Source organism: Nitrincola alkalisediminis, from assembly GCF_009821115.1.
Taxonomy (GTDB): Bacteria; Pseudomonadota; Gammaproteobacteria; order Pseudomonadales; family Balneatricaceae; genus Nitrincola; species Nitrincola alkalisediminis.
Map to the genome: position 1 here is coordinate 1 of NZ_VYTY01000006.1, position 56,828 is coordinate 56,828.

General features: G+C 47.0%; 57 protein-coding genes, 1 tRNA gene and 1 rRNA gene (1 of these 59 running past the window's edge). 39 read left to right on the forward strand and 20 right to left on the reverse strand.

Annotation, left to right across the window (positions count from 1 at the left end):
• Together rrf and F5971_RS10275 are read left to right on the forward strand one after the other, a co-directional pair.
• Window positions 1-73, forward strand: a 5S ribosomal RNA gene (rrf, locus tag F5971_RS18820); the annotation flags it as partial.
• A gap of 105 nt (window positions 74-178) precedes the next feature.
• Window positions 179-838, forward strand: coding sequence for a tRNA-uridine aminocarboxypropyltransferase (locus F5971_RS10275; protein ID WP_051514459.1), 660 nt, complete (start codon window positions 179-181; stop codon window positions 836-838).
• Window positions 839-858: 20 nt separating this feature from the next.
• Here F5971_RS10275 and secB read toward each other — a convergent pair whose 3' ends face one another.
• Genes secB through F5971_RS10290 form a run of 3 tightly spaced genes read right to left on the reverse strand, consistent with a single transcriptional unit; the run spans window position 859 to window position 2,026 of the window.
• Window positions 859-1,323: a protein-export chaperone SecB gene (secB, locus tag F5971_RS10280; RefSeq protein ID WP_036511756.1), complete on the reverse strand. Its 465-nt coding sequence runs from the start codon at window positions 1,321-1,323 to the stop codon at window positions 859-861.
• A 31-nt stretch (window positions 1,324-1,354) separates the two neighbouring features.
• Window positions 1,355-1,606 carry a glutaredoxin 3 gene (grxC, locus tag F5971_RS10285; RefSeq protein ID WP_036511758.1) on the reverse strand — a complete coding sequence of 84 codons (252 nt, stop codon included), beginning with the start codon at window positions 1,604-1,606 and terminating at the stop codon, window positions 1,355-1,357.
• Window positions 1,607-1,609: 3 nt separating this feature from the next.
• Window positions 1,610-2,026 carry a rhodanese-like domain-containing protein gene (locus F5971_RS10290; protein WP_051514460.1) on the reverse strand — a complete coding sequence of 139 codons (417 nt, stop codon included), beginning with the start codon at window positions 2,024-2,026 and terminating at the stop codon, window positions 1,610-1,612.
• Window positions 2,027-2,184: 158 nt separating this feature from the next.
• Between F5971_RS10290 and gpmI the strand changes: the two genes are divergently transcribed.
• From gpmI to F5971_RS10310, 4 genes are read left to right on the forward strand one after another with little or no spacing between them, the layout of a single operon-like run.
• Window positions 2,185-3,735, forward strand: coding sequence for a 2,3-bisphosphoglycerate-independent phosphoglycerate mutase (gene gpmI / locus F5971_RS10295; protein WP_036511762.1), 1,551 nt, complete (start codon window positions 2,185-2,187; stop codon window positions 3,733-3,735).
• A gap of 14 nt (window positions 3,736-3,749) precedes the next feature.
• Window positions 3,750-4,889 (forward strand): murein hydrolase activator EnvC family protein, encoded by a 1,140-nt coding sequence (locus F5971_RS10300; RefSeq protein ID WP_036511764.1) that lies wholly within the window; start codon window positions 3,750-3,752, stop codon window positions 4,887-4,889.
• 37 nt (window positions 4,890-4,926) lie between these two features.
• Window positions 4,927-6,201: a S41 family peptidase gene (locus tag F5971_RS10305; RefSeq protein ID WP_246187790.1), complete on the forward strand. Its 1,275-nt coding sequence runs from the start codon at window positions 4,927-4,929 to the stop codon at window positions 6,199-6,201.
• Window positions 6,202-6,204: 3 nt separating this feature from the next.
• Window positions 6,205-7,047, forward strand: coding sequence for a divergent polysaccharide deacetylase family protein (locus F5971_RS10310; protein WP_193494929.1), 843 nt, complete (start codon window positions 6,205-6,207; stop codon window positions 7,045-7,047).
• On the opposite strand, the gene slmA is transcribed toward F5971_RS10310, so the two are convergent.
• The 5 genes from slmA to coaBC are packed head-to-tail and all read right to left on the reverse strand — an operon-like array spanning window position 7,044 to window position 11,706.
• Window positions 7,044-7,667, reverse strand: a complete 624-nt coding sequence (gene slmA / locus F5971_RS10315; protein ID WP_036511766.1) for a nucleoid occlusion factor SlmA — start codon at window positions 7,665-7,667, stop codon at window positions 7,044-7,046. The genes F5971_RS10310 and slmA overlap by 4 nt on opposite strands.
• 35 nt (window positions 7,668-7,702) lie before the next feature.
• Window positions 7,703-8,605 (reverse strand): acetylglutamate kinase, encoded by a 903-nt coding sequence (argB, locus tag F5971_RS10320; protein WP_036511767.1) that lies wholly within the window; start codon window positions 8,603-8,605, stop codon window positions 7,703-7,705.
• A 24-nt stretch (window positions 8,606-8,629) separates the two neighbouring features.
• Complete coding sequence (locus F5971_RS10325) at window positions 8,630-10,027, reverse strand: phosphomannomutase/phosphoglucomutase (protein ID WP_193494930.1); 1,398 nt, start codon at window positions 10,025-10,027, stop codon at window positions 8,630-8,632.
• 9 nt (window positions 10,028-10,036) lie between these two features.
• Window positions 10,037-10,492: a dUTP diphosphatase gene (dut, locus tag F5971_RS10330; RefSeq protein ID WP_193494931.1), complete on the reverse strand. Its 456-nt coding sequence runs from the start codon at window positions 10,490-10,492 to the stop codon at window positions 10,037-10,039.
• 8 nt (window positions 10,493-10,500) lie between these two features.
• A complete protein-coding gene (gene coaBC, locus F5971_RS10335) occupies window positions 10,501-11,706 on the reverse strand; it encodes a bifunctional phosphopantothenoylcysteine decarboxylase/phosphopantothenate--cysteine ligase CoaBC (protein WP_193494932.1) in 1,206 nt (401 codons plus the stop codon).
• Window positions 11,707-11,825: 119 nt separating this feature from the next.
• Here coaBC and radC point away from each other — a divergent pair, with 119 nt between their 5' ends.
• The 10 genes from radC to F5971_RS10385 all read left to right on the forward strand — a co-directional run bounded on the left by radC (window position 11,826) and on the right by F5971_RS10385 (window position 22,387).
• Window positions 11,826-12,500, forward strand: coding sequence for a RadC family protein (gene radC / locus F5971_RS10340; RefSeq protein ID WP_193494933.1), 675 nt, complete (start codon window positions 11,826-11,828; stop codon window positions 12,498-12,500).
• A 188-nt stretch (window positions 12,501-12,688) separates the two neighbouring features.
• Entirely contained in the window at window positions 12,689-12,925 is a 237-nt protein-coding gene (rpmB, locus tag F5971_RS10345; RefSeq protein ID WP_036511773.1) for a 50S ribosomal protein L28, read from the forward strand.
• Window positions 12,926-12,936: 11 nt separating this feature from the next.
• Complete coding sequence (rpmG, locus tag F5971_RS10350) at window positions 12,937-13,107, forward strand: 50S ribosomal protein L33 (protein WP_036511775.1); 171 nt, start codon at window positions 12,937-12,939, stop codon at window positions 13,105-13,107.
• Window positions 13,108-13,302: 195 nt separating this feature from the next.
• A complete protein-coding gene (gene mutM, locus F5971_RS10355) occupies window positions 13,303-14,115 on the forward strand; it encodes a bifunctional DNA-formamidopyrimidine glycosylase/DNA-(apurinic or apyrimidinic site) lyase (protein WP_193494934.1) in 813 nt (270 codons plus the stop codon).
• 25 nt (window positions 14,116-14,140) lie between these two features.
• Window positions 14,141-15,058, forward strand: coding sequence for an alpha/beta fold hydrolase (locus F5971_RS10360; RefSeq protein ID WP_246187791.1), 918 nt, complete (start codon window positions 14,141-14,143; stop codon window positions 15,056-15,058).
• Window positions 15,059-15,546: 488 nt separating this feature from the next.
• Window positions 15,547-16,554 carry a porphobilinogen synthase gene (hemB, locus tag F5971_RS10365; RefSeq protein ID WP_193494935.1) on the forward strand — a complete coding sequence of 336 codons (1,008 nt, stop codon included), beginning with the start codon at window positions 15,547-15,549 and terminating at the stop codon, window positions 16,552-16,554.
• A gap of 11 nt (window positions 16,555-16,565) precedes the next feature.
• On the forward strand, window positions 16,566-18,737 hold the full coding sequence (ppk1, locus tag F5971_RS10370; protein WP_051514464.1) for a polyphosphate kinase 1: 2,172 nt from the start codon (window positions 16,566-16,568) through the stop codon (window positions 18,735-18,737).
• 122 nt (window positions 18,738-18,859) lie between these two features.
• The gene (locus F5971_RS10375) at window positions 18,860-19,774 is read left to right on the forward strand and encodes a hydrogen peroxide-inducible genes activator (protein ID WP_193494936.1); all 915 of its coding nucleotides are present in this window, start codon (window positions 18,860-18,862) and stop codon (window positions 19,772-19,774) included.
• Complete coding sequence (gene recG, locus F5971_RS10380; RefSeq protein WP_193494937.1) at window positions 19,774-21,843, forward strand: ATP-dependent DNA helicase RecG; 2,070 nt, start codon at window positions 19,774-19,776, stop codon at window positions 21,841-21,843. The genes F5971_RS10375 and recG overlap by 1 nt, the downstream gene beginning before the upstream one ends.
• Window positions 21,844-21,877: 34 nt before the next feature.
• The gene (locus F5971_RS10385) at window positions 21,878-22,387 is read left to right on the forward strand and encodes a DUF501 domain-containing protein (RefSeq protein WP_193494938.1); all 510 of its coding nucleotides are present in this window, start codon (window positions 21,878-21,880) and stop codon (window positions 22,385-22,387) included.
• Between the two features lie 46 nt (window positions 22,388-22,433).
• On the opposite strand, the gene F5971_RS10390 is transcribed toward F5971_RS10385, so the two are convergent.
• Both F5971_RS10390 and coaD read right to left on the reverse strand, forming a co-directional pair.
• A complete protein-coding gene (locus F5971_RS10390) occupies window positions 22,434-22,685 on the reverse strand; it encodes a YfhL family 4Fe-4S dicluster ferredoxin (protein ID WP_036511783.1) in 252 nt (83 codons plus the stop codon).
• Between the two features lie 22 nt (window positions 22,686-22,707).
• A complete protein-coding gene (coaD, locus tag F5971_RS10395) occupies window positions 22,708-23,196 on the reverse strand; it encodes a pantetheine-phosphate adenylyltransferase (RefSeq protein WP_036511785.1) in 489 nt (162 codons plus the stop codon).
• A gap of 273 nt (window positions 23,197-23,469) precedes the next feature.
• Here coaD and F5971_RS10400 point away from each other — a divergent pair, with 273 nt between their 5' ends.
• Complete coding sequence (locus tag F5971_RS10400; RefSeq protein ID WP_051514465.1) at window positions 23,470-24,090, forward strand: TetR family transcriptional regulator; 621 nt, start codon at window positions 23,470-23,472, stop codon at window positions 24,088-24,090.
• 15 nt (window positions 24,091-24,105) lie between these two features.
• On the opposite strand, the gene rsmD is transcribed toward F5971_RS10400, so the two are convergent.
• Complete coding sequence (rsmD, locus tag F5971_RS10405) at window positions 24,106-24,732, reverse strand: 16S rRNA (guanine(966)-N(2))-methyltransferase RsmD (protein ID WP_036511787.1); 627 nt, start codon at window positions 24,730-24,732, stop codon at window positions 24,106-24,108.
• A gap of 21 nt (window positions 24,733-24,753) precedes the next feature.
• Window positions 24,754-25,950: a hypothetical protein gene (locus F5971_RS10410; protein ID WP_157682341.1), complete on the reverse strand. Its 1,197-nt coding sequence runs from the start codon at window positions 25,948-25,950 to the stop codon at window positions 24,754-24,756.
• 480 nt (window positions 25,951-26,430) lie between these two features.
• Here F5971_RS10410 and ftsY point away from each other — a divergent pair, with 480 nt between their 5' ends.
• The 6 genes from ftsY (at window position 26,431) to trmB (ending at window position 31,732) form a co-directional block, all read left to right on the forward strand.
• Complete coding sequence (gene ftsY / locus F5971_RS10415; RefSeq protein ID WP_246187797.1) at window positions 26,431-27,816, forward strand: signal recognition particle-docking protein FtsY; 1,386 nt, start codon at window positions 26,431-26,433, stop codon at window positions 27,814-27,816.
• An 8-nt stretch (window positions 27,817-27,824) separates the two neighbouring features.
• A complete protein-coding gene (locus tag F5971_RS10420; protein ID WP_193494939.1) occupies window positions 27,825-28,490 on the forward strand; it encodes a cell division ATP-binding protein FtsE in 666 nt (221 codons plus the stop codon).
• Window positions 28,483-29,478: a permease-like cell division protein FtsX gene (gene ftsX / locus F5971_RS10425; protein ID WP_246187792.1), complete on the forward strand. Its 996-nt coding sequence runs from the start codon at window positions 28,483-28,485 to the stop codon at window positions 29,476-29,478. Before F5971_RS10420 ends, ftsX begins: the two co-directional genes overlap by 8 nt.
• A 128-nt stretch (window positions 29,479-29,606) precedes the next feature.
• A complete protein-coding gene (gene rpoH, locus F5971_RS10430; protein WP_193494940.1) occupies window positions 29,607-30,470 on the forward strand; it encodes an RNA polymerase sigma factor RpoH in 864 nt (287 codons plus the stop codon).
• Window positions 30,471-30,535: 65 nt separating this feature from the next.
• A complete protein-coding gene (locus F5971_RS10435) occupies window positions 30,536-30,910 on the forward strand; it encodes a DUF423 domain-containing protein (RefSeq protein ID WP_036511793.1) in 375 nt (124 codons plus the stop codon).
• Window positions 30,911-31,000: 90 nt separating this feature from the next.
• Window positions 31,001-31,732: a tRNA (guanosine(46)-N7)-methyltransferase TrmB gene (trmB, locus tag F5971_RS10440; protein ID WP_193494941.1), complete on the forward strand. Its 732-nt coding sequence runs from the start codon at window positions 31,001-31,003 to the stop codon at window positions 31,730-31,732.
• A 65-nt stretch (window positions 31,733-31,797) separates the two neighbouring features.
• Here the strand turns inward: trmB and F5971_RS10445 are convergent, their stop codons facing one another.
• Window positions 31,798-32,244 carry a Spy/CpxP family protein refolding chaperone gene (locus tag F5971_RS10445; RefSeq protein ID WP_193494942.1) on the reverse strand — a complete coding sequence of 149 codons (447 nt, stop codon included), beginning with the start codon at window positions 32,242-32,244 and terminating at the stop codon, window positions 31,798-31,800.
• Window positions 32,245-32,379: 135 nt separating this feature from the next.
• On the opposite strand from F5971_RS10445, the gene F5971_RS10450 reads away from it, so the two are divergent.
• Window positions 32,380-33,084 (forward strand): response regulator transcription factor, encoded by a 705-nt coding sequence (locus F5971_RS10450; RefSeq protein WP_193494943.1) that lies wholly within the window; start codon window positions 32,380-32,382, stop codon window positions 33,082-33,084.
• 3 nt (window positions 33,085-33,087) lie between these two features.
• Complete coding sequence (locus tag F5971_RS10455; protein ID WP_193494944.1) at window positions 33,088-34,392, forward strand: sensor histidine kinase; 1,305 nt, start codon at window positions 33,088-33,090, stop codon at window positions 34,390-34,392.
• A gap of 140 nt (window positions 34,393-34,532) precedes the next feature.
• Here F5971_RS10455 and glnK (F5971_RS10460) read toward each other — a convergent pair whose 3' ends face one another.
• From glnK (F5971_RS10460) to glnK (F5971_RS10470), 3 genes are all read right to left on the reverse strand, one after another.
• Complete coding sequence (glnK, locus tag F5971_RS10460) at window positions 34,533-34,871, reverse strand: P-II family nitrogen regulator (RefSeq protein ID WP_112160645.1); 339 nt, start codon at window positions 34,869-34,871, stop codon at window positions 34,533-34,535.
• A gap of 206 nt (window positions 34,872-35,077) precedes the next feature.
• A complete protein-coding gene (locus F5971_RS10465; RefSeq protein WP_193494945.1) occupies window positions 35,078-36,352 on the reverse strand; it encodes an ammonium transporter in 1,275 nt (424 codons plus the stop codon).
• A 38-nt stretch (window positions 36,353-36,390) separates the two neighbouring features.
• The gene (glnK, locus tag F5971_RS10470; RefSeq protein ID WP_036511803.1) at window positions 36,391-36,729 is read right to left on the reverse strand and encodes a P-II family nitrogen regulator; all 339 of its coding nucleotides are present in this window, start codon (window positions 36,727-36,729) and stop codon (window positions 36,391-36,393) included.
• A 373-nt stretch (window positions 36,730-37,102) separates the two neighbouring features.
• Between glnK (F5971_RS10470) and F5971_RS10475 the strand changes: the two genes are divergently transcribed.
• Window positions 37,103-37,396 carry an accessory factor UbiK family protein gene (locus tag F5971_RS10475; RefSeq protein WP_193494946.1) on the forward strand — a complete coding sequence of 98 codons (294 nt, stop codon included), beginning with the start codon at window positions 37,103-37,105 and terminating at the stop codon, window positions 37,394-37,396.
• Window positions 37,397-37,427: 31 nt separating this feature from the next.
• Window positions 37,428-38,939, forward strand: coding sequence for a YifB family Mg chelatase-like AAA ATPase (locus tag F5971_RS10480; RefSeq protein ID WP_036511806.1), 1,512 nt, complete (start codon window positions 37,428-37,430; stop codon window positions 38,937-38,939).
• Here the strand turns inward: F5971_RS10480 and F5971_RS10485 are convergent.
• A complete protein-coding gene (locus F5971_RS10485; protein ID WP_193494947.1) occupies window positions 38,908-40,434 on the reverse strand; it encodes a putative bifunctional diguanylate cyclase/phosphodiesterase in 1,527 nt (508 codons plus the stop codon). The two genes, F5971_RS10480 and F5971_RS10485, sit on opposite strands and share 32 nt — an antisense overlap.
• Window positions 40,435-40,597: 163 nt before the next feature.
• On the opposite strand from F5971_RS10485, the gene rep reads away from it, so the two are divergent.
• Window positions 40,598-42,613, forward strand: coding sequence for a DNA helicase Rep (gene rep / locus F5971_RS10490; RefSeq protein ID WP_036511808.1), 2,016 nt, complete (start codon window positions 40,598-40,600; stop codon window positions 42,611-42,613).
• A gap of 71 nt (window positions 42,614-42,684) precedes the next feature.
• Here the strand turns inward: rep and F5971_RS10495 are convergent, their stop codons facing one another.
• A complete protein-coding gene (locus F5971_RS10495; RefSeq protein ID WP_193494948.1) occupies window positions 42,685-43,122 on the reverse strand; it encodes a c-type cytochrome in 438 nt (145 codons plus the stop codon).
• A 236-nt stretch (window positions 43,123-43,358) separates the two neighbouring features.
• On the opposite strand from F5971_RS10495, the gene F5971_RS10500 reads away from it, so the two are divergent.
• The 4 genes from F5971_RS10500 (at window position 43,359) to F5971_RS10515 (ending at window position 46,530) form a co-directional block, all read left to right on the forward strand.
• Window positions 43,359-43,435, forward strand: a tRNA-Arg gene (locus tag F5971_RS10500).
• 327 nt (window positions 43,436-43,762) lie between these two features.
• Window positions 43,763-43,939 carry a hypothetical protein gene (locus F5971_RS10505; RefSeq protein WP_193494949.1) on the forward strand — a complete coding sequence of 59 codons (177 nt, stop codon included), beginning with the start codon at window positions 43,763-43,765 and terminating at the stop codon, window positions 43,937-43,939.
• A gap of 54 nt (window positions 43,940-43,993) precedes the next feature.
• Window positions 43,994-46,138 carry a hypothetical protein gene (locus F5971_RS10510; RefSeq protein WP_193494950.1) on the forward strand — a complete coding sequence of 715 codons (2,145 nt, stop codon included), beginning with the start codon at window positions 43,994-43,996 and terminating at the stop codon, window positions 46,136-46,138.
• 239 nt (window positions 46,139-46,377) lie between these two features.
• Window positions 46,378-46,530 (forward strand): hypothetical protein, encoded by a 153-nt coding sequence (locus F5971_RS10515; protein ID WP_193494951.1) that lies wholly within the window; start codon window positions 46,378-46,380, stop codon window positions 46,528-46,530.
• Window positions 46,531-46,839: 309 nt separating this feature from the next.
• Here the strand turns inward: F5971_RS10515 and F5971_RS10520 are convergent, their stop codons facing one another.
• Complete coding sequence (locus tag F5971_RS10520; protein ID WP_246187793.1) at window positions 46,840-47,562, reverse strand: lysophospholipid acyltransferase family protein; 723 nt, start codon at window positions 47,560-47,562, stop codon at window positions 46,840-46,842.
• Window positions 47,563-47,623: 61 nt separating this feature from the next.
• Window positions 47,624-48,580, reverse strand: a complete 957-nt coding sequence (locus F5971_RS10525; protein ID WP_193494952.1) for a LysR family transcriptional regulator — start codon at window positions 48,578-48,580, stop codon at window positions 47,624-47,626.
• Between the two features lie 107 nt (window positions 48,581-48,687).
• Here F5971_RS10525 and F5971_RS10530 point away from each other — a divergent pair, with 107 nt between their 5' ends.
• The 7 genes from F5971_RS10530 to F5971_RS10560 all read left to right on the forward strand — a co-directional run.
• Window positions 48,688-49,434, forward strand: coding sequence for an SDR family NAD(P)-dependent oxidoreductase (locus tag F5971_RS10530; protein ID WP_193494953.1), 747 nt, complete (start codon window positions 48,688-48,690; stop codon window positions 49,432-49,434).
• Window positions 49,435-49,639: 205 nt separating this feature from the next.
• Window positions 49,640-49,960, forward strand: coding sequence for a nucleotide pyrophosphohydrolase (locus tag F5971_RS10535; protein ID WP_193494954.1), 321 nt, complete (start codon window positions 49,640-49,642; stop codon window positions 49,958-49,960).
• On the forward strand, window positions 49,957-52,149 hold the full coding sequence (locus F5971_RS10540; protein ID WP_193494955.1) for a DNA/RNA helicase domain-containing protein: 2,193 nt from the start codon (window positions 49,957-49,959) through the stop codon (window positions 52,147-52,149). The genes F5971_RS10535 and F5971_RS10540 overlap by 4 nt, the downstream gene beginning before the upstream one ends.
• Before the next feature lie 452 nt (window positions 52,150-52,601).
• The gene (gmk, locus tag F5971_RS10545; protein ID WP_036511820.1) at window positions 52,602-53,219 is read left to right on the forward strand and encodes a guanylate kinase; all 618 of its coding nucleotides are present in this window, start codon (window positions 52,602-52,604) and stop codon (window positions 53,217-53,219) included.
• A gap of 60 nt (window positions 53,220-53,279) precedes the next feature.
• The gene (rpoZ, locus tag F5971_RS10550; protein ID WP_036511822.1) at window positions 53,280-53,492 is read left to right on the forward strand and encodes a DNA-directed RNA polymerase subunit omega; all 213 of its coding nucleotides are present in this window, start codon (window positions 53,280-53,282) and stop codon (window positions 53,490-53,492) included.
• A 96-nt stretch (window positions 53,493-53,588) separates the two neighbouring features.
• Window positions 53,589-55,712 (forward strand): bifunctional GTP diphosphokinase/guanosine-3',5'-bis pyrophosphate 3'-pyrophosphohydrolase, encoded by a 2,124-nt coding sequence (gene spoT / locus F5971_RS10555; RefSeq protein WP_193494956.1) that lies wholly within the window; start codon window positions 53,589-53,591, stop codon window positions 55,710-55,712.
• 53 nt (window positions 55,713-55,765) lie between these two features.
• Window positions 55,766-56,828: the 5' portion of an HDOD domain-containing protein gene (locus F5971_RS10560; RefSeq protein ID WP_193494957.1), read on the forward strand. It continues 257 nt past the right edge of the window; 1,063 of the gene's 1,320 nt are visible here — the first part of the coding sequence; it begins with the start codon at window positions 55,766-55,768; its stop codon lies beyond the right edge, outside the window.

Consider the following 56,828-nt stretch of genomic DNA (forward strand, 5'->3'; position numbering starts at 1 on the left):
ACTCAGAAGTGAAACGCGTCATCGCCGATGGTAGTGTGGGGTTTCCCCATGTGAGAGTAGGTCATCGCCAGGCATTTATTTAGAGAAGCCCCTGATTCCATGAGTCAGGGGCTTTTTGCTTTTGTGTATGTAGGCCTTTCATCCTTTGTTATTTTAAGACACTTATCGCGAACATAACATGCACTCTCAATATCCGCGTAAACCCTTTGTAGCCCGAGGTTCAAACGTTATTCGTTGTGATGACTGCAAGTTGCCGGCTGTTGCCTGTATGTGCTCAGATACGCTTACAAGCCAGGCTAGCTGTGATTTCTGGCTATTGATGCATCATGATGAATTTTACAAGCCAACCAACACTGGGCGTTTGATTCAGAGAACCTTTTCATCGACACAATGCTCTCGTTGGTCTCGCTTAGAGCCGACTGAAGATCTGATCTCAGCGCTTGCAGATCCTGAGGTCTCTCCTTGTATCGTCTTTCCTGAGGCTCCGGATTACGCAGACAGAATGATAAAGGATCTATCTGAGCTTCCAAACCGCCCACTCTTTATTATTCCAGATGGAACGTGGAGACAAGCACGACGTATCTTCAGACACAGTCGCTACTTAGATACACTGCCAGTCATTGAGCCGACGATAGCGTTTGATAGTCGCTATTCGTTGCGTTCTTCAGGGGAAGAGAATCATGTTTGCACTGCAGAAGTTGCAGCTGCCTTACTGTTTCAGATAGGGGATGCTGAGGCAGGAAATACGTTGTTGCAGAACTTTGAGACGTTTAATCAACGTTACTATGCATCTAAGGGACGAAATTTGAACGTGAAGGAGGATGCCAGCAAGCGATAAGCGAGCCGGCATATTTTCTTTTAGTGTGTTTCCGGTGCAGCTTCTTGCTGAGCGGCTTTCTGTTGCAATTGCTGTGCATACAGAGCATCGAAGTTTACAGGTGCGAGCATCAATGGCGGGAAACTAGCACGCGTCATCATGCTGTCAACCGCTTCTCTGGCATAAGGAAACAGAATATTTGGACAGAAAGCACCAAGAGTGTGCCCCAACTCTGCTTCGCCCAGCCCGCTGATTAAGAAAATGCCAGCTTGTTGTAATTCAACTAACAGTGCCGTTTTGCCATCATTAGAAATGGTTACAGTCAGTGTTAACACGACTTCGTAATGCGTTTCATCAAGTGCATTGGTTCTAGTGTTCAAATCCAATTTGACATCGGGTTGCCACGTTTTTGTGAAAACCTGTGGGCCAGCAGGTGTTTCAAGAGAGACATCCTTGAGAAACACACGTTGGAGGGCAAATTGAGGTTTTGCTGCATTTTCTGACATTCGAAAAATCCTGTTCAGTAATGGGTCGGTTTTATTTTAGAAGTGGGTCGAGTTTATTATCTAGATCTAACTCATACAAGTCGTCACATCCGCCCACATGCAAATCATCAATGAATATTTGCGGTACGGTTTGACGGCCACTGCGTGCAATCATTTCGCGTTTGAGCTCAGGTGATGACCCGACATCAATTTCGGTAAACTCAACATTTTTTTGCTTCAAAAGATACTTGGCTCTGACACAAAATGGACAAATACGGGTTGTATAGATCGTTACGTTAGCCATGGATTATTTCTTCACGATAGGTAAGTGTTGAGCTTTCCATTCTGTGATACCGCCACTCATCCTTGAAATATTTGTAAATCCGGCACTCTTTAGCTTTTTACCGGCACTGCCAGCGGCTTGGCCTAGATTGCAGACGACAATAATCGGGCTTTCTTTAGCGGAGTCCAGTTCTGAAAGACGTCGTTCCATGTCAGCAAAGGGGATGTTTTTAGAACCCGCAATGTGGCCTGTATCCCACTCTTTCTTTGGACGAATATCAACAACAATAGCGGACTCTTTATTGATCATCCGTGTTGCTTCAGCTGGAGTCACTGATCGACCCGATTTGTTTTTTTCAGTCCAAAGTAAAACAGCCAGTGTAATTAGCCAAGCTAGGACAAGAAAATAGTGGTTTGATATAAATTCAAAGAGTTGTTCCATCATGGGTTCCGTTCAGCGCATTTATAAATTCTTAAGTGAGCAAGTATACAATGTAGGAGGCGCTCGGATAAGACTTATACTCGTTCAGCGTTAGCTATAATTGTATTTTGTCAGTAAAATGGCGGATATTATTAACCCTCCAATACAGATGACAGACAATGAGTGAAACAAGAGCAACCAAAGCACTGATCATTCTCGATGGGTTCGGGATTGAATCAACTCCTTCTTCAGCAATTGAAGCCGCAAATACACCCACTTGGGATGCGCTGTTAGCATCAAATCCAAACTCTCGTATATCAACATCGGGACTTGCCGTTGGATTGCCTGAAGGGCAAATGGGCAACTCAGAGGTTGGTCATATGAATATTGGAGCCGGTCGTGTTGTATATCAAAACTTCACTCGTATCTCGAAAGCAATTGCTGATGGCGAGTTTGAGCAGAATGAAGTGTTGGTGAGCGCAATTGAACGTGCGCTAGAAAAGGATTCAGCCGTACATATTACAGGTCTCCTGTCGCCAGGCGGTGTCCATAGCCATGAAGAACATATGTTTGCTCTGATTGAATTGGCTGTAAAAAAAGGCGTGAAAAACGTATTTCTACACGCAATACTTGATGGTCGTGATATGCCCCCGCGTTCAGCAGAGCCTTCGATTGCTGCCGCTGAGGCAACCTTTGCCCGTTTGGGAACGGGTGCTGTTGCGACGGTTGTTGGACGTTATTATGCGATGGATCGTGATAACCGTTGGGATCGTGTTCAACAAGCCTACGATGCAATGACAGTAGGGACGGCACCGTATTTTGCGCAATCCCCACAACAAGCCCTGGCTGAAGCCTATGCTCGCGATGAAAATGATGAGTTTGTACAGGCGACAGTGATCACCGATATGGCCGGCCATCCTAAAGGCCTTATTCAAGATGGTGATGTCGTGATTTGCGCTAATTTCCGTCCAGATAGATCGCGAGAGATTACACGAGCATTTGTTGAAAAAGACTTTGATGGTTTTGTGCGTTCGTCTGCGCCAGCACTGAGTGATTACGTGATGCTGACGGAATATGCGGCTAGCATTGACGCGAGTTGTGCATTCCCTCCGACAGCGCTCTCAAACGATTTAGGTGAATTCTTATCTAAGCGTGGTAAAACGCAGCTGCGTATTTCTGAAACTGAAAAGTATGCGCATGTCACCTTTTTCTTTAACGGTGGTCAAGAGGCAGTTTATCCGGGAGAGGACCGAATTTTAATCCCTTCACCGCAGGTGGCGACATATGATTTACAGCCAGAAATGAGCGCATTTGAGGTCACAGATCGTTTAGTTGAAGCGATACTTGCCCGTAAGTACGACTTAATTGTTTGTAACTTTGCCAATGGTGATATGGTCGGACATACCGGCAAGTTTGATGCTGCGGTAAAAGCCGTTGAAGCGATCGATCTATGCATCAAACGCGTTATTGACGCAATGCGACAAGTCGATGGTGAAACATTGATTACTGCAGATCATGGTAATGTCGAAATGATGCAGGACCCTGAAAGTGGTCAAGCGCATACATCTCATACACTCTGGCCTGTTGCGTTAATATACGATGGCCCGAGAGCTCAACAGGTGTCGTTGAGTGATGGTGCGCTTTGTGATTTAGCCCCTACGTTATTGAACCTAATGGATATTGAGCCACCTGCCGAAATGACAGGTCGTTCTTTAGTAACCTTTCACTGATTGATATTTGGGTTGTGAAAAACAAACTCTATCTATGGACTTGCTTAGGGCTGCTGTTGTGCAGCCCTTTGTCAATGGCACAAGACCCACAAGCTACGGCAGCACAGATTGAGCGTTTAAAGCGCGAAATACATCAGCTCCAGTCCAGTATTTCACAAAGAAGCACTCGCCAAAGAAGTGAGCAGCAAGCGCTTGCAAATGCTGAACGCGAAATAGGTCGGGTAGCGGCTGATATACGTAAAACAGATCAAGAACTGGCTGAGTTAAACCAAAATATGGCAGGGCTTCAGTCACAGCGTCAAAGCTTAGAGCGTCAGCTGACAGAGCGAAGGGAGCTTATACAAACACTGTTGCGAGAGCAGTATCGACAGGGGCGTCAGCCAAAGTTTCAGTTGTTATTGCAACAGCAGAATCCCGATCAGTTAGAGAGAATGCTTAAGTATTTTGATCGGGTGAATCGGGAGTTAAGTGAGCAACTGCGAGTGTATCAGGACCAGCTCAACCGTTTAACGGATACTCGACAAAGTATTGGAGCAACCGAGGCAAGTATTCTGGAGCGAAGAGAGCGCTTACAAGCAGAGCAGTCACGTCTTTCAGCGGCTAGAGCTGAACGTGAGAAGCAGATTAAAGAGCTGGCAGAGCAGCAGCAGCGAGAGCAACGACAGCTGGCACAAAAACAACAGGATCAAGAGCAGTTACAGCAAGTACTTGCACAGATTCAGCGTTCACTTGAGTTATCAAATTTAACACGTGACAACCAAACGTTTGCGTCGTTAAGAGGCAAGTTGCCTTGGCCGATTCAAGGCGCTGTTTCTCGACGTTTTGGTGCCCAGCACAGTGGGGTGGCATTTGAGGGGCTTTTGGTGCGTGCTTCACAGGGGGCTGATGTTAAAGCCGTTCATCATGGTCGAGTGGTGTTTTCGGATTGGCTCAGAGGCTATGGCTTAGTCTTGATTTTGGATCATGGTTCGGGCTATATGAGTTTATATGGTCATAATCAGACTCTGCTGAAAGAACCTGGCGATTGGGTGAGTGCAGGTCAAGTTGTTGCGACGGCTGGAAACAGCGGAGGGCATGAAGAGGTCGGCCTGTACTTTGCTATACGTCATAACGGACGTCCCGTTGACCCTTCTGTTTGGTTAACTAAGCCTTAAATTTTAATGTTCCGAATTTTGTTAGGATTGGATGATTATGAACCGTTACCCTAATATCAAGAAGCCGATTATATCGATCTTACTGTCTGCGTGTTTAGTTATGCCTGCTTGGGCATTGGCTGAAACAGAAGATGGTTTACCCATTGATGAAATTCGATTGTTTGCCGAAGTGTTTGATCGGATCAAGTCGGCGTATGTAGAGCCTGTGTCGGATCAAAAGCTTCTTGAAGATGCAATACGAGGGATGTTGACGGGACTTGATCCTCATTCAGCGTATATGGACCCTAAAGCCTTTCAAAGTATGCAAGTTCAAACCAGTGGCCAGTTTGGTGGTTTAGGGATTGAGGTTGGGTTGCAGGATGGCTTTATTCGCGTGGTTGCGCCCATCGATGATACCCCAGCACAACGAGCCGGTATTCGAGCAGGTGATTTAATTACGAAAATCGACGATGAAGCGATTCAAGGGATCAGTCTGAATGATGCCGTTGATAAAATGCGTGGAAAAGTGGGTACGGCTGTTGTTCTGACGTTGGTGAGAGACGGGGTGGAAAAACCCTTTGAGGTCAGACTGGTTAGAGAGAACATCAGTGTGACCAGTGTTCGTCATCGCTTGCTTGAAACGCATTATGGGTATATTCGGATCAGTCAGTTCCAGAGTAATACAGCAAATCAATTGCGAAACTCCGTGGAAGCATTGCAAGCCTTGAGTGAGCTGAAAGGGTTGGTGTTGGATTTGCGTAATAACCCAGGTGGCGTTCTACAGGCCGCCATACAAGTCAGTGATGCGTTCTTATCGGATGGCCTTATTGTCTACACCGAAGGGCGATTGCCAAACTCAGAAATGCGCTTTAATGCAAGTGAATCGACACTCTTGCCGGATGTGCCAGTCGTGGTGTTAATTAACTCAGGTTCGGCGTCGGCGTCTGAAATTGTGGCTGGTGCGCTTCAAGATCATGGTCGAGCCGTGATCATGGGAACCGATAGTTTTGGTAAAGGCTCTGTTCAAACCATTCTACCCGTAGGGTCGGATCGTGCCGTGAAGTTGACGACAGCTCGTTACTTCACACCCGAGGGACGATCCATTCAAGCCGAGGGGATTCGCCCGGATATTCAAGTTGAGGAAGCCCGAATCACCGCTATTGAAACCGCCCCTGTGTTGCGTGAGCGTGATTTAAGCGGTCATTTAGAAGGGAGCTCAACTGGCCAGCGCGAATCATCTGTGACAAGAGACTCGGAAGAGCGTGATTTCCAGCTATATGAGGCGCTTAACTTATTAAAAGGCTTGAGCATTATGAAGGCGACTAGGGGCTGATACGTGCGTAATTTGTCAAAACGTTTGACCTTGCTCTTTTTGTGTTTTTGGTGTTCATGGGGGAGTTCAGCGCCGAGTCCTGTAGAGGTACCCCCTAGAATCGTGATAGTGATCGATGATATTGGTCAAAGCTTAGAGTACGGTCGAGCCGCTATTGAGTTGCCTGGTCCACTTACCTTTGCATTTTTGCCATACACACCGCATGCAACAGTCTTGTCTCAACTTGCGGAAGCAACAGGGAAGGACGTTATTCTACATGCACCAATGGCGAATATAGCAGGCATTCCGATTGGGAAGGGGGGCTTATATCCGCATCAGAGTGAGTCAGAGCTCAAAAGTGAACTTAAAAAAAGCTTGGACTCTCTGCCATTGGTATTGGGATTGAATAACCATATGGGCAGTCTTCTCACCCAAAATGAACAGTCAATGCGTTGGGTGATGGAGGTTGCGGCTGAGCGCGACCTGTTTTTCTTAGACAGTCGCACAACACCGAACAGTGTTGCATTCAGAATGGCGCAGAGACAAGGTATCCCGTCTTTAACGCGTGATATCTTTCTAGACCATGAAATCACCTATGAGTTTGTTGATCAACAGTTCACGAAGGCGATAGAGCTAGCACAGGAGAAGGGATATGCCATTATCATTGGACACCCCTATCCCGTCACAATTGACTATTTGGCGAAGGCCTTACCTCGTTTAGATGAGCTCGGCATTCAGTTGGTTGCCGCATCGGCTTTTTTACAGCAGCAGAGTGATATAAAGGCTTTGCAAGAGTGGTCATCCGATGTATCTCTGCAAACCGAGGCAGAGCCTGCGCAGGCTCTATCCAGTACCGTCACTCATTAAAGTGTTACCGGTGCCGTTGCTTGACGCTTGAATAGGCTTTCGGCAAGTTTAGGCCATTGTTCGGGCCAATGCTCTGTGGGTCTGCGCTTAAACTCACTGCGAACAAACTGCCGAATTCGACCTTCAGCAACACTCATTAAAAGATTGGCGCAGGCTGTTGGTGGAATAAGTGTTCGAATACCATCAGTCAGTTCCGCTTCTCGCATAAGCTGTTTAAGCTGTGTTTCCATCCGCTCGAAGAGTTGATTCACCTGAACGCGCAAACGTTCGGTTTCCCCCGAAAGGGCATCTCCGCCTAAAATTCTGGCCATTCCTGGGTTTTTCTCAACAAATGCGAGTAGAAGTGTGAGAATTTGCTCACACTGGCGCACGCGTGTTGCACTTGATTGGGTAATGAGTCTAATCCTTGAAAAAAGGGTTTCCTCAATAAAGCCTATTAAGCCCTCAAACATGCGAGCTTTGCTTGGGAAGTGGCGATACAGCGCTGCTTCTGAAACGCCAACCTCCCGAGCTAAGGCCGCAGTGGTAATTCGCTGACCTGGGTTAACTTCTAACATTTGGGCAAGTGCTTGAAGTATTTGCTCTCGCCGTGAGTGTTTATTCTGTTCTCTGTCAGCCATTTTCCTGCCTTAAGGCCTACGTTAGTGACCAAAAATTAAAGAGTCTTGTTGGTAATGAGCGTACCAACACCTTCATTGGTGAAGATTTCAAGCATGCAGGCATGCTCAACACGCCCATCTATAATATGGGCGGAGTTAACGCCACATTTTACAGCGCTAAGGGCACAATCAATTTTCGGTAACATGCCGCCATAAATGGTGCCATCTTCAATTAAGGCGTCGACTTGTGCGGTGGATAATCCCGTGAGCACTTTGCCTTCTTTATCCAATAAGCCCGCAATATTGGTTAATAGAATCAATTTTTCTGCCCGCAAAACCTCTGCAACCTTGCCTGCTACCAAGTCTGCATTGATATTGTACGCATGCCCATCTTCACCGACACCAATCGGCGCAATGACTGGGATAAAGTCAGAGTTCACGAGCATGTCGAGTACCTTTACGTTGACTTTTTCCACCTCACCTACATGGCCAATATCAATAATTTCGGGGGCTTCCATCTCGGGTGTCTTATGCTTAACGACTAGCTTTCGTGCTCTCAAGAGCTCACCGTCTTTACCGGTCAGACCGATGGCTTTTCCACCTGCACTGTTGATGAGGCCAACAATTTCTTTATTAACCATGCCACCGAGTACCATTTCGACGACGTCCATGGTTTTTGTATCGGTTACGCGCATACCATTGATGAAATGCGACTCAATCTTAAGTTGATCGAGAAGATTACCAATTTGTGGACCGCCGCCATGCACAACAATTGGGTTGATGCCGATCAGCTTCATCATGACGATATCGCGAGCAAAGCTGGCTTTGAGTTTTTCATCGGTCATTGCGTTGCCACCGTATTTGATGACCAACGTCTTCCCGACAAAGCGTTGAATGTAAGGCATTGCTTCGCTCAGTATTTGAGAGGTGGCAATGGCTTGCTGGCGAGTTAAAGGCATAGTCTTAGTCCTTAATACGAAAAATTATTCTTGAGGAATCGTCAGGCATTTATCAATTTGATGCAATCGAATTTGGAAGTCATCGCGAATTTTTTTTAACGCTTCAAATGAAGAGGCCTCAAAGCGCAGGACAAGGGTTGGCGTGGTGTTTGAGGCTCTGACGAGCCCCCACCCTTCGTCAAAATCGACGCGTAGTCCATCAATTCGAGAAACCTGTCCTCTTTCAAAAGGCATCATCGCGAGCTGTTCAATAAGATCGAACTTAGACGCGTCCGATACGGCGATTGTCAGCTCTGGTGTACTAATGTCTTCCGGAAAATGCATGAAACACTCCTCACAGGTGAGAGGCTGTGCGGCCAGTAGCTCAATGAAGCGAGCGGCACTGTATAAACCATCATCGAAACCATACCACCGCTCTTTGAAGAAAAAATGACCGCTCATTTCACCTGCAAGCAAGGCTCCTGTTTCTTTTAGTTTTCGTTTCATGAGCGAGTGCCCGGTTTTCCAAAGCGTTGCTGTTCCGCCTTGTGCCTGAATGAGTGCAGGCAGACGTCGTGAGCATTTAACATCGTACAGAATTTCGGCGTTAGGATGACGCTGTAAAAGATCGGTGGCAAAAAAACGCATAATTCGATCTGGATAGAGAATTTGTCCCGCATTCGAGACAATAAACATTCGGTCGGCATCGCCATCAAAGGCAATGCCAAGGTCTGCTTGATGCACCTTAACCCAATGAATCAGATCGATAAGGTTTTTGGCTTTGCTGGGGTCCGGATGGTGATTGGGGAAATGACCGTCAACCTCACAATACAAGGGGATGACGCAGCAGCCTAATTGCTCGAACAGGGTGGGTGCAATCCGCCCTGCAATACCATTGCCGGAGTCAATGACGACTTTTAAAGGGCGCTGTAGCTTGATATCCGAGACAATCCTCGACAGATAGTCTGGACAAGCATCGGCTACCTGGAAGTTACCTTGTCCTTCTGGATAGGATTGTCGTTCGATCAATTGGCGGAGTTGCTGAATGTCATCTTCACTTAAGCTGCGGCCGTCCAATACCATTTTGAAGCCATTGTACTGAGCTGGATTATGACTGCCAGTAATCATTACACCGCATTGATCCGGTGAGTGCTCGGTTGCAAAATAGAGAACAGGCGTGGGCACAAATCCTATATCAATGACATCGCAGCCGGATGCGAGCAGTCCGTCAATAAAAATGTCTTTTAGGTGAGGGCCGGATAGGCGTCCATCTGCCGCGACAATAACTTGTTGTTTATTGAGGCCTTTGACTTGCTGTGCAAAGGCCCGCCCTAGGTGCCAGACAACCTCATCTGATAAGTCGTCAGGCACAACCCCTCGAATATCATAGGCTCGAAAAATATGCGAGTTTAACGTGGGTTTAGGATAGTTTGCCTGTTCCATGCTGAACCTTTAGTGACGGCCAGAAGAGCCAAAACCACCGTCGCCTCGGTCTGAGTCCGAAAACTCACTCACCACCTCAAACTCCGCTTGCACCACCGGAACTAAGACCAGTTGCGCAATACGCTCGCCAGGCGCGATAACAAACGTTGTTTGACCTCTGTTCCAGCAGGATACAAAGAGCTGCCCTTGATAATCTGAATCGATAAGGCCAACTAGATTGCCTAATACGATGCCATGCTTATGTCCGAGTCCAGAGCGAGGCAAGATCATGGCGCAGAGGTTTGGATCTTCAATATGGATGGCAAGACCTGTTGGAATCAATTCGGTTTGCCCAGGCTCGAGTGTGAGGGCTTGATTCAAGCAGGCTCTTAAATCTAAACCTGCGGAACCCGCCGTCGCATAACTGGGTAAAGGAAAGTCGGTGCCGATTCTGGGGTCGAGCAATTTTACTTGAAGCTTTTTCATTGGAGTCATCATCGTGTTGTAGGTAAGTGTGGGGCAATCTGTTCGATTAATTGACGTGCTAATTGGCGTTTTGATGTTTGAGGTAGGGATATTTCATCGGTAGATGTGATTAACGTGACTTGGTTCTCATCACTATTAAAACCGATGCCAGCAATGGACACGTCGTTCGCAATAATCATATCTAACTGTTTACGAAGACGTTTCTCACGTGCGTAACTTAAGACATCATTGGTTTCAGCAGCAAACCCTATGGTAAACGGTTTGTTGGGCAGGGCGGCAATGGTGGCAATAATATCTGGATTTTTGACGAGTCTAATGTCCATTGACGCTTCTTTGCCCTTTTTGAGTTTGTTCGTCGATACGCTCTCTGGGCGATAGTCTGCAACGGCCGCCGCTCCGATAAACACATCACAGTTTTCAACGGAATGTAGGGCGGCGTCTAACATATCTTGCGCGGATTCCACCATGATGCGTTTTACATGTGCAGGTGCGCTTAGATTAACTGGGCCACTGATTAAGGTAACCTCTGCACCTGCATCCGCTGCCGCTTCGGCTAAGGCGTATCCCATTTTGCCTGAGCTGTGGTTGGAGATGAATCGAACGGGGTCGATCGCTTCTCGTGTCGGGCCAGCGGTAATAACAACACGTTGACCATTAAGAACATCGTAATCAAATTGGTTGGCGATTGCCTGTAACAGAGCCTCTGGCTCTAGCATTCGTCCCATCCCTGTGTCTCCGCAGGCTTGTTCGCCAGATGCAGGTCCAAAGAACTGGATGCCTCTTGCCTGTAGAGCTTGAACGTTCAGTTGAGTTTGATGATCGCGCCACATGGCTTGATTCATGGCGGGGGCTAAGCACAAAGGTGCATCTGAGGCTAAGCACAGGGTGGTGAGAAGATCATTTCCCATGCCTGCGGCAACACGTGCCATAAAATCGGCTGTTGCAGGGGCGACCAGAATTAGATCAGCCCAACGTGCCAGCTCAATGTGCCCCATGCCCGCTTCTGCTTCAGGGTCAAGAAGTTGTAGGTGAACAGGGTTCCCGGATAAGGCCTGCAGGGTCAAAGGCGTAATGAACTCTGCGGCTGCAGGTGTCATGACAACCCTGACATCAGCTCCTGCTTTTTTAAGCATCCGAGTGAGCTCTGCGCTTTTGTATGCCGCAATTCCCCCTGTGATTCCGAGTAATATCTGTCGATTGGTGAGTCTTAGCATGGCTTAGCGATCCGAGTTCCCATGTGTTCCAGAAGTTTGATAAGATAACATTTCACTTTGCATTTGCGTAGACTCGTTCAAGCGGGAAGCTTGATAAATCGAAACCAGGGAAGTTAATCATGTCTATACGTCATTGGCCTGTTGCAGAAAGGCCCAGAGAAAAACTTTTATCGCAAGGCGTTAACAGCCTATCTGATGCTGAGCTATTGGCCATTTTTTTACGAACGGGAATTGCGGGTAAATCAGCGGTTGATCTTGCCCGAGAGTTGCTTCATCGTTTTGGTGGCCTGCGTGCATTGATGGAAAGCCGTGAGTCTGACTTCTGTCAGGCACAAGGTTTAGGGCCCGCAAAGTATGTCCAGCTGCAGGCGGTTATGGAAATGTCGAGACGACATTTAGAGTCTACTTTAATGAGAGACTCGGCGCTTGAAAGCCCACAGGTGGTTCGGCGTTACCTTTCGGCCAAGCTAAGGCATGAGCCTCGCGAAATCTTTGCATGCCTACTGCTTGATAATCGCCACAGAGTCATTCGCTATGAGGCTCTGTTTTTTGGAACGATTAACGCTGCATCCGTGTATCCGAGAGAAGTGGTAAAACTCGCATTAGCGTACAATGCGGCAGCCGTGATTCTCAGTCATAATCATCCGTCGGGGGTTGCGGAACCTTCTCAAGCGGATCGGCATATCACCGATCGCCTTGTCGAAGCCTTAGCAGTCGTTGATATTCGCGTTTTAGATCATATGGTTATCGGTGATAGTGAGGTGGTGTCGTTTGCCGAGCGAGGGTGGATTTAATTCTGTTGGTGAAAAAATCATCAATTAACTGGTAAATAAAGGATAAAGCGGTATAATATGCGCCCTTCTATCCCATAATGGTACGGTATTTTGTCCGGGTCAGTGGACGCTCCGCCTGAGAGAGTCATTTTGTCGCTCTCAATAAACATCGGATAGGGTCAATTAACGTATGTATCAGGATTAATACAATGTCTCGAGTTTGTATGGTTACGGGTAAAAGCCCGATGACCGGAAACAATGTTTCACACTCTAACCGTAAAACGCGTCGTCGTTTTTTGCCTAACTTGCATTGGCACCGTTTTTGGGTTGAGAGCGAAAACCGCTTTGTACGTCTACGTGTATCGTCTAAAGGTATGCGTATCATTGATAAAAAGGGTATCGATTCAGTGTTGGCTGAATTGCGTACTCGTGGCGAAAAGGTTTAAGGAGCTAGACGATGGCAGCAAAAGGTGCTCGTGAGAAGATCCGCCTGGTTTCCTCAGCCGGAACAGGACACTTCTACACTACTGACAAAAACAAGCGTAACACGCCAGACAAGTTCGAATTTAAAAAATACGATCCTGTTGTGCGTAAGCATGTAATCTATAAAGAAGCTAAAATTAAGTAATTCTTAATCCGCTTCGAAAAGCCCGGGCTTGGTTATACTGAGTTCGGGCTTTATTTTTTGTTTGATGCCTTGATAGGCTAAGGCCCCTTGGCCCACTTCTGTTACACTCTTGTTCGTATCTGTGTTGATCGGTATTGTGATTCCACACCGTATTTTTATATAGTCCTAAAACCTCGCTTAGTTAAGACAGTCATCATGCCTGAATTACCAGAAGTAGAAACCACCCGACGTGGAATAGAACCACACATTCTTCACCATTCGGTTGAGAAGGTCGTGATTCGTCAGCCTAAGCTGCGTTGGCCTGTGCCGGATAACTTGGCAAATTTGATTGAGCACCAATTAATTGAGGGTGTTTTTAGGCGCGGCAAGTACCTCCTCATTGATGTTGGCCAAGGGGTGATACTAATTCATCTGGGTATGTCGGGCAGTTTACGGATTGTTGAGCAAGGTACTCCCGTCGCTAAACATGATCATGCGGATTTTTGCTTGAGTTCAGGGCGCTTGATGCGTTTTACTGATCCTCGGCGCTTTGGTGCGATACTTTGGCAAGCAAAAAATGAGATGCATCCTTTGCTGGCGCGTTTAGGGCCAGAGCCCTTAACCGAAGCATTTAATGCTCAGTTTTTATTTTTGAAGTGTCAGGGGCGAACTCAGGCCATCAAAACCTTCTTGATGGATTCACAGGTTGTTGTAGGTGTGGGGAATATCTATGCCAATGAAGCTCTGTTTGCCGCCAACATTGACCCGCAAAAAGCAGCAGGTTTACTCTCAATACAGGAAATCGAGCGTTTGACCCAAGAGGTTAAGCGGATACTGACGTATGCAGTGGAACGTGGCGGGACAACTCTGCGCGATTTTGTGGGAGGGGATGGTAAGCCTGGGTATTTCCAACAAGAGTTGTATGTCTATGGTCGTAAGGGATTGCCTTGTAAAGTCTGTAAGAATATCTTGGTAGAAGTCCGTATGGGGCAGCGCAGCACGGTGTTTTGTAAGGTTTGCCAGCACTAATCATGAATCTGAAGAGGTCTAAAACGTGAATATAGCATTTAACTGGTTGTCGATGACATCGGATACCGTTAATGAGGACCCTGTTCAGCGAGCAAAACTCCGACAAAAACTGGGTCTGGAGCCCTACTTGGCACGCCGAGAAGTACTTCGCTTTGTCAATGATGAAATACACGCAGAGCTGTATGTGTATGATGAAGCGGCACCAGTGATTTTGTTTCTACCAGGAATAGGCACCTATTCTGAGCTCTACGCTGAGTGTTTGTCTAACCTGTCCGATACTGGGTTTAACGTCATTGGCATTGATTTGCGAGGCCATGGTTATTCAAAAGGTGCACGCGGTGACTATCGAGTTGATCAGGTTGTTCGGGATCTGGTGCAGATCGTGGATGCTTTGTCAGAGCGCTTTAAAGGCCCGATTGGTGTTTATGGCTACTCAATTGGTGGGTTGCTTGCAGTCGCTTTAGCTGAGCAAGATACGCGTATTCAGTCTGTCTTGTGTGGCACCTTACTCGTGACTGAAATTGCGCCGGATGTATTGCATCAGTTTGGATGGGCCTGGACATGGGGCACTTCTTTGTTTTTTCCCGCGGCGCGCTTGCCCTTAAAATCGTTTATTGATTACGATCAGTTGTTATCCGGGCATCCAGCCGGTCGAGAAATCAATAATGATCCTAGAATTGTGTTTGACTATCCCATCGGAACTTTGGCCAGCTTATTTACGCATCCAAGTGGGGTAGCCAAAAAAGTCTATCCATTTAAGTCCGCTATTGTTCATGGCGAGAACGATGAAGTGTTGCCTTATGAGTACTCTGAGCAAGTGGTGCGGACACTGCGTCACCCATTTGAACTCATCAAGGTGCCAGGAGAGGGGCATATGATTCCTTGGGACAATCCTAAGCAGCTGTCACAGGTTGTATCCGATTGGTTTAAGCGTAGTTTTTGATCGAGTCAGGTGGTTGCCATCAGGCATCGTTCCGCCATATGCGGTTTTAATCAAAACTGGGGTAAGGCATAGCGGCTGTGCTTGACATAAAAGTGCATGGCAACCTAAAAGCAAAAGGGGCATGTTATCCTTAACATGCCCCTCTTTTAAATTGGCTTTCCTAATCCTTGCGAACCCAAACATCGCTGCTCTGCTTTCTGCATCCGTGGTCGCTGTGCTTGCCTTCCTTCAATTCATTCCATGAACAGGAGATCCACAAGAGCTATTATGCCTACTGAAAAATTTTAGGATATAGGAGTTTTTCCTAAAATGTCTTAAAACTTCAAAAAAGTGAAAAACTATCCTTATCAAACAGGTGCCAGTCATTCTTGAACAGGCTAAGCTAGTTATCTTATAGAGTCTGTTTTTAGGAAAAGATGTGGATGGCATCTTTTTGTCATCATACTGTCATACAGCCTAGTTTCAATAGTCAATATGAGGAGCCCAACGTGGGATTTAACAACAGTCAGCGCTACTACCCAGAAACGCGTATGCGTCGGATGCGAGCCGATGATTTTTCCAGACGTTTAATGCGAGAGAATCTGCTGACACCGAATGATCTGATTTATCCCGCTTTTGTGATTGAAGGTAGCGGAGAGCGGGAGAGTATTCATTCGATGCCAGGCGTAGAGCGCTTGAGCATTGATCTAATGGTAAAGAAAGCGCAAGAGTTGGTGAGCTTAGGGATTCCGGCGATCGCACTGTTTCCTGTGACGCCCTTGACGGCTAAGTCAGAGCTAGCGGAGGAGTCATTCAATCCAGATGGTTTGGCCCAACGGGCAGTGAAAGCCATTAAAGATGCGTGCCCTGATTTAGGTGTGATCACGGACGTAGCGCTTGATCCGTTTACGACACATGGCCAAGATGGAATCATCGATGATACGGGCTATGTTTTAAATGACAGAACCATCGAAACACTGGTCGCTCAAGCTGTGTCCCATGCACAGGCTGGAGCTGATGTGGTTGCACCCAGTGATATGATGGATGGTCGCATTGGTTATATTCGTGCGGCGCTTGAGGAGCATGGGCTTGTCAATACTCGCATCATGGCGTATTCAGCGAAGTATGCGAGTGCGTACTATGGCCCATTCAGAGATGCGGTAGGCTCTGCGGGAAATTTGGGCAAGGGGAATAAGTACAGTTATCAGATGGACCCGGCTAACAGTGATGAAGCATTGCATGAAGTCGCACTGGACCTAGCGGAGGGAGCTGACATGGTGATGGTTAAGCCAGGAATGCCTTACCTTGATATCGTAAGACGAGTGAAAGACGAATTGAAAGCACCGACCTTTGTGTATCAGGTCAGTGGCGAATATGCGATGCATATGGCGGCTTTTCAACAAGGATGGCTAGATGAACGTAGTGTGATGCTGGAATCCCTGCTAGCGTTCAAGCGTGCTGGGGCCGATGGTATTTTAAGTTATTTTGCTGTGCGTGCTGCACAAGAGTTAAATTAAGGAAATTGCAAATGAGTGAAGAGGTCGTTATAGAACAACTAGAAGCTGAAGCGCTCGCGGCGGCAGCCTTGCTTGAAAGTCGTGAAATTTTGCCGACGATAGACCCTATCGAGAAGGTGCCCGTCGATCTAAAAGCCTCGGAGTTGTATATCAACAGGGAACTCAGTCATTTGCAGTTTAACGTGCGCGTTTTGGAACAGGCACTTGATGAGCGTTATCCCTTGCTGGAACGGCTGATGTTTCTGTTGATTTTTTCGAGTAACCTCGACGAATTCTTCGAAATTCGAGTGGCTGAGCAGCTTCGCCAACTCAAGTACGGTCGTGAAGATGTCGGTCCTGATGCGATGCACCCTCAAAAAGTGCTGGAGAAAATTCGCGAAATTTGCGAAGTGAATGTGGATCGCCAATACAAAATTCTCAATGAAATTATGTTTCCCGCACTCGATGCGCAGGGCATTCGTTTTGTACGCAGAGGCGCTTGGACCACGGATCAAAAGCGTTGGGTTAAAGCCTTTTTTGAAGAAAAAATTGTTCCTGTGATCAGTCCAATCGGGTTAGATCCATCGCACCCTTTCCCGAGGCTGGTGAATAAAAGCTTGAACTTTATCGTTCAATTGGAAGGAAAAGATGCCTTTGGTCGTGAAACCGGTCTTGCCATTATTCCAGCGCCAAGGTCTTTACCGCGACTGATTCGTTTACCGGATGAGCTGTGTGAAGGCGGTGATAACCTCATCTTCCTATCATCAATTATCCATGAGTTTGCGGATGAACTCTTCCCTGGCATGCGTGTGAAAGGCTGTTACCAGTTCAGGATTACTCGAAATGCAGATTTAAGTTTCGATGTCGAAGAGGTGGAGGATTTGGCACGCACCTTAAGAGGGGAGCTTCATTCACGAAAATACGGGGATGCCGTGAGACTTGAAGTTGATCAACGCACTCCAGAGGAGTTGATCAGTTTCTTAATTGCAGAGTTTCATTTGAACGATAGCCAAGTGTATCGTGTGAATGGTCCCGTTAACTTAAACCGTTTGATGGCGGTGAGAGACCTGGTGGACCATCCTAATTTACGTTGGAAACCCTTTACGCCGGGACTACCAGGTAAATTGAAAACCAGTAAAGATATTTTCGGTATCTTGCGTAAAAATGATCAGTTGCTAATGCACCCCTTTCAGTCCTTCACACCGGTAATCGATTTGCTGAGGCAAGCGGCTAAAGACCCAGACGTGATTGCAATTAAACAAACCTTGTATCGGACAGGTGTTAAATCCGACATTGTTAACTCATTGGTCGAAGCCGCACGAAATGGCAAGGAAGTTACGGTTGTTATTGAGTTGCGCGCACGCTTTGATGAGGAAAGTAACTTGCAGCTGGCCAGTCGTTTACAAGAAGCTGGCTGCTTGGTTGTGTACGGTGTGGTTGGATATAAAACACACGCCAAAATGATGCTGATTATTCGCCGTGAGGGCAATAACTTAGTGCGCTACTGTCACTTAGGGACAGGGAACTATCACTCAGGTACGGCTCGCCTTTACACCGATTATAGCTATTTGACCTGTGACAAGGACGTAGGGGAAGATGTGCATAAAGTCTTCCAGCAGTTGACCGGTATGGGCAAGATCCAAAAGCTGAAGAAATTATTTAATGCGCCTTTCACCTTGCATGCACGAATGATCGAGCTGATGCAGAACGAAATACGCAATGTCCAAGCTGGAAAGGTGGGCCGGATTGTTATAAAAGTAAATGGCTTAACTGAGCCACGCTTGATCCGCGGTTTGTATGAGGCGTCTCAAGCAGGTGTACAAATTGATCTGATCATTCGTGGAATGTGTCGACTGCGCCCTGAGTTGCCTGAAATCTCAGAGAACATTCGTGTGCATTCGATCATCGGTCGTTTCTTAGAGCATACCCGTGTTTACTATTTTGAAAACGCAGGTGACCCGCTGGTGTATTGCAGCAGTGCCGACTGGATGGAGCGCAACATGCTTAATCGTGTCGAAACAGGCTTCCAAATTATGGGTAAGCACGCTGAGCGTATCAAGAAAGAGCTAGACTATTACTTGAAAGATAACTGCCAAAGCTGGGAGTTGCATTCAGATGGAAGCTACTCGTTATTGCAACCAGCCGAAGGAGAAGAGCGCTTTAGTGCTCAGCAAGCGCTTTTAGAAGAGCTCGCAACACTCTAGATTCAGCCTTCCAAAGCGCATTCATGAACAGCGACGTATAATAGTCGCTGTTTTTGTCTGGATGCGGATCAATAGCTGGTTTATATTACTAGGCTAGAGATAAGACGATATAAGGAATGGGCATGACACTGACAGAGCTTCGTTACATTGTTACATTGGCTCAAGAACAACATTTTGGTCATGCTGCTGAGCGTTGCTTTGTTTCACAGCCGACGTTATCCATAGCAGTTAAAAAACTTGAAGACGAGTTAGGCGTAGCCCTTTTTGAGCGCAGCAAAAGTGCGGTGCGCGTGACGCCAGTGGGTGAAAAGGTGATACGTCAGGCACAAGTGGTTTTAGAGCAGGCAGAAGCGATTCGTGACTTAGCCAAAGAAGGTAAAGACCAGTTAGCCAGCCCCTTGCGTGTTGGCGCTATTTTTACGATAGGCCCGTACTTATTTCCTCATTTGATACCGCAGATGCAAGAGCTTGCGCCGCAAATGCCTTTGTATATCGAAGAGAACATGACCGAGACGTTACGCGGTAAAATACGCAATGGCGACTTAGATGCCATTATTATTGCTCTGCCTTTTAACGAAGCCGATGTTCTCACACGACCGCTGTATGAAGAACCTTTTATGATGGTGTTGCCAAAAGAGCATCCCCTCGGCTCAAAAAAAGAAGTTGACCCTTCAATTATAGGTGAGCTGAGAATGCTGCTTTTGGGCGAAGGTCACTGCTTTCGAGATCAAGTGCTAGAGGCATGCCCCACACTGAACCAATCCTTTCATAATCAACATACGGTGACTGAGGGTAGCTCCTTAGAGACGATTCGCATGATGGTGGCGTCGGGGTTAGGCTGCAGTGTGTTGCCTCAATCGGCGATTGAGGGGCACCCCTCTAGCCATTTGGTGGCGGTGAGGCCTTTCTCTAAACCCAGCCCTATGCGAACGGTGGCTGTGGCTTGGCGAGCCAGTTTTCCGCGCCCGCAAGCGATAGAAGCACTTATGCAAGCGATCAGCCGTTGCCCACTTAAACCCATTCAATCAAAAGACTGATGCAGCAAGAATCCCCCATTCGAGATTTGAAGGGCGTTGGTGCGGCGTTAGAGCTTAAGTTACAGCGTTTAGGCATTACAACGATTCAAGGCTTAGTGCTCCACTTACCGATACGCTATCAAGATCGAACGCGTGTCCGTGCCCTAGCCGAGGTTAGCCCGGGTGATGAGTGTGTCATTCAAGGCGACATTCAAAGCACGGACATTGTGCAAGGTCGAAGACGCGCGCTCGTCTGCCGACTTAGAGATGAAACGGGGGGGATCACTCTGCGTTTTTTCCATTTTGCGGCTGCTCAAATTAAAATCCTGTCCCCCGGGAAACGCCTTCGTTGTTTTGGTGAGGTTCGCCCGGGGCCCTCAGGGCTGGAAATGATTCACCCTGAGTACCGATTAATCACTCAGGACGAGAGAGAGGTTACGGAAGATACACTCACGCCAGTCTATCCGTTAACAGAAGGGTTGCCTCAAGGGCGTTTGAGAACCTTGATTCACCAAGCCCTTGAGCAGCTCAAGATCCGTGGCTTAAACGACTTGTTACCGCTTGAGGTCAAACAGCATTGGCGTTTGCCGGACCTTCTTGAGGCATTACTTTATTTGCATCAGCCTCCACCCTCAGCCAATCTTGCCTTACTTGAAACTGGACGTCATCCAGCGCAGCAGCGTTTGGCGTTAGAAGAGCTCTTGGCGCATCATTTGTCGTTGCTGAAAGTTCGACAGCAGGTGCAACAGCAACGTGCGCAGCCTCTACCCAGTATGGGTGAGTTGGAAGCGCGTTTTCTGCAAAATCTACCGTTTGCTTTGACGTCGGCACAGACTAGGGTGAGTGACGAGGTCTCTGTAGACTTGTCACGGTCTACGCCGATGCTGCGCCTAGTGCAGGGAGATGTGGGATCGGGAAAAACCATGATTGCGGCTTTAGCTGCGTTGAAAGCGATAGGACAGGGTTGCCAAGCCGCGGTGATGGCGCCAACAGAAATCTTAGCTGAACAGCACTTTTCGAACTTTAAAGTCTGGTTTGAGCCGTTGGGGATTACCGTGGCATGGTTGGCTGGCAAGGTGAAAGGCAAGCAGCGCTTAGAGCAGCTGCAACGGATCGCATCAGGAGACGCCGCCTTGGTTGTAGGCACTCATGCGTTGTTTCAAGAAGGTGTCACCTTTGCAAATTTAGTGTTGATCGTGATTGATGAGCAGCATCGCTTTGGGGTTCATCAACGGCTCAGCTTACGTGAAAAAGGGCGTGATGGGCGTATAGCCCCGCATCAGCTCATCATGACCGCAACGCCAATTCCACGTACCTTAACCATGACGGCCTATGCCGATTTGGATTGCTCAATTATTGATGAGTTACCGCCAGGGCGGACACCCGTTAACACCCTTGTCATTTCTGATACGAGGCGAGATGAAGTGGTTGAGCGGGTGCGTGCCGCCTGCTCTCAGGGCCGTCAGGCCTATTGGGTCTGTACATTAATTGAAGAGTCCGATGTGTTGGAGTCGCAAGCGGCAGAAATGGCTGCACAGTATTTAACCGAATCCTTGCCGGAGTTGCGTATCGGTTTGATTCATGGACGCATGAAGGCGACTGAAAAAGCCAAGATTATGTCGGCTTTTAAAGCAGCAGAGCTGGATTTATTGGTGGCGACGACGGTGATTGAGGTGGGAGTCGATGTCCCGAATGCCAGTTTAATGATTATTGAAAACCCTGAGCGTTTGGGGTTGGCACAGTTGCACCAACTGAGAGGCAGGGTGGGGCGAGGCAGCGTCGAGAGTTACTGTGTGCTAATGTACCACGCGCCTTTATCCCAACAGGGTCGAGAGCGTTTACGGGTCATGAAAGAAACCACCGATGGGTTCAAAATTGCCGAAAAGGATTTGGAATTGCGTGGCCCTGGCGAAGTCTTAGGTACTCGTCAAACGGGGTTAATGCAACTTCGGATCGCAGACTTACAACGTGATGCCGATCTTCTTCCGGATGTAAAACAGATCGCGCAAGCCGTATTGACGCATGAAGGACTCAGCGATGCCATTATTCAACGCTGGATGGGCAGCAGTGAAGCCTACGCTCAGGTATAATGCGAACCTCAATGATCTAAAGAGTAGAAAACACATGCAGCCTACCGATATTCAGTTGGACATCATCACTCGGCAATTGGGGCGTCAGCCTAGAGGAATAGCAGCGATTGCGCATCAAACCGAGGCAGGGGTTCCGGTTGTCTTACAAATGCGCTCTTTGGTTCAGGGCAAACCCTTTCCTACGCTGTTTTGGCTGTGCAGCCAAGATTTGGACAAAGAGTTGGCGCGCATTGAAAGTACGGGTTGGATAAAGCAAATGGAGCAGGAGTTGCAAGAAAATCCTCTATTGCTAGACACATACCGCCAGCAGCAACAAGCGTATGTTAATTTGCGATGGGAGTTGATGGATCCGGATGACCGTCGTTTGATTGAAGCCCAAGGCTTTGGCGACTTATTTAACACGCTTGGAATTGGTGGGATTGCCCAGTGGGATAAAGTTCGCTGCTTGCACATGCAGTATGCACATCATTTAGTGGCAGAGAATTTGATTGGGCAAAGACTGGATCAGGAATTTGCGTTAAATGAGCGCAGGCTGAACTTCTGAACACTTGAAGCCACCGCGTTAAGCGGTAGCTTCATAGCAAAGCAATTTATTCTTTACCAGTGAGTAACTTGTACTTGATCATCAGCATGTCTTCTGTTTCAACATGCTCAGGATCCTTAGGAATACAGTCGACCGGGCAAACCTCGACACACTGGGGTGTATCGTAATGTCCAACACACTCTGTGCATTTGTTCGGGTCGATTTCATAAATCTCTTCACCCGGATAAATGGCCTCATTCGGACATTCGGGCTCGCATACATCACAGTTGATGCATTCGTCGGTGATCATCAATGCCATGACGGCTACCTCATTGACTTCGTTATACGTTAGGTTGACTCAAATACTGAATAAGTGACGCTGATACCTTAGGGTGCACAAACTGGCTGACATCTCCCCCCAGTGACGCGATCTCCCGAATCAAGGTTGAGGAGATATAGGTCAGATGTTCTGCTGGCGTGAGAAACAGGCTTTCGATATCCGGGCTTAACTTACGATTCATATTCGCGAGTTGAAACTCATATTCAAAATCCGAGACCGCTCGCAATCCCCTCAGGATAATATTTGCTTGTTGTTGACTCAGAAGGTCAGCCAATAAGCAATTAAATCCCACGACTTTCACATTCGGCACATGCCGTAATGACTCCTCTGCCAACTCGACTCTCAAGCTAAGTGGCAATAGAGGGCGTTTCTTAGGGCTTTCAGCAACAGCAACCACTACTATATCAAAAAGCTTAGATGCCCGCTCGACCAAATCGGTGTGTCCGTTGGTGATTGGATCAAATGTACCAGGGTAAACGGCCGTATTCATAATATCCCCAAGCGTATCAGCAGTGTACTTGCGCGGATCTTAGCCCAATCAGGAGGCGTGTACAAATACAAAAAGAGTATGGTTTGAGTCTATAAAGTAATAAAAAAATAATTCTTAACCCTTATAGTTATATAAATTTTACGTGTATTAGCATTTTTATGAAAGTCTTTCCTCCGTGGCTGGGCGATCATTATTGCTTGACGCTCGTTTGATCGTATAGAGTAGTCCTTCAGGATGAAGAATGATCAAACCATACGAAATCTAAGGAGCGATATGCCTCGTCGAACAAAAGAAGAATCAGAACAAACGCGATCAGCTTTATTGACTAAGGCGCTAGAGCTATACGCGGATCGGGGGATTGAACATGTGTCATTAAAGGAAATAGCCGCTCAGGCGGGCGTGACGCATGGCGCTATTTATTGGCATTTCAAAAACAGAGATGATCTTTTATTCCAGATCTATCATCAAATCGAGCTGCCCTTTGAGATTCAATATATTGAACAAAGGCAAGCGGCTAAACAAAACCCCTTGCAGGCATTACAGGATTATTTAATGGGGGTTATCCATCTAGTGACCACCTCGATTTCTTTGCAGCAAGGCTATCGTTTATTTTTCAGACTACCCGCATCCCCGGCTTTGGCGTCAATGGCAGAAAGGATTATGGAAGACCGAGAGATGGTAACGAGTCATTTACGCTACTTTTTAAAGCAAGCCAAAAAGCATAAATTACTTGAAAAAAAGTTATCCGTTATTTTGAGTGCCCAGAGTTTAAGTTTGGTCTTGTTTGGGCTGCTGGATCAGAGTCTCACTGAATCCGATCCAAAACAGTATAAAGCCCAAGCACAAAACCTGATTCATATCGTCATGCAGGGTATATCAGCCGAAAAAGACTAAGTGCCTGACAAACGCTTACTCTGCGTCTTCGTTTGAATAGATGTAAAGACGATAGGCGACCTGACCGGCGACTTTTTCTCGATGAAGTTGCCAAGACAGGGTGGCGATGTCTGGCACCCACTCACTCTCTGCTTCAACATAGACTAGGGCACCTGTATTGAGCAGGTTTTTACTTTCGAGTAACTGTAACATTGGCTTGATTAAGCCTTTGCGAAAAGGCGGATCAAGAAATACCAAGTCGTAACGAGCTTCTTGATCCTTCAAGCGGGACTCTAGCCACTGCAGGGCATCTTGGTGTAAGACCGCTGCGTTTTGAGCTTTGAGCAACTGCAAATTCTGTTTGATTTGCTGCACAACAATTGATGATTGGTCGACAAAGGTGACCGATGCGGCCCCTCTGGAAAGTGCTTCGAAGCCTAGGGCACCGCTACCGCAACAAAGGTCAAGGCAATTCGCGCCCGCAATTGAGGGTTGTAACCAGTTGAATAAGGTTTCACGAACGCGGTCTGGTGTTGGGCGTAAACCTTCGACTGGAATAAACGGGACTTTACGGCCTCGCCAAACACCAGCAATGATACGTAAGTTGGAAGTGTCGCTTGGGATCGTATCACGAGAGCGAGCAGCACGGTTTCGGCGAGTCATAGTGTATCCTAGGGCAAAATATCAGTAGGGATGCAAGCTTAAATTCAGTAAATGATCGTTGCTTAGGTTGTCTAGCATCCAGTTATGTAAGGTGTTGAGATCGGTCTGTTGTATCGTGCTCAACGCTAATTGATAGGCATCAGGAGGCCAATTAAAGCGAGTCATCAAGTCTAACCAAGCCAGCATGCCCAGCTCTGCAGATGTTTGTTGTTCAAGCGTTGCGGTTAAGTTGGCCTTAGCTGTATCAAGCATGCTGGTGACTAACGGCATGAGCGTGTTGATATCAACCTGGGCAAAGTTGTTGAGCGCATTGGCGCTCTGTGCAGATTGATACATGATCAAATAGCCCATCGATTCCGAGGGTTGCCAGAGTAAACGAAACTCCCCAGCTTGCGAATGAATCCACTCTTGCAGATACAACGCAGCCAAGCGACTTGCAACCCAATCCTCCACTCGGTGAGAAGGTGCCAGAGGCCAAGCTTTTAAATGAAAAAACTCGGATTGATAACCCTCTAACCTAAGATCAGCCGCCGCTGGGCGTTCGAGGGTGTTGGCTTGTTTTGGCACAACAGCATCGGATACTCGATTGCCGTGAAGGTTGCCACTCAAATGATAGCGTCCCTCTGCATGTGCGAAGGTGTCTTGATAGAGTTCAGAGACACTCCTCCAAGAAGACGGTTGGGCGGACAGCCACACCGCCGCAGCGGATAATAATCTGGACTCGGCGCCCTGTAGCGTTAGACGTGCTTGCGCTAGGGCTCTCGTTTGTAAGTGCTGCCAGTCTGTTTCTGGAGGTTGGGTTAATAATAACCAGAACTCTGATAAAGACTGTGTTTCAGGGAGGCTTTCAAATTCTAATTGGATGACGAGGTGTGTCTGGAAACGCTCTAAGTACACTTCTGCCTTTTGTTTTTGTAACCAGACTTGGAGATCCTGCTGAAGGATGCGTTGACCCAGTGCATCAATCAGCGCATTTTGCTGAGCAAGAGCGGTCTCGCTGAGCGCCAAAGAGGTTGGAAGCGGAAGACGAACTCGCACTCTATCTGTTGTTAAAGGCAGTACATAATGAGGTGGGTTGGCGTGAAAAACGACTCGATCCAGTGGCTTGGGCTTTTCTCTCCCCGTTGCACTTAATAAGACAATTGCGATGGCAACAAACCACATGAGCCAGTATAAGTAGCGTCGATTAAAAATAGGCTTATATTCAGATGAACTCATAGTGTTTTGTCGGTTTGTCGAGTGAATGGTTGTGGTAAGATATCGCAATTAGAGACTTTTTATCCACTATGGCCAGCATAAGGCCTCAATCGCGGACTCAAGAACGTTATGGAATCATTCTACACTTGGATGCTGAATAATGGCATAAACCCTTCATTGTTACCCTATATTCTGGGCGGTTTGGTTTTAGCAATTGCTGTGTATGTGTATCTTAAAAAAGATCGCTCTGAACGTATAGAAGAGCCGGCAGAAGAGCCGACAGAAGTGCTCACTGAAGAAAAGCCGACCGAAAAGCCCGCAGAAGCACCTACGCCAGCGCCTGAGAGTGCCCCAAGTGATATCAACGCGACTGTAGCAATTGAAGAGCCTAAACTGGCTGAAGAGCCCCCTGCTTCAGTAATCACTGAAACAATATCCTCTGTTGATGAGGTACCCGCTAAGCCGCAAGAGGCCATTCTACCTGAGCCTGCACCCTCCGTTGTGATCGATACACCGACTGAAACTCACACAGAGGTTAAAGCGGACGCTGAGCCTGAAGCTCAAAGGCTTCATGAGTCCGACGTTGAACCCGATGTTGAGTTAACCGTTGAGCCAGAAGTCGAGTCTATTCCTAACGATCCCGTGGTGGCTGAGCCAGAGCCCGAATTAGAGTCTGAGGATGAGCACCTTAAACCTGATGTTGAAGTAGAGATTAATCAAGTTGAGTCTGAACAAAAGACGGTTCTTGACACCGATGTAACGCTAGAGGTGCATGATGTTGTAGAGCCAGAGCCAGAGCCAGAGCCAGAGCCAGAGCCAGAGCCAGAGCCAGAGCCAGAGCCAGAGCCAGAGCCAGAGCCAGAGCCAGAGCCAGAGCCAGAGCCAGAGCCAGAGCCAGAGCCAGAGCCAGAGCCCGTTGTCGCCCCTGTGCTGGCCAAAGCTGAGCCAGAAGAAGCGCCGGAGCAACGGAAAAAACGTTTATTTGATCGTATTCGCAGTGGCTTAAGCCGCACAAAAGAGAATCTGACCTCACAAATCAGTGAGCTCTTTGGCAGCAGCAAGGAAATTGATGACGATTTATTAGAAGAGCTCGAAACGCTTCTACTCACGGCCGATGTCGGGATGGATGCGACCACGGCGCTGATGGCACGTTTAACCGAAAAGGTCGCACGTAAGCAGCTTAAGGATCCTGACGCCTTGAAAGTGGCGTTAAAAGCTGAACTCATTGAGCTCTTGAGCCATGTTGAGCAAGGTTTAGTTTTGCCCGCTGCAGATAAACCCCAAGTGATTTTAGTTGTGGGCGTCAATGGAGTCGGTAAAACAACAACCATCGGCAAGCTTGCCAAGCGTTTTCAAGCGGAAGGGAAATCGGTTATGTTGGCGGCAGGCGATACCTTCCGTGCGGCGGCGGTCGAGCAGTTACAGGTTTGGGGTGAGCGCAATGCAGTCCCCGTTGTGGCGCAACATACGGGTGCTGATTCAGCCTCAGTAATTTTTGATGCACTACAGTCTGCTACGGCGAAAGGTATTGATGTGTTGATCGCCGACACGGCCGGTCGATTGCAAAATAAAGAAAACCTGATGAATGAGTTGGCCAAAGTGGTCCGAGTCATGAAGAAAATTGACCCTGAAGCACCGCATGAAGTAATGCTGGTGTTGGATGCTGGAACCGGACAGAATGCGATCAGCCAAGCCAAGCAGTTCCAAGAGGCAGTGGGTGTAACAGGCATTACACTGACCAAACTGGATGGCACGGCTAAGGGTGGAATTATCTTTGCAGTTGCAAAACAATTTGGTTTGCCGATTCGCTTTATTGGTGTAGGTGAGCAAATTGATGACCTTCGGCCCTTTGCCGCAGATGAATTTGTTGCTGCATTGTTTGACTGAGGCAGGGTATGGCGGCCATTCAATTTCTTAATGTCGGTAAGCGCTATTCGGAAGGGCATGACGCACTGATTGGTGTCGATTTTACGCTGGCATCGGGTGAAATGGCTTTTTTAACGGGCCACTCCGGTGCGGGTAAAAGCACCTTGCTTAAGCTGATCATGCTGATGGAGCGGGCAAGTCGAGGTCATGTCTTGGTGGGGGATGAGGACTTAGGAGAGCTGCCTAGGCGTCTAGTGTCTTGGCATCGACGCAGAATCGGTGTGGTATTGCAAAACCATCAGCTCTTATTCGACCGCTCTGTCTTTGCCAATGTTGTGATGCCTCTGGAAATCGCCGGTTACGCTCCCGAAGACGCGGCCCGGCGTGTTCGGGCCGCGTTGGATAAAGTCGGGTTGCTCAATCGAGAAAAACACAATCCGATCACCCTATCGAGCGGTGAACAACAGCGTGTGGGTATTGCACGAGCCATCGTGCATAAACCGCAAGTGCTCTTGGCCGATGAACCAACAGGAAACCTAGACCCCGAATTGTCTGAAGGTGTGATGCGTTTATTTGAGCAGTTCAATCGGATAGGGACAACGGTTTTAATTGCAAGCCACGACCTGTCCCTGATTCATCGTATGCGTAAGCGAACCTTGGTGCTTAAAAATGGGAGGCTCATCTCCGGTGTCTAAACACGATATGAATCAAGGTCGCACAGCACCTCGTCGAGGAGCTCAACGCCATCACATCAGTTTTAAGGCCAAAAGCCATGGTTGGTTGCGCCACAATCGCGTTGTCGCGTTGGATGCCTTGCGCCGCATGTTTCTGACGCCTGTTGCCACACTGATGACCTTGGCTGTCTTGGCCGTGTCCTTGGCGTTGCCTGGCTTTCTCATGACGGCTGTTAATAATATCCAGCAGTTTAGTCAAGGCTTTGACGCCAATCCACGCATCGCGCTCTATCTCAAAACCTCGGTGTCTGATGCTCGAGCAGAACAGTTTAGTTTAGAGCTGATGCTCAATCCGGCGTTGTCCGGTGTGGAGCTGATTGATCGAGAAAAAGGCTTACAGGAGTTCTCATCCTACTCGGAGTTTGCCAATCTGTTGTCTCTGTTTGACAGCAATCCTTTACCCGCTGTCGTCTTGGCCTTGCCGCTGGATCACAGTCCGCACATGCTGCAGGCTTTACAAAGTGAATTGCTGGCATTGCCCGAGGTTGAAGAAGCACAATTGGATTTAGAGTGGATCCAGCGTCTCAATGCCTATGTTGTCCTAGCCCAGCGTTTTAGCTGGGTATTAAGTGCTTTATTAGGCTTGGCTGTATTGCTGGTTGTGGGGAATACGCTGCGCATGCTGTTAGAAAACCGACGAGATGAAATTTTGGTTGCCAAGTTGGTGGGTGCAACAGATGCATGGGTAAGGCGTCCATTTTTATACTCTGGATTCTGGTATGGTCTTATGGGTTCCATCTTGGCAATTTTTATGGTCAGTTTTGCCATCCATTTGATTGACCAGCCCGTAACTGAGCTGATGAGTTTGTATGCCAGTCGTTTTGAGCTCGAAGGGCTCGGATTCAAAGGCGGACTCACTCTGATGGCGGTGGGCTCTACTCTAGGTCTTTTAGGTGGTTTTTTATCCACTGGCCATCATTTGCGTGAAATAGAACCAGATGATCGTTAGGCACTTGCAATTTTACTCGACAGCCGCTATTTTTTAGCTCGCTAAGTCAGGCTCAGAATGGAACTTTTAGTGCCAGATCCTGTCTTAGTGGGAGTTAATCATTGAGTGATAAAAGAGGTTACTTATACATGGGCACAAGCTTACGAGTTGTTGAACATCTATCTCCAGGTGGCAACGTTAATGCTTATGTTCAAACCGTTAGTACTATTCCTATTCTGAATGCAGATGAGGAAAGGGAACTCGCTGAGCGTTTACATTATCAGAATGATCTGGAAGCCGCTCGCCAGTTGGTATTATCTCACTTAAGATTTGTTGTGCATATTGCCAAATCCTATTCTGGTTATGGATTGCCACTAAGCGATTTGATTCAAGAAGGAAACGTCGGTTTGATGAAGGCGGTAAAACGCTTTGATCCAACGGTGGGCGTTCGTCTGGTTTCCTTTGCTGTGCACTGGATCAAAGCTGAAATGCATGAGTTCATTTTACGCAACTGGCGCATTGTTAAAGTCGCGACGACCAAAGCTCAACGTAAACTTTTCTTCAACTTACGTTCGCAGAAAAAAGGTCTAGGCTGGATGACAAATGATGAAGTCAATGCCGTTGCCGCCGATCTGGGCGTGGATTCTGTTGTCGTGAGACAAATGGAAGGCCGGATGGCATCCTCAGATACCGCCTTTGATGCACCCGTCGGTGAGGATGATGAATCGGTGAATAGCTGGTCACCGGCACAATACCTCGAAGATGAGTCGGCTGATCCTGCACTTCAATTAGAAGAAACAAACTGGGAAGAGTCTTCGCAGCAACAGCTCATGTCTGCGATGGAATCCTTGGATCAGAGAAGTCGGGACATCTTGGCGCAGCGTTGGTTGGTCGATGACAAGGCGACATTGCATGACTTGGCAGCGAAGTACAATGTATCGGCTGAACGTATTCGCCAGCTCGAAAAAAATGCAATGAAAAAACTGCGTGATGCGATGGTGCTTGTAGCCTAAAACCTTACGCAAAACCGTCTAGGTTATCATTCAGAGCCGCTTTACAGCGGCTCGTTGGTATTTGAATGTCAACATCAAAAATTTTCAGTTTGGCTGCCGCCGTGTCGGGCTTTTTAGCGGTTGCTTTAGGCGCCTTTGGTGCGCATGCCCTTAAGGCACAATTAGAGCCATCGATGATGTCCGTTTATCAAACATCGGTTCAGTATCATTTCTGGCACACCTTAGCCTTATTGGGTGTCGGTTTATATCATCAAGCGCGTCCAACGCGTTTGAGTGCTTGGAGTGGTGCTTTAATCCTGCTGGGAATGCTGTTGTTTAGCGGCAGTCTTTACTTGATGGCCATCCTCGATGTCCGTGCATTGGGTATGATCACTCCCATAGGGGGCGTTACATTGTTGGCGGGTTGGTTGACCTTGGCTCTCGCAGTTTGGCGCTCGTGATTCTGGTCGTCCTTCGTCTCAGTCAGTATAATACCCGGCATTAACCTGTCTGTTTAACTCGCATTAAACAGCTTAACTGACGATAGGCCTATGACTGACCAGCATACAGAAACACCTGAATCTCCAGAAAACACACCTGTATCGAAACCCTTGCGCAGCATTCGCAGCTTTGTTGTTCGCGCTGGACGCATGACCGAAGGTCAAGAGCGAGGGTTAAAAGATAACTGGCCAGCCTATGGATTAGAGTTGGCCGATGGAATGCTGAACTTTGAGCAGGTATATGGCCGAGAGGCGCCTGTTGTCTTGGAAATAGGCTTTGGCATGGGGGATTCTCTCCTCGAAATGGCGCGTCAAATGCCAGAGAAAAACTTTTTGGGAATCGAAGTTCATCCACCCGGGGTCGGGCGTTTGCTTGGCAGGCTGAATGAAGAGAAAATAACCAACGTACGTGTTTACTGTGATGATGCCATCGAAGTGTTAGCGCAGTGCATTCCAGATCAAAGTCTCTCTGCACTCCAGTTGTTCTTCCCAGATCCATGGCCTAAAAAGCGCCATCATAAGCGACGGATTGTTCAGTCTGAGTTTGTACAAAGTCTGCGTTCTAAATTGGTGTTAGGTGGCCATTTCCATATGGCAACCGACTGGCAGCCTTATGCGGAACATATGATGGAGGTGATGAGTCAGGCAGAAGGGTATGAAAATGCCGCAGGTGAGGGAGGTTATTCACCTCAGCCCGACTGGCGTCCTGTAACCAAGTTCCAGCGCCGAGGTGAGCGTTTAGGCCATGGTGTGTGGGATCTTATCTTTAACCGTATCGCTTAAGCCAAATGATTAAAGCCATCAAACCCTCTGTCGATCGATTTGATGGCGTTTAACATCTATAAGGCTTAGCAGTTAGGTCCTGCATTACGTCCCATTTTGCGCCCTTCACCTTTAGCTTTGAAGTGTCCGCTACGTCCTTCGCCTCGCATGCCCTGCATTTGTTCTAACTGTTCAGGCGTCAATATTTGACTGAGTTGCTCTTGATGTTGTTGTCTGAGCGTTTCACGCGTACGTTGGTGCTCGCTGTGCATGGCTTTCATTTGCTCAGCTTGCTCATCTGATAAGCTGAGCCGTGTTTTTAAGCGCTCTAGACGCTCGTCTTGACGAGCTTGGCGCTGAAGGTTTTGCAAGTCTTTGAATGCTTGAACTTGCTCTTCTGTCAAATTGAGTTGTTGCTGAAGTGTTTCAAGTGAAGCCGATCCACGCCCAATGTTCGGGTTGGCAACAGCGGCAACTGACATAGCACCTGTTATCAATAGGACTAAACTTGCAGATATGATTTTCGTCTTCATGGTGTCTCTCCTTTGTTTTGATGCGTTTAGTATGAGCAATCATTCTGCAAAGTAGGGTGAGGACAGCGTAAAGTTTGGTAAAGCTTGTTTTATAAATATCAGGACCTTTTATGATGTGCTGAAAAGGAGAAACGAATGACTGACGAACGCTTACTGCTGATTGATGATGATGTTGCACTCTGTGAATTGCTCAGTGACTATTTAAAGCATGAAGGGTATCGAGTTGATGCGGTTTACTCCGTTGATCAAGCCCTAGCGCGTTTAACGGAAGGCCCATCCTACGACCTACTGATTTTAGATGTGATGATGCCGGGGCGCACGGGATTAGAGTTGTTGCAAGAGTTGCGGCCACGTGTTTTAACGCCAGTGATCATGCTGACCGGGCGTGGGCAAGAAATTGATAAAATTCTGGGTCTTGAGATGGGGGCCGATGATTACATGGCAAAACCCTGTAATCCACGTGAATTGCTGGCACGCATACGTGCTGTGTTACGAAGAGGGCAATATGCATCGCTTCATCAATCCTCAATTGAGGCCGTGATTGCGTTGCATGGCATTGAATTAGATGCGGGACGCCGCACCGTCTCAGTTAAAGGTGAGCCGATGGAGTTGACTAGTGCCGAGTTTAACGTGCTGCATGAGTTAATGAAGCATGCGGGTGCTGTGTTATCGAAAGAGTTATTGACCGAAAAAGTCCTGCATCGAAAACTAACGGCCTATGATCGTGCACTGGATGTTCATGTCAGTCGTGTTCGGCAAAAGCTGGCACTGAGCTTAGGCGGCGATGTTGAGCTGATAAAAACCATCCGTGGGCAGGGTTATCTGTTGGTGAAGGAGTAAGGCATGAGATGGTATCAGCATCTCTTTTGGAAAATATTTGCCTCGACTTGGTTGGTCAGTACTCTTTTAATGGGTGGGTTAACCTATGGCTTGTTGACGCTCAGCGAGCAGCGTCATTGGCATGATGTGCTGCATACACGTGCTACCTCTGAAGCACAGTTTATCATTGAGCGTTATGAAGATGGATTGTTGTTTCTTAATGATCCTCGCCATGTTCGTGGCCGTCTTTCTCGAATATCTGTGCAAGTCACCGATATTGACGAAAATAAAGAACTTATCTCGTTCCGGCGCCACTTGCCACCAGAGGCTATTCTGAGTTTTACAATGGAAACGGATTCGGGAAAGCGTTATTTGGTTGAGATCCCCATCCCTCAAGAGCGATTCCATTTAGTACGGATGTTACGTTTTACACTGTCCATACAAATGATCTCTGTCATGTTGGTGGCGGGGCTAATCGCATTGTTGTTAAGCGTTTGGATTGTACGCCCGATTAATCAGTTACGGCAGCATGCTCGAAATTTATACGATCAGCAGAATTTAAGCAGCCGTGCAAAGGGGCGCTTAAGCCGGCGCACAGATGAAATAGGTGAGTTGGCAAGAGAGTTTAACCGGATGGCTGATTATGTTGAAAATACGCTTACGGATCGAGAGCGCTTGCTGCAGGATGTCTCTCATGAGCTGAGGGCTCCTTTAGCCCGCTTGCAAATGGCGGTAGGGTTGGTTGAGCAGTCGCTTGGAGAGGAGCACAAATCCTTAGTGCGTATTAATAAAGAGTGTGATTACATGAGCCGCTTAATTGACGAAATTTTGTCATTTTCTCGAATCGGCTGTGAAACACTCTACGAGCCCCCCTATGCACTATCTGTGCTATTGGAGCAGCTTTTACAAGATGTTCAGCCATTAAAGAAAGCGCATCGACTGTTAATCACGACTCCCTCTGATACGATGATGTGTAACTATCGAAATGAATTGCTGTTACGTATGCTCAGTAATGCTTTGGTGAATGCACTGAAATACACGCCACCTGATGGCGAAATTGAATTGAAGATTGAGCTGGAGGGGGAGCGATTGCATTTCAAAGTGCTCGATAACGGTCCAGGTGTCTCTGAGGAGCTATTAGAGACCTTAATGGAGCCTTTTGTGAGAGGAAAAACATCAGGGGTATCCGACGGATATGGATTGGGTTTGAGTATTATAAAAAGAGGTGCCGAGTGCTTTGGTGGTGAACTGAAGATAGCGAATCGAGTAGAAGGCGGGTTTTCTTTAGATATAGCTCTGCCATTTGATCCCATCAACAAGGTCTGTTGATAAAAAAGGTATAAGTTAGGGATTTCATGGGGGTTGTGTTAATTTTTTATATTTAATTCAATTGGTTACTTGTATGTCTGGGGTGGCTTTATTCTGTGGATAAGTCTGATGCAGACGCACTGCATCAGACCCAGTCTAGATTAAAGGGCATCTGGACCTGTTTCACCGGTACGAATACGAACCACCTGTTCTAAGGGGGTCACAAAGATCTTACCATCGCCAATTTTGCCAGTATTGGCCGTTTTAGTGATGGCTTCAATCACTTGCTCAATCATCGCATCATCAATAGCGACTTCTATTTTGACCTTGGGTAGGAAGTCAACAACGTATTCAGCACCTCTGTACAGTTCAGTATGACCTTTCTGACGGCCAAACCCTTTGACTTCAGTCACCGTGACGCCCTGAATTCCAATATCAGAAAGTGCCTCTCGTACATCGTCTAATTTGAAGGGTTTGATTACGGCTGTAATCAGTTTCATTCTATTCTCCTATAAATCCGGCCTGTGAGTTGGAAGCAGTGTCATAGCAATACCAAGGCAGTATTGAGATCAGTATACCTTGAATCCTTGTGCTAAGCATTGCTGAATCGAGCACAAAGCACAAGTACAAATGAAGTCCGCTCTTTGTTGATGCGCAGGCAATAAAAAAGGAGCTACGATGAGCTCCTTTTTATCTAAGGTGTTAATTACTTGCGAGTGGTTGCGAATTCTGGATAGGCTTCCATTCCGCACTCAGCAATATCGACGCCTTCGTATTCTTCTTCTTCAGATACACGGATACCCATGACTGCTTTCAGAATTACCCAGACGATCAAGCTAGCAATGAAGACCCAAGCAAAGATAGAGACCATACCTAGAATCTGAGCACCAAAGGTAGCATCTTCATTGCTAAGTGGGACAGCTAGAAGACCCCAGATACCCACGACACCGTGAACAGAGATGGCACCGACTGGATCATCAATTTTCAGTTTATCTAAGGTGATGATTGAGAAGACCACGATGAGACCACCGACGGCACCAATTAAGGCAGCGCCTGGAGCGGATGGTGCTAGAGGCTCAGCTGTGATGGCAACCAGGCCAGCCAGCGCACCGTTAAGCGCCATGGTCAGATCTGCTTTTTTGAACCACAGGCGAGCAAAGATCAGAGCTGCAATCACACCACCAGCAGCGGCTGCGTTGGTGTTGACGAACACTTGAGCGACGTTGTTGGCTGAATCAACATCCGACATTTTCAACTCAGAGCCGCCGTTGAAGCCGAACCAGCCCAACCAGAGTATGAAAGTACCGAGCGTTGCCAATGGCATATTGGCCCCAGGAATCGCATTGATTTGACCGTCTTTACCGTATTTGCCCTTACGTGCACCCAGTACTAGCACACCTGCTAATGCGGCGGCTGCACCTGCCATGTGAACGATACCTGAGCCTGCAAAGTCAGAGAAACCTGCTTCGTCCAAGAAGCCACCGCCCCAAGTCCAGTAACCACTGACTGGGTAGATGAAGCCTGTCATGACGACGGCGAATGCCAAGAAAGCCCAAAGCTTCATACGCTCAGCAACAGCACCGGATACGATTGACATACAGGTGGCAACGAAAACCACTTGGAAGAAGTAGTCAGAGCGAGCTGAGTAGTAAGGTGCATCTTCATCACCTGACAGTACATCCGCGACACTGTTTTCATCGCCAATTAAACCGCCAAGGCTTGGGAATATGCCGCCTGCATCTGAGCTGTACATGATGTAGTAACCGCATATCAGATACATTGTGCAGGCAATGGCGTAAAGTGCGACGTTTTTAGTCAGGATTTCTGTGGTGTTCTTGGCACGGACCAAGCCAGCTTCGAGCATGGCAAAGCCAGCGGCCATCCACATTACCAAAGCACCACAAATTAGGAAATAAAACGTATCTATAGCATAGGCAAGGTGTCTAACCTCGTCCGCGGTGGCGAGAATCATCTCTTCCATCGTTTAGCCCTCCATCAGGCGAAAAGTGAAAAATCGTATTAGAGTGCGTCGTGGCCGGATTCACCGGTACGAATGCGAATAACTTGCTCTAACGGAGTGACAAAAATCTTGCCATCACCAATCTTTCCAGTTTGAGCGGCTTTACTGATCGCTTCGACCACTTGGTCAACTACATCATCGGCAATCGCTGCATCAATTCTGACTTTAGGCAAAAAATCGACAACATATTCTGCCCCACGGTATAGTTCGGTGTGTCCTTTCTGACGCCCAAATCCTTTGACTTCAGTTACTGTAATCCCCTGAATGCCAATATCGGATAGCGCTTCCCTTACATCATCAAGCTTAAAAGGTTTAATGATCGCTGAAACCAGTTTCATAAGAATGTCTCCCCTGGATACAAAATGTTCAAACTCATACTCGTGTGTCCCCCCTGTGCACAGAGATGGGTTCGCTTGCCAATACAATAGCGAAACCTGTGCCAATAATTTATTGTGTATTCTTTTCAATGCATTAGATGTCTTTGCTGCTCAATGAGGGCTCGAATTACAGCTACATAAATGTTCAGTCGTATACTTTAGGTGCACTCAAATCGTGCATGCACTTAAATGGTGCAATTCTGCGTATGCACATTAGGATCAAGGTAAACCTGTGTCTTTAGATGCAGGCGGACGTCAGTTGAGGTAAGCTAGGCTGAATTACTCATGGGTCATCTAGTTTAGTCGGTCGTCGGCCAATCATTGGAGCAATGTCATGATTCATCAAAAACTGGCGGAAGGGTTCTCCGAACAACTGAGCCAATTCTTGAACGGTGCGAAAGAGTTACCGGGTCAAAAAGAGCTGCAACAGCAAATGAATACTCTGCTACAGGGGACGTTTAATCGGCTCGATCTTGTCACTCGAGATGAGTTTGAGGCGCAGAAAGCCGTTTTGCTTCGAACGCGTGAAAAGCTCGAAGCCCTGGAAGAAAAAGTTGCTCAATTGGAAATGCGTTTGGATATCGCCAGCCAAGTGGCGCAAACTGGGTCAACCACTACAGAAAGCTAGATTTTTTGCTTATTAACCAAGGAAGGTTTTTATGTCATTAGCGGTTCTATTTAGCCGTGCTCAAGTGGGCATTGAGTCGCCCCAAGTCGTTGTTGAGGTTCATCTCTCCGGTGGACTTCCCTCCCTATCCATTGTTGGATTGCCCGAAACCGCCGTTAAAGAAAGTAAGGAGCGTGTACGCAGTGCGCTTTTAACGGCAGGCTTTGAGTTTCCTCAGCGTCGAATTACCATAAATTTAGCCCCTGCAGACTTGCCAAAAGAGGGCGGTCGTTATGACTTAGCGATTGCAATTGGCATTTTGCAAGCATCGGGTCAGTTAAAGTGTAAATCGCTCGATCAATATGAAATGATTGCTGAACTCTCCTTATCGGGTGAGGTGCGTGCTATACGGGGTGCTCTGCCGGCATCCGTCGCCTGTGGGAAAGCAAAACGAAGCCTCATCCTACCCGATGCCTGTGCACAGGAAGCGCGCTTGATTGGGGATACCTGTGTCTTACCGGCAACTCATTTGTTGCAGGTGTTTGCACACTTACAGGGCAAACAACCAATAGAACCTTATGTTCCCTTGCCAGTTAACCTTGGCGTGACGACGGCCCCAGATATGGCTGAGGTCAAAGGTCAGTTACAAGCACGTCGTGCTTTAGAAGTTGCTGCAGCCGGTGAGCATAATATTCTATTCACAGGGCCACCTGGCAGTGGGAAAAGCTTATTAGCATCCTGTTTGCCGGGTATTCTGCCCGAATTGACGATGGATGAGCGCTTAGAAGTGGCCGCGATTCATTCCATCGCGGGACATCAGGTTGATGCGGCATGTGCAGGTATTCGTCCGTTTCGCAATCCGCATCATACCGCATCCGCTGTTGCCTTAGTCGGTGGAGGCTCTCATCCGCGGCCGGGTGAAATTTCGTTAGCCAATAAAGGCATTTTGTTTTTAGATGAGTTACCTGAGTTTCCCCGTCGCGTGCTGGATGTGCTGCGAGAACCCATCGAAACAGGCTCGATCATGATCTCGCGTGCCACCCGACAGGTGTGTTTTCCTGCATCGTTTCAGTTGGTGGCTGCCATGAATCCCTGTACCTGTGGTTATGCGAAAGATGGAACGGATCGTTGTAGCTGCTCACCTGATCAAGTACGGCGTTATCAAGGACGCGTATCAGGCCCCTTGCTTGATCGTATCGATATACAACTTTGGGTGTCGGCCTTGTCACCGGACACTTTGTTGAATCGCCAGTGTCCAGCTGAATCGAGTCTTGACGTGCGCAAGCGAGTCGTTGCCGCCAGAGAGAAGCAGTTGAGTCGTCAGGGCTTTAGCAACCGTCATCTGAATGGCCGCTTGCTGGATCAGCATTGTTTGTTGACAGACGATGGCCAAGGACTTCTGACCGCGGCAATGAAAAACTTCTCATTGTCCGCTCGGGGTTGCCATCGAGTCTTACGCGTTGCAAGAACTTTGGCCGATCTAGCAGGTGACGAGCAAGTGCAAACAATGCACCTGCTCGAGGCTTTGGCGTTTAGAGGGCAGTTGCAGCCAATTGCTGATTAAGCAGTTGAATAAACGCAGCCGCTGTAACAGGTGGGCTGTAATAAAAACCCTGCCCGAGAAGGCAGTCATGCTCGACTAAGAAAGCACGCTGCTGTTCATTCTCGACACCTTCAGCGATGATGTTTTTGTTCAGATTTTTACCTAATCGGATGAGGGTTCGGACAATTTCTTCATCGTCGGCCTGCTGGCCAATGCCTGCGATAAAAGAACGGTCAATTTTCAGCGTTGAGATGGGCAGTTTTTGCAGCATTGAAAAGGAAGAGTAGCCCGTTCCAAAATCATCCAGTGAGAACTCAATGCCCAAATCGGAAATAGCCTTCATACACTGAATGACGTGTGCTTCATCGGTGTATAAGGCCGTTTCGGTGAGCTCAAATTCTAACATTTGTGGTTGGCTAGGGTAGAGTGTGATCAAACGCTCAAGGGAGCTGACCAAATAGTCATCCTGAAACTGTCGAAAGGACAAGTTGACGCTGACATGTCCCTCTAATCCGGTTTGTTGAAATGCCCGGATATCCTTGCCTGCTTGTTCCACAATCCAATACCCTAGGGGTACGATAAGGCCTGATCGCTCACAGAGCTGAATAAAGTGATCGGGTAAAATAAGTCCCAGAAGAGGGTGTTGCCAACGAATTAACGCTTCAGCGCCAATTATTTTGCCGCTTTTAAGGCAGACACGAGGCTGGTAATACAAGCAAAACTCTTCTTTTTGCAAGGCTCGCCAAAGCTCAGGTTCGAGTGCGGCGGTGGTGCGCGAGTGTCGATCTAGATTGTCATCGTAAATGGCAAAACTATGTCCATGGGTGTGCTTTGCTCGTGTTCTGGCCAGATTGGCGTAATTGATTAGCTGATCAACATCTTGGTGGTGCTGGGGGGCTAACACGATGCCTAGACTGCAAAATAGAGACACCTCGTGTGACCCGATTTGATAGGCGGGCGCCAAGGTTTCTAAGAGGTGATCAATCAGATGTCGAACATCCTGTCGTCGAGTTTGTTTAGGCTCAAAGTGGACAATAAAGCAGAACTCATCACTGCCCATGCGTGAGACAAACGATGCGGGTGCAAAGTGCAGTAATCGTTGGGCTAAGGCCTTCACCAACGCATCTCCCATGGCTTGCCCATATTGATGATTCAGCGTCGAAAATCGATCAATGTCTAAGCTCACGAGTGCAAAGGGTGACGATAACTCCAGTAGTGTCTTTTGTAGGGATTTATAAAGAAAGGCTCGATTTCCAACCCCTGTAAGTGGGTCGTATCCATCAAATGGATAGGTAGGTTCTGGTGTCGGATCATCCATTGGCACAATTAAGTAACGTGTCGCCCCATGTTGTTTTGATTGACAAATGGCATCAATGGATGGAACGCGTGAAACAGACCCTATTTCAGATAAAAGTCGACAAAGCCTTTCGGTGATCTGGCTATTTTCGTTATTATCAACCAGAATCAGTTGGAATTCAGGAATAACAGGGTTATCCCTCTCAACAACTGGTGACATACAGTTACACCCTCGGTTATGCCTGCAGTCCTATTGCAGCCATACTCTGAAAACAACAGAGTCCATGTCATACTAGCGACTTAGATCAAATCAGAGGTTTGAGATTACCATGCTTAAGGCTCAACTCAAACAATTGTTTCGTACAAGTTAATGTGAAAAGTAGATGAATAGGCTAAACCCGCGACAAAAAGAAGCCGTGTTGTACATTGATGGACCCATGTTGGTGTTGGCCGGTGCTGGATCGGGTAAAACCAGTGTGATTACACGAAAAATAGCCTATCTCATCAATGAATGTGGCATTGAAGCCCGTCATATTGCAGCGGTTACCTTCACAAATAAAGCCGCACGTGAAATGAAAGAACGTGCCATGACCTTGCTGCAAAAAGGAGAGGGGCGTGGGTTGACCGTGTCTACGTTTCATAACCTGGGTTTAAATATTATTCGCAAAGAATACAAAGCCTTGGGGTATAAGCCCGGCTTCTCGATTTTTGATGATCAGGATACCAAATCCTTGTTAAAGGATTTGCTGTTGCATCAAGATGAGGATGCTGATCAGGTGGCCGATGTACAGCATAGGATTTCGGCTTGGAAAAATGAGATGTTGGATCCGCAGCAAGCGCTTTCGACTGCTTTGGTACCCCATGAGATCTTAGCAGCACGTGCGTACGAGGCGTATCAGCGGCATTTACGGGCCTACAATGCCGTGGATTTTGATGATTTAATTTTGACCCCGGTGCGCTTATTTGAGCGTAATCCTGAGGTGTTGGAGCGATGGCAGCGTAAAATTCGTTATCTGTTGGTGGATGAGTACCAAGACACCAACCTATCGCAATATCGACTGGTTAAGCAGCTGGTGGCGGGTCGTGGTGCCTTAACGGTGGTTGGTGACGATGACCAATCCATTTACTCTTGGCGTGGTGCTCGCCCTGAAAACTTGGTGCAGCTACAACAAGACTTCCCCAGTTTACGGATTGTTAAGCTGGAGCAAAACTATCGCTCTACGGGACGGATCTTAAAAGTTGCCAATATTCTGATTAATCATAATCCGCACGTGTTCGAGAAAACCCTCTGGAGCGATAAAGAATATGGAGAGCCGATTCGGATTATTCACAATCGTAACGATGATGCAGAGTCCGAACGTATCGCAACGGAAATTTTAGATCGGCATTTACGCCAACGTATTCCGTTTAAAGACTTTGCCATTCTTTACCGCAGCAACCATCAATCACGGATTTTGGAGATGAAGCTGCAGAGCTTTCAAGTGCCGTATAAATTGAGTGGGGGAACGTCTTTCTTCGCACGCGCAGAAATTAAAGATTTGATGGCGTATTTGCGATTGCTGATTAATCGGAACGATGACAATGCTTTTTTGCGCATCGTCAATCTACCACGCCGGGAGATCGGGCCGACGACGCTTGAGCGTTTGGGTGAGTATGCCAGCTCAAGGCAAATCAGCTTGTTTGAAGCCTGCGAAGAAATGGGATTGCAACAAGCCTTGCCTGCTCAAGCCTGTGAGCGGCTGCGTCGCTTCAGTCATTGGATAGCGCAGTTATATGAGAAGTGTCAGTCAGGTGATCCCATTGATGCCATACGTCAGATGATTCTGGATATGGATTATGAGGACTGGATCCGACAGAACAGCTCAAGCGAAGGGGTTGCTGAAAAGCGTATGCAAAACGTCTGGTTCTTGGTCGAATCATTAAAGAATACACTTGAGCGTTTGCAAGAAGAGGATCCCGATGCGGGGATCAATGATGCGGTGTCTCGTTTGATTCTGCTCGATCTATTGGATCGCCAAGAGGAAGAGGACGATTCAGATCGTGTGCAATTATTGACCTTACATGCATCAAAAGGGCTAGAGTTTCCTCATGTGTTTTTAATGGGGATGGAGGAGGAGCTGTTACCGCATCGCAATAGTATTGAGTCTGATACCATAGAGGAGGAGCGGCGCCTTGCGTATGTGGGCATTACACGTGCTCAAAAAACCCTCACCCTAACCCTGGCCAAAAAGAGACGGCAATATGGCGAATGGCAAGAATGTGCGCCAAGTCGTTTTATCGATGAGCTGCCGGCAGATGATTTAGAGTCAGAAGGACTGGGCGAGGTTTCTCCATCACAGAACTTAGCTCGAGGCCGTGCCACTATTTCAAGTTTGAAGAATCTATTTGACGATCTTTAGGAAAGATGTGTGAATAGCTGTCGATACCCTATCTAAGGATTAGGGTATCGACAGGTGTAGTGCAGAGCGACTTAGTCGTTGTCTAACATGTACTGAATTGTGCTCTGGATTTCGTCGTCAGAGCAGTCATTACAGGTTCCTTTAGGCGGCATGGCATTGATACCGTTAATCGCGTTTGCCATCAGTCCGTCCATTCCGTGATCGTTCAGTCGAGCGGTCATCGCGCCATCTCCGAACTTAGGTGCGCCCAAGATACCACTGCCGTGGCAAGCTGCGCAGGAGCGGTTGTAAATATCAGCACCAGAGCGACCCGCTGACGAAGACGCTGCCGCAGCAGCCGCTGCCGGCGTACCACATGTATCGTCTCCCTGGACACAGATTTGACCATGCGGCTTGATACGCTCGATGATGGCATCACGGTCTGCCGCTGCGTTAACAGCAGTGGCAAGAACCACGCCTAAACCAAGGGTGCACAGTGCAGAAGCAGCTTTTGCAACAAATTTGTTCACGTTGTAGACCTCATCACTCTTTTTAATAGTTTGCGTAGATGCCTATTGCTGTTCAGCCCTAAGAACAAAATCCATAGAGAGCAGAGCGTAGACAATACCGCTTATAAAATCAGTGGCTGATTATACCTGCAAATATCCCTTACGGAAATGCTGTGAAAATAGTTCTTAAGGCGTAAGACTTGGCAAGCTTAGATAGAATGCGTATTATTAGCGCCTCTTGAGTTATCTCTTCTTATGCGCCCGTAGCTCAGCTGGATAGAGTAGCAGGTTCCGATCCTGTTGGTCGGGGGTTCGAATCCCTCCGGGCGCGCCATAAGTGTTTGTTTTCTAAAAAATCCTTGTTTTTTCTGGTGAATTTCGGAAGCTGCTACTCTATCCAGCTGAGCCACGGGCGCGGGTTGAAGAGCTTTCAAAAGACGCAAAACCGCAGTTGGTCACAATCTGGTCACAGTGGAGGGTGGAAAGGGACCGGAGGAGTGGTTACCAAAACAACCTGTTAGTAGGTAAAAAAGAGTGGCACCATTGGGTGCATCGGCCACGGTAAATCGATAGTGAGTAAAGATATTGCCAACTGCATAACACGTCCTATAGAATAGTGTGCTTATAAAAGCATCCTTAAAAAGGGAGTGGGGTTGTGTTCATGACATTTGCTGAACTGAAGGCAAAAGCTAGAGCCGAGTCTCAAGAAGGTTCAGTTTCTAACAAAAGTGCCGAGAAGTTCCTTGTACGAATCAAGCCGAAAGAAGAGGCGTTTACGAAAGAAGTAAAGTCACAGGCTGCTGATGACGTCTTTATGGCCCGTACATATACACTTTAGTCTTTATTTTTACAAAAAGCGACCTTTTGGGTCGCTTTTTAATGGCAATAAGAAATGTTTCCGTACCTAGTATGCCAATTTTCACGGATGACTCTAAGCAATCTTGTTAAAGAATGTTTTGGCTCTAGTTTTCCTGATATTAATACCAAAAGCCAAATTAACTATATATTCAATTATCTTAAAGATCTCAAGGCAGAGTCCATCCTTCTCGAGTCTGACTATATTGACAAAGACTTTTTAGAGGACTATTCAAAATATTATGTAAAGTGTTTCCGTGATTATGGCTCTCGTTGCGCTAGAATACATTTTTTTAGCACCGAAATTGATCATTCCTATATTGACAAGGCCATAACCTATGGCGATTCAGAAAAAATTGAAAGGCTTAAGACATCCTATTTAGGTTTTATGGTTATAAAGCCTCTACCTAAGACCTTTATTGGAAAAACATGCTTAAAAGTTTATCCTGCATTTATAGACGATCCGAATAGAGTAATTCTAACAAAAGCTTATAATATTAACTTATTCGGTATAAGTTTAGATGTTAATTCCATCGCCTTTCAAGAGCAAGATCGGGTCTTGTCGGCTTGTGCTACTACAGCTATCTGGTCATCTTTACATGCTTTGAGCTGGAAAAATGTTAGGGATGTGCCATCCTGTGGAGATATTACAGTCTCAGCAATCAATCATATCAAAGACTCAACAAATAGTTTTCCAAATAATGGGTTAACTAATAAACAAATTTTGCGAGCTCTTGATGTAGAAAATCTAAGGCATCATAGGATAGATGTAAAATCAATGTCTGATAAGGATTTTCTCAGGGTTGTTCGTTTTCATTTAGATAGTGACCTTCCAGTTATTCTGGGAGGGAGGGTTTTCGAGAAAGACAAAAAAAATTGTCTCCGTGATATTGGTGGGCATGCTGTAACTGTGCTTGGTTATAACAACTCTGCCGACCGTCGTTCAATTTATATTCATGACGATAGAATTGGTCCTTTTGCTAGAGCCGCAATTGAAGCGCTATCCGAACATAAAAGTGGAGATTATCTTGGTAAGGGGTGGTGCCTAGTATTACAAGAAAAGGACGGTGATTCTAATTGGAAGGCCCCACATCAAATTATTATTACTGAAAGCTTAATTATTCCAAGCTATAAAAAAAGTAGAATCCCTGAGTTCTATGTTAGAAATACATGTGAATGTATTTTGGAGGCTTATAAAAGTTACCTTGATGTTCAGGGTTTTGACGGGAGTAAAGCGGCGGACTATCCTGGTGATTTAACTTATAAGATCAAGATTGAAAATATTAGTGAAATTAAAAAAAGAATAATCGAACTAGATGTTTTTAATAAAAAGGATGTTTTATTTAAAAGCTTGGCTCGCTTTCAATGGGTTGCATCGTTCAGACTAGGTGATGAAAAAGTTTTTGATATTCTTTTTGATGCAACAGATATACCTCAAGGGGACGCTGTTTCTACTCTAATAATCTATGAAAGTGAAAATTTCAATTTTGTAAGGGATACCCTTATTCCATATTGCGATAAAGGAATACTAGAAGAGAGGTTTAATGGTGATAACTTTTGCGGTTCGCTATTACGGAACCTTAGAGCTGAACCCAAAAATCATCAATCATATCTGAATGAAGAGTACGGGGAGCTTCGAGCTCCAAAATACATCACTGAGAAAGAAGCTCAACACCATGCCGAAGATGGTAATAATATAAAGGTTTATTTTGGTTCATCTGGCAAGTCGATAAACGATGAGCTAGATTTTGCTAGCCTGGAAAAGTTAATTTGGGCAATTTCTCATGAAGGGGCGCTTATTATCGGTCAGGAAGGTGATGGTCTTGGGCATCCAAGTATAACTGGCATGAAGCCAGCTCGGATTGCTGGTGACCTTATATGGTCAGAATATGGTAAATGGAAAATTAATTCAAAGTCAGGTCGTTATAGTGGAGATTACCCTGATGCTAATACATTGCTTGCCAATGCACTCAACAAGTTTCAGGATGTATTTCCTGGCTCTAGGGATAATATTGAGATAGTGACATTTCCTTATCAGAGTATCCTTTTTAAATTAGAGGAACCGCATCCTATTCCTTTCAGTCTTAGTATCTTTAAAAAAGGTGGGAAGATAATGAGTATTAATGAAGTGAGTATTGATGAACCGTTGTTGTCACCTGTATTGAGTAAAAGGGTTAGTTAGCCATTTGTTACCCAAGTGACTATCAGATCGAGACACCGTTGCTCATCCGAACTCAAATCATGAAGGGAACCCAGTAACCATGCTGGCTCCCATGTGTTCTATCAGCGCCAGCAACCCTCAAAAAATCACTCTGGTCACAATCTGATCACACTGGTCTCAAATTTCACCCGACACCGTGTGACCGGTCTCCTAGAATCACATCATCTTAACAACTTGATTATGAGTTGTCGGAGCATTCAATGGCAACAGTCCGTAAGTTACGCAGCAAGTGGCAGGCACAAGTTCGAGTCAAAGGATATAAACCACAAGCCAAATCCTTCACCCTGAAATCCAGCGTGGTGTGTTTGTGGATACGGTTGTGGCTGAGCGTATGGCTGTTAGAGACGCGATAGAGTGTTATCGGTGTTGGTATCAAGGCTATTCCGAAAGATATTATGGCCGTTAAAGCCAGAGCTCAGCCATTAGATTACGGGCTATGGGGAAGGCATAGGGCTTGCGATTCATGACAAAGTTGCTGATAGGTATTGATTGGGGTAATTGTGCCATAATTCCTATGTGGAGTAGTGATCTGAACCACATTTGTGAACTCCACAAATTTCTCGAAAGATTGAATGAAAACTTAGCGATAGATTGCACGAACCTAGCGGAAATCTTACTGAAATCTTTACTTCGTGCCTGATCTTCCTTATTAAGCTAATCCGTTATTGGCTGAACTGAGACGACTTTTTACCGCTTATACCCGCGTAGTGTGAACGGATTAGGGCTATATCGGCATCTGCATTGCCTGTCGTGGTAAAGGTACCGAGGAAGCCACCGCGCTTGCGCTTAAAATCCAGAAATCCCATCAGAATCGGTACGCCTGCACCATGGGCAATATGATAGAAACCGGTCTTCCAGTTGTCGACCTTACTGCGTGTTCCCTCTGGAGGAACAAGCAGAAACATCTGCTCGCTGGCGTTCATCTCGTCGATAGAAGCCTGCACCATATTATTGGCTTTCGAACGATCGACTGGCAATCCCCCCATCCACATCATCAGATGCCGGAAGGGTGGTTTGAAGATACTGTCTTTGCCCATCCAGTAAATTGGTGCTTTGATCACGAACGCAACCATCAAGGTAAAAGGTAAGTCCCAGTTGCTGGTGTGCGGTGCGGCAATCATCACGCACTTTTTCAGATCAGCAGGAATCGCCCCTTCAACTTTCCAGCCAGCAAGACGCAGCGTAATAACCGAAATGGCACGTAAAAGGTGCCGAACAACAGGCGTGTCGAACATTGTACGGTGCATAATAATCCTATTGGCAATGATTCTTAGCAGGTTAATGTCCTTCCTTGGCAGCAGCTTCGCATCATACGCATCTTCGTGACGTGGATAAAGCAGTCGGTTGACCATGATTCTTTTGACGAGATTAGAGTGGTCGGACATGGTTTGTCTTACGAAAATCCTCGACTCCCTCTGAAACCTCTCTTCTTTTAAGGTGTTGTCTTTATCGAGAAGTGCCGTCTGCATCCTTGAGTTCTGCTAATGCAAGGGTGAGATGCTCACACAGAAATTGCCAGACTTCATTGACCGCACGACTTCGTGCTTGTTTACCTAAACACACTAAGTGAATAGGAGCTGCATCGGTGTGCTGCCATTGCACTAATACAGGGACGAGTTTTTCCGCTGCGCGCTCAGGCAGGATTAAAGTTGGGTCGACCCGAATGACCCCCATGCCCATACACGCCAATTCGACTAAGGTGCGGGCATCGTCAGTCGCGATAGAGGGCGAGATCTGCAGCGTTTGGATCTCGCCATTTGGGCTGCGAAAGTGCCAGTGATCCATGGCCAGTTTTTGATGCCGAAAAATTAGGCATTGATGAGAGGCCAAGTCATCGGGCACCTCAAGCTGGGGTGCGTGCTTAAGATAATCCGAGCTGGCGAAGCACGCCCATGATTTGGTGCCGACACGGCGTGCAACTAATGATGAATCAGGTAATTCTCCAACTCGAAGCGCGATATCAATCCCAAGTTCAATCAGGTTAATGACTCGATCATCAAGATTGATTTCTGGCACGATCTCAGGGAAACGCTGCTTTAAGCGAGGCAGTAAAGGCAATAAATAACGCTGACCTAGGATGGTTGAGATACTTATTCTCACAGGTCCACTGGGTTTAGCGTGCGCTTGCTCGGTTAGCTTGACGGTATTGCTAAGCAGCTCAGTTAGTGAGTCGGTGATGGCGAGCAACTCTTTGCCTGATTCAGTTAAATTTAGCTGACGAGTGCTGCGTTGTAATAATCTAAGCCCAAGCTGATTTTCAAGCTGGGCAATTCTTTTGCTAACAGAAGAACGGGGTAGTTGCAGTGCATCTGCGGTTGCTTGAAAGCTGCCTAACTGAGTGACACGACGAAATATATACAAATTAGGCAATTGCAGATGCAATGTGCTGGTATCGATATTCATATACATTCCTATATGGAAACAGTGAGTTTCTCTTTTCGTGCCTTATTGGAACCTATTTTGCGAGGTATGCTTTTCTTCGTCAACACTAAATACTCAGGAAAGCACGCATGCAAACTACGACTCAAACCAAAACGATATTAATCACCGGTGCCACCGCTGGTATAGGCTTGGCTGCCGCCCAATCTTTATTACAACAGGGTGCTCGATTAGTCATCACAGGGCGTGATCAAGAGCGTTTAGATCACGTTGTTACGATGCTGGGTGGGAGTGTCATTCCAATGCTGTGTGACAGCGCCAATATTGAACACATCCAGCAAATGGCTAGTCAGCTACAACAAGACAATATCAAGCTTGATGGTTTGATTTTAAATGCGGGGGTGTTTTACCCTGCACCTTTTGAACAAATGACAGTCGATAATTTTAACACCACCATGGCTATTAATTTTAGCGGTCCAGTGTTCACCCTGCAGTCCTTGCTACCCTGTTTAAACAACCCGAGTAGCGTGGTGTTTATTTCAACTGTCGCAGTGCAAAAGGCATTTTCCGCCGCTGGTGTTTACAGCGCTAGTAAAGCTGCGTTCGAAGGATTTGCAAGGGTGTTAAATCTGGAGCTCGCCGTGCGGAATATCCGTATTAATTCGATTCGTCCAGGTGTCACTGCAACTGAAATCCAATCAAAAGCAGGAATGGATGATGCCACCATTAGTGACTTTTTTGAGTCATTAAGCAGTACGCCCGTAGGCAGAGTGTTAACGCCATCGGATATCATTCCTGCCATTAACTATCTAGTTTCGGATGCCAGTATGGGTCTACGAAATGCTTACATAGATATTGATGGTGGATTTGGGCTTTAATAGAAGAGTTAGATGTGGGCATGAGTATGGCGGTGAAGGAACACAAGAAAGCTGGATGGCCCACTTTTACGATAAAAAACATGTAGGCTTCTGTATCGTTTATAATTCTGCTAATGTTTCGATCAAGACTGTCTTAGTACCATCACTTTGGGTGTTTTTACTGAAAAAATGGCGGTCTCAAGCGTCCGGTAAATGGAGTGTTTTGATGAATGAGGTGATGGCTCGGTTACGCCAATTCCGGGATGATAGAGACTGGAAGCAGTTTCATAATCCCAAGGATCTGTCTATGGCTCTGAGTATTGAAGCGGCGGAGTTACTGGAACTTTTCCTTTGGAAGTCGCCGGAGCAGGCCGACACAAACAAGGTTAAGGAGGAGTTGGCCGATGTCATTGCTTACGCACTTCTGTTGGCTGATCACTATGACTTGGATATCGAAAAGATTGTTATCGATAAGATCGCGCTGAACGAGCAGAAATATCCCGTCAGTAAAGCAAAAGGCAAAGCAACCAAGTATACCGAGCTATGAGTCATTCGCCGATGGTTGAAGTAAAACGTTACCCCTTTAGTCGGGAAGCGCTTAATGATTTGCGCGAAAACGCTTTTGCTACCAGCAATTGGCCTCTGGTATACATCCTCAGTGACGAAAAACAATTACGAGCTTATATAGGCGAAACCGCCGATACGCTCACCCGTATGAGTACGCACTTCAAGCACGACGAGAAGCAGTTGTTAACAGCTGTTCACTTGATTACCAGTGAGTATTTCAACAAATCCGCCACCTTGGATGTTGAGTCGATGCTGATTAAATACATAGCGGCTGATGGTAAGTATAACCTGCTGAACGGTAACCTCGGGTTGGTTGATCACAACTATTACCAGCGCGGCTCCCTGTACGATGAAGTGTTCCGAGAAGTCTGGAACCGTCTGATTGCCTGTGGTGTGGTGTCCCGAAGCCTCGACTATCTCGACAACTCAGATGTATTCAAATACTCCCCTTACAAATCCCTGTCCTTTGATCAACGGCAAGGCCTGCTAACTATCATGCATGAGCTGCTTAACCCTGATGTCAAGAGTATCGTGGTTGAAGGGGGAGCTGGGACGGGTAAGTCCATTTTAGCGATCTTTCTGTTCAAGCTGCTTCATGCAGAAGATCACAGAGTAGAGCTGAGAGAGTTCACCGATGATGAGGCCGAGATTCGTTCGTTGCTGGCTGCGCTCAAGCACAGAATACCCAAACCAAAGATGGCGCTTGTGGTACCGATGACCTCGTTCCGGACTACCCTTAAAAAAGCCTTCAAGCATGTAGTAGGACTTAGTCCAAAGATGGTGATCAGTCCATCTGAGCTTGCTAATCAGCACTATGACATCGTACTGGTGGATGAGTCCCATCGCTTACGCAAACGTAAGAACCTTGGTGCTTATTTCGGCAGCTTTGATAAGGCTTGTGATGCACTGGGTATGGATAAATATAGTTGCAGTGAAGTGGATTGGGTCTGCCAACAGTCTGATAAATCTATTTTCTTTTATGATCAGGGCCAATCGATCAAACCTTCCGATGCGGACGTAGCGGATTTCCAGCGCCTAAAGTCGTCCAAGGGCTCGGTGACGCATCAATTGCTGTCTCAGTTTCGGGTGAAGGCAGGACAACCCTATGTTGAGTTCATCGATAAGCTGCTTAATTGCTGTGTTGATGATGTAGCTGTGTTTACCGCTAAAAACTACGAGTTTGAGGTGTTTGACTCGCTAGAGGATATGGTCAATATCCTTTATGAGAAGGAGCGACAGGTAGGATTGTCTCGGATGATTGCTGGTTACGCCTGGCCTTGGGTATCCAAAAAGGATATTGCTGCCTATGACATTGTGATTGGCGATGTTCATTTGCGTTGGAACAGCACAAACACAGACTGGATCAACAAGGAAAATTCACATAAGGAAGTCGGTTGTATTCATACAACTCAGGGTTATGATCTGAACTATGCTGGCATCATATTTGGTGAAGAGATTCGGTATGATCTTCAAAGTCAGTCCATAGTGATCGACAAAGGCAACTACTATGACCGGACGGGTAGGCAAGGCATCGAGGATCTGGGAGAGCTGAAGCAGTACATCATCAATATCTATCGGACTATTATGATGCGAGGTATCCGCGGAACCTTTGTTTATGTCTGTGACGCTGCTCTGCGGGATTACTTTAAACAATATATTCCAGTTCACAGTACTGGTGAGATGCAGGCTACGAATACCAACGTGGTAGACCTTAAGCCGTATGTGAATGCTGTGCCGCTGTTTGACTTACAAGTTGCTGCTGGTAATTTCAGTGATATTCAGTTCGCTGAACACCTGGATTGGGTTGCCGTCCCCGAGGGCACACGATTGAGTGAAGGAATGTTTGCCTGTAGGGTCATTGGCGAGTCTATGAATCGAGTTATTCCGAATAATGCCTTATGTTTATTTCGTGTGGATAGTGGTGGAACCCGAAATGGGAAGATAGTCTTGGTGGAATGCATTGATGTTGTTGATGCAGAATCCGGCTCACGATATACCGTCAAGGTTTACGAAAGTTTTAAATCTGAGGGTGAAGGTAGCTGGTATCATACCCGTATTCTGCTGAAGCCTAATTCCTACGATGATAGCTTTCAGTCCCTTGAACTAATTGACGATGAGGGCATGCAGTACCGAGTTGTAGGAGAGTTTGTACGCGTTCTTGACCAATAATCTTTTCTCTCGAATGTTTTTCTGTAATACGGATACGTCGATCATTTTAGGAAAAACTCCTATATACACTCCAAGGCGAATCACAGAAAATAGCATCAAGACAGAGCGCAAAGGATTGCGGTAAGCTCACAGGATGTGAGCCTCTGTCCTTTCATGGATGGTTAAGGCTGCAAGGACGCAGCTGCACGGATGCAGTTCCTACTTTATCTACGCTCCCCCAGCCCGCATTATCTTCCGGCTCTAGCAAATGCGCCACAGTTCTGAGCCGAACCTTGCAGTTTCTTTTTCTTGCCTGTGCTAAGGATTTTCCTCTGCTCTTCTAGACGACTAAAGGCTCTAAGGTGATATAATCACATAAAGCTTCAAGGTATTTGATGGCAACTTGTGCGCTTGGCAAGCTGTTTATTGCAGACGTTAAACGTCTTAACAAAAAACATAATAAGGAACAGTAGATGACACACTTGGGTACGTTATACATCCTTTCAGCCCCATCTGGTGCTGGTAAGACAAGCTTGGTTCGTGCTTTATTGGCAGAGGATCAGCAGGTCCGAGTGTCTGTTTCTCATACAACGCGTGCCATGCGTGTTGGCGAAGTCGAGGGGCAAGATTATAACTTTGTCTCGCATGATGAATTTAATGCCATGATCGAGGCCGGGCAGTTCCTTGAGTTTGCGGATGTCTTTGGAAATAAATACGGAACCTCTCAGGCTTGGGTTGTCGATCAGCTTAAGCAGGGTGTTGATGTTATTCTTGAGATCGATTGGCAAGGGGCCGCACAGGTTCGCCATTTAATGCCAGAGGCTGTGTGTATCTTCATTTTACCTCCGAGTCGAGACACGCTTTTACAGCGGTTGAATGCACGTGGGCAAGATTCTGAAGACGTCATCGCAGGGCGAATGGCTGAAGCGGTCAGCGAGATGAGTCACTACCCAGAGTTTGATTACTTAATCGTGAACGATGATTTTTCGACGGCACTACGCGACCTACACAGCATCTTTGTTGCTCAGCGCTTAAAGCAATCATATCAGCAGGTGCGTTACGCCTCCCTATTGACAGATCTCTTGTCATAGTAGGCTTCATTGCTTATACTAATACGTTCGATAAAACTGTTTAATTTTTCTGAGGTTGTTATGGCCCGAGTTACTGTAGAAGATTGTCTTGATAACCTAGAAAACCGTTTTGAGTTGGTGATGGTGGCGTCAAAGCGCGCTCGTCAGTTGGCAACAGGCGGTAAAGACCCCAAGGTCGATTGGGAAAACGACAAGCCAACAGTTGTCGCGCTACGTGAAATTAGCGCAGGTCTGATTGATAGAAGTATTTTAGATAATCTAAACGACCACTAAGATACATTTCCCTCTTTTACTCATCCTATTTATGCGGCATCATCATCCATTCAGACAAATGCTTCGTACCTTTTTTGTCTGTTAATGGGAGCGTGAATGCCGAATATCGATGACTTATCTCAGCGCCTGACGGATTATCTGGACACAGATCAGATCAAACAGGTCAGGCGCGCCTATTTCTATGCTGAACAAGCGCATGATGGACAGCGTCGCAAGAGTGGGGAACCTTACGTTACCCATCCGCTAGCGGTTGCGTCGATTTTGGCGGGCATGCATATGGATCATCAAAGTTTGATGTCCGCGATGTTGCATGATGTCATCGAAGACACCGAGATTTCCTATGAAGGGATTTCTGAACAGTTCGGAGGTGCCGTTGCTGACATCGTCGATGGTGTGTCCAAGCTCACGCATTTGGAAGTTGAAACACGAGCCGAAGCTCAGGCTGAAAATTTCCAAAAAATGGTCTTGGCAATGGCGGAAGATATTCGCGTGATTATCGTGAAGCTGGCAGACCGCTTGCACAACATGCGTACCTTAGGTGCGATGCCGCCTGTTAAGCAAAGGCGAATCGCTCGGGAAACCTTAGACATCTATTCGCCCGTTGCCGCCCGTCTAGGAATGCGAGATGTGCAAGTTGAATTAGAAGACCTCGCCTTCCAAGCCTATCATCCCATGCGTTCGCGCCATATTCGTCGCGCTGTGGTCAAGGCGAGAGGACAGCGAAAGGACATCATCTCCCAAGTCGAAAAGGCCATTCAAGCGCGTCTGCAGCTCGAAGGGCTAAAAGGCACAGTCTCTGGCCGTGAAAAGCACCTCTATAGTATTTATCGTAAGATGAAGACACAGCGAAAAACCTTTGTCGACATTATGGACGTGTTTGCCTTTAGGATTGTGACCGACACAGTTGATGATTGTTATCGGATACTTGGAGCGGTGCATAACCTATACAAGCCAGTGCCGGGACGTTTTAAAGACTATATTGCCATTCCCAAGGCGAATGGCTACCAGTCTTTGCACACAGACCTCTTCGGTGCGCGAGACATCACGATTGAAGTTCAGATTCGAACCCGCGAGATGGATGCTGTTGCCAGTCAAGGCATCGCAGAACACAGTCACTATAAAATGTATGGGGATTCGGCGAGTGCTGTGGGTTCCTATAACCGTGCCCGCAAATGGGTTCAAGGCCTGCTGGAAATGCAGCAAAGGGCTGGCGACTCAATGGAGTTTATTGACCACGTCAAAAAGGATTTATTTCCAGATGAGGTCTACGTGTTTACGCCTAAGGGGCGTATATTAGAATTGCCGAGAGGGGCGACTCCAGTTGATTTCGCTTATGCAGTGCATACAGATATCGGTAATTCCTGTGTGTCCTGTCGCATCAATCGCCGTTTAGCGCCTTTATCCCAGACCCTTGAAAGTGGACAAACAGTTGAAATTGTCACCACGCCTCGAGCGCAGCCAAATATGGCTTGGCTGAATTTCGTGGTAACAGGAAAAGCGCGTGCCAGTATTCGTCATTTCTTAAAAAATCAACAGCGCCATGAATCTGTTGAACTTGGGCGACGTTTGTTGAATCAATTTTTGAGTAATTATGGCTCGAATGTTGACAAAATTGAACCGCAAAAGTTGGATGAACTGCTGCGAGAGGCTCAGTTAAATTCGCTGCAAGATTTATTTGAAGAGATTGGTATGGGTCATCGTATGGCCTATGTAGTGGCACGTCGTTTAAGGCCTGACGTTCAATCCGATGAAAATGCAGAGATTCAGCCAGACCCCAAATCGCGCCCGATTGCGATTAAAGGAGCCGAAGGCATGGTATTGCAATATGCAAAATGTTGCCAGCCCATACCGGGGGATAATATTGTTGGCCATATTAGTACGGGTAAAGGCTTGGTCGTACATCGGGCTGATTGTGGTAATATCGGTGCGCTTCGTGATGATCCCGAAAAATGCATTTACTTAGAATGGTCGCAAACAACCAATGAAGAATACGCAGTGACGCTTGTGCTTGAAGTTGAATCACAACGCGGCATCATTGCAAATCTGGCATCGGCGGTTTCAGCAGCGGATGCGAATATTTTAAAAATAGACAGTGGCGAAAAAGAGGGGCAGATGTGCAGCGTGCAGTTGGTTTTGGCTGTGACGAATCGTGTACATTTGGCAAGGATTATACGCAATCTGCGTCGTTTACGTTCGGTATTCCGCATTACACGGCCTTAGTTGGGTGGTGGGATTGGACGCTGCGATGAGTGAGTGTGTAGAAACAAACATTGATGTGGGGTATTAAATTGTCTGTTGGTGTGTCTTTATTACCAAAAATTGAGCCGCAGGTGTTACGTTTAGCCCTGCTACACGATAAGCAGGGTAAGGTATTAGTGATTTTACCTGCCAGTGCGCTGCTCAATTTAGCATCTGTCTGGCGCGTGACAGGGCGACTGCTTCAGCCCGTGAGTGGCAGTGATTCAATTCGTTTCTTCAGTCAAGGCAATTTACTCACTGAACGAGCGCAAAAAAAACTGCTTTCCCTCAGCCTTATGGTCGATATCAGAGCCTATGATTTGCCCGAAGTCGAGTTTTGGGAACCTTACACAGGGCTTCGATTCACCCCTAAAGCCTCTTGGTATTCCAAGCCTGACTTTCAGGGTGATTTGAGCGTATCGAGTGAGTCTATTATGGCTCAGGTACCCGCTGTGAGTGATGTCGAAGCAATTTCACTCGCATTGGAGCGCTTTTCGGCGCTACGTGTTAAGCAGCGTTTGGATGAAACGCTTGCATTGCCTAGCTTTGGCCCCACAACGCAGAAACTTGTTAATTTGCGCAGTGATTCGAGCGTCAGTGTGCAGGCTCTGATCGATATAGTCAGACTCGATGCCTCCTTATCTGCTCAGGTGATGAGCTGGGCAACCTCAGCCTATTATGCCGCTCCTGGTAAAGTGGATTCGCTTGAGGATGCTGTGATTCGTGTATTGGGCTTCGATCTGGTCGTGAACTTAGCTTTAGGCGTTGCCATGGGCAAAGTGTTGCATATTCCCGATACAGGCGTGAGAGGTGCAACGCCCTTTTGGTTGGAGTCGATTTCTGTTGCGGCGTTTGCTGAACAGCTCTCTTTACGAATGCCCGTCAATCAGCGACCTAAGCCCGGCTTAGTGTATTTATCAGGCTTGTTGCATAACTTTGGTTATCTATTGTTGGCGCATTTGTTTCCGGCCCAATTTTCGACCTTGACGCGTTACATCGAAGCCAATCCTCACTTATCCATCCATTTAATTGAGAAGCAACTATTAAAGCTGACGCGAGAGCAGCTTGCGGCTTGGCTATTTGAAAGCTGGAAGTTAC

Bases quoted from the DNA above. Each gene is read 5' to 3' on its own strand.
- F5971_RS10275 (WP_051514459.1), top strand. From the start codon at position 179: ATGCACTCTCAATATCCGCGTAAACCCTTTGTAGCCCGAGGTTCAAAC.
- secB (WP_036511756.1), bottom strand. From the start codon at position 1,323: ATGTCAGAAAATGCAGCAAAACCTCAATTTGCCCTCCAACGTGTGTTT.
- grxC (WP_036511758.1), bottom strand. From the start codon at position 1,606: ATGGCTAACGTAACGATCTATACAACCCGTATTTGTCCATTTTGTGTC.
- F5971_RS10290 (WP_051514460.1), bottom strand. From the start codon at position 2,026: ATGGAACAACTCTTTGAATTTATATCAAACCACTATTTTCTTGTCCTA.
- gpmI (WP_036511762.1), top strand. From the start codon at position 2,185: ATGAGTGAAACAAGAGCAACCAAAGCACTGATCATTCTCGATGGGTTC.
- F5971_RS10305 (WP_246187790.1), top strand. From the start codon at position 4,927: ATGAACCGTTACCCTAATATCAAGAAGCCGATTATATCGATCTTACTG.
- slmA (WP_036511766.1), bottom strand. From the start codon at position 7,667: ATGGCTGACAGAGAACAGAATAAACACTCACGGCGAGAGCAAATACTT.
- argB (WP_036511767.1), bottom strand. From the start codon at position 8,605: ATGCCTTTAACTCGCCAGCAAGCCATTGCCACCTCTCAAATACTGAGC.
- F5971_RS10325 (WP_193494930.1), bottom strand. From the start codon at position 10,027: ATGGAACAGGCAAACTATCCTAAACCCACGTTAAACTCGCATATTTTT.
- dut (WP_193494931.1), bottom strand. From the start codon at position 10,492: ATGAAAAAGCTTCAAGTAAAATTGCTCGACCCCAGAATCGGCACCGAC.
- coaBC (WP_193494932.1), bottom strand. From the start codon at position 11,706: ATGCTAAGACTCACCAATCGACAGATATTACTCGGAATCACAGGGGGA.
- radC (WP_193494933.1), top strand. From the start codon at position 11,826: ATGTCTATACGTCATTGGCCTGTTGCAGAAAGGCCCAGAGAAAAACTT.
- rpmB (WP_036511773.1), top strand. From the start codon at position 12,689: ATGTCTCGAGTTTGTATGGTTACGGGTAAAAGCCCGATGACCGGAAAC.
- rpmG (WP_036511775.1), top strand. From the start codon at position 12,937: ATGGCAGCAAAAGGTGCTCGTGAGAAGATCCGCCTGGTTTCCTCAGCC.
- mutM (WP_193494934.1), top strand. From the start codon at position 13,303: ATGCCTGAATTACCAGAAGTAGAAACCACCCGACGTGGAATAGAACCA.
- ppk1 (WP_051514464.1), top strand. From the start codon at position 16,566: ATGAGTGAAGAGGTCGTTATAGAACAACTAGAAGCTGAAGCGCTCGCG.
- F5971_RS10375 (WP_193494936.1), top strand. From the start codon at position 18,860: ATGACACTGACAGAGCTTCGTTACATTGTTACATTGGCTCAAGAACAA.
- recG (WP_193494937.1), top strand. From the start codon at position 19,774: ATGCAGCAAGAATCCCCCATTCGAGATTTGAAGGGCGTTGGTGCGGCG.
- F5971_RS10385 (WP_193494938.1), top strand. From the start codon at position 21,878: ATGCAGCCTACCGATATTCAGTTGGACATCATCACTCGGCAATTGGGG.
- F5971_RS10390 (WP_036511783.1), bottom strand. From the start codon at position 22,685: ATGGCATTGATGATCACCGACGAATGCATCAACTGTGATGTATGCGAG.
- coaD (WP_036511785.1), bottom strand. From the start codon at position 23,196: ATGAATACGGCCGTTTACCCTGGTACATTTGATCCAATCACCAACGGA.
- F5971_RS10400 (WP_051514465.1), top strand. From the start codon at position 23,470: ATGCCTCGTCGAACAAAAGAAGAATCAGAACAAACGCGATCAGCTTTA.
- rsmD (WP_036511787.1), bottom strand. From the start codon at position 24,732: ATGACTCGCCGAAACCGTGCTGCTCGCTCTCGTGATACGATCCCAAGC.
- F5971_RS10410 (WP_157682341.1), bottom strand. From the start codon at position 25,950: ATGAGTTCATCTGAATATAAGCCTATTTTTAATCGACGCTACTTATAC.
- F5971_RS10420 (WP_193494939.1), top strand. From the start codon at position 27,825: ATGGCGGCCATTCAATTTCTTAATGTCGGTAAGCGCTATTCGGAAGGG.
- rpoH (WP_193494940.1), top strand. From the start codon at position 29,607: ATGGGCACAAGCTTACGAGTTGTTGAACATCTATCTCCAGGTGGCAAC.
- F5971_RS10435 (WP_036511793.1), top strand. From the start codon at position 30,536: ATGTCAACATCAAAAATTTTCAGTTTGGCTGCCGCCGTGTCGGGCTTT.
- trmB (WP_193494941.1), top strand. From the start codon at position 31,001: ATGACTGACCAGCATACAGAAACACCTGAATCTCCAGAAAACACACCT.
- F5971_RS10445 (WP_193494942.1), bottom strand. From the start codon at position 32,244: ATGAAGACGAAAATCATATCTGCAAGTTTAGTCCTATTGATAACAGGT.
- F5971_RS10450 (WP_193494943.1), top strand. From the start codon at position 32,380: ATGACTGACGAACGCTTACTGCTGATTGATGATGATGTTGCACTCTGT.
- F5971_RS10455 (WP_193494944.1), top strand. From the start codon at position 33,088: ATGAGATGGTATCAGCATCTCTTTTGGAAAATATTTGCCTCGACTTGG.
- glnK (WP_112160645.1), bottom strand. From the start codon at position 34,871: ATGAAACTGATTACAGCCGTAATCAAACCCTTCAAATTAGACGATGTA.
- F5971_RS10465 (WP_193494945.1), bottom strand. From the start codon at position 36,352: ATGGAAGAGATGATTCTCGCCACCGCGGACGAGGTTAGACACCTTGCC.
- glnK (WP_036511803.1), bottom strand. From the start codon at position 36,729: ATGAAACTGGTTTCAGCGATCATTAAACCTTTTAAGCTTGATGATGTA.
- F5971_RS10475 (WP_193494946.1), top strand. From the start codon at position 37,103: ATGATTCATCAAAAACTGGCGGAAGGGTTCTCCGAACAACTGAGCCAA.
- F5971_RS10480 (WP_036511806.1), top strand. From the start codon at position 37,428: ATGTCATTAGCGGTTCTATTTAGCCGTGCTCAAGTGGGCATTGAGTCG.
- F5971_RS10485 (WP_193494947.1), bottom strand. From the start codon at position 40,434: ATGTCACCAGTTGTTGAGAGGGATAACCCTGTTATTCCTGAATTCCAA.
- rep (WP_036511808.1), top strand. From the start codon at position 40,598: ATGAATAGGCTAAACCCGCGACAAAAAGAAGCCGTGTTGTACATTGAT.
- F5971_RS10505 (WP_193494949.1), top strand. From the start codon at position 43,763: ATGACATTTGCTGAACTGAAGGCAAAAGCTAGAGCCGAGTCTCAAGAA.
- F5971_RS10510 (WP_193494950.1), top strand. From the start codon at position 43,994: ATGTTTCCGTACCTAGTATGCCAATTTTCACGGATGACTCTAAGCAAT.
- F5971_RS10515 (WP_193494951.1), top strand. From the start codon at position 46,378: ATGGCAACAGTCCGTAAGTTACGCAGCAAGTGGCAGGCACAAGTTCGA.
- F5971_RS10520 (WP_246187793.1), bottom strand. From the start codon at position 47,562: ATGTCCGACCACTCTAATCTCGTCAAAAGAATCATGGTCAACCGACTG.
- F5971_RS10525 (WP_193494952.1), bottom strand. From the start codon at position 48,580: ATGAATATCGATACCAGCACATTGCATCTGCAATTGCCTAATTTGTAT.
- F5971_RS10530 (WP_193494953.1), top strand. From the start codon at position 48,688: ATGCAAACTACGACTCAAACCAAAACGATATTAATCACCGGTGCCACC.
- F5971_RS10535 (WP_193494954.1), top strand. From the start codon at position 49,640: ATGAATGAGGTGATGGCTCGGTTACGCCAATTCCGGGATGATAGAGAC.
- F5971_RS10540 (WP_193494955.1), top strand. From the start codon at position 49,957: ATGAGTCATTCGCCGATGGTTGAAGTAAAACGTTACCCCTTTAGTCGG.
- gmk (WP_036511820.1), top strand. From the start codon at position 52,602: ATGACACACTTGGGTACGTTATACATCCTTTCAGCCCCATCTGGTGCT.
- rpoZ (WP_036511822.1), top strand. From the start codon at position 53,280: ATGGCCCGAGTTACTGTAGAAGATTGTCTTGATAACCTAGAAAACCGT.
- spoT (WP_193494956.1), top strand. From the start codon at position 53,589: ATGCCGAATATCGATGACTTATCTCAGCGCCTGACGGATTATCTGGAC.